The sequence below is a fragment of the Sporosarcina soli genome, from assembly GCF_042655805.1.
GTDB lineage: Bacteria > Bacillota > Bacilli > Bacillales_A > Planococcaceae > Sporosarcina > Sporosarcina soli.
Genome location: NZ_JBHSNO010000008.1, coordinates 346,117 through 403,636 on the forward strand (window position 1 = coordinate 346,117; position 57,520 = coordinate 403,636).

General features: G+C 41.7%; 60 protein-coding genes, 2 other RNA genes, 1 riboswitch and 1 other annotated feature (1 of these 64 cut by a window edge). Of the genes, 23 read left to right on the top strand and 39 right to left on the bottom strand.

From position 1 onward, the window contains the following. On the bottom strand, positions 1–412 hold the start of the coding sequence (locus tag ACFPRA_RS16940; protein ID WP_381437299.1) for a M56 family metallopeptidase. 437 nt of this gene lie to the left of the window's left edge; 412 of the gene's 849 nt are visible here — the first part of the coding sequence; the start codon lies at positions 410–412; the stop codon falls past the left edge of the window. A gap of 3 nt (positions 413–415) precedes the next feature. Further along, the gene (locus tag ACFPRA_RS16945; RefSeq protein WP_381437302.1) at positions 416–829 is read right to left on the bottom strand and encodes a BlaI/MecI/CopY family transcriptional regulator; all 414 of its coding nucleotides are present in this window, start codon (positions 827–829) and stop codon (positions 416–418) included. 218 nt (positions 830–1,047) lie between these two features. Here ACFPRA_RS16945 and ACFPRA_RS16950 point away from each other — a divergent pair, with 218 nt between their 5' ends. From ACFPRA_RS16950 to ACFPRA_RS16965, 4 genes are all read left to right on the top strand, one after another. Further along, the gene (locus ACFPRA_RS16950; RefSeq protein WP_381437304.1) at positions 1,048–1,989 is read left to right on the top strand and encodes a VOC family protein; all 942 of its coding nucleotides are present in this window, start codon (positions 1,048–1,050) and stop codon (positions 1,987–1,989) included. 125 nt (positions 1,990–2,114) lie between these two features. Then, the gene (locus ACFPRA_RS16955; RefSeq protein ID WP_381437306.1) at positions 2,115–2,939 is read left to right on the top strand and encodes an aldo/keto reductase; all 825 of its coding nucleotides are present in this window, start codon (positions 2,115–2,117) and stop codon (positions 2,937–2,939) included. A gap of 124 nt (positions 2,940–3,063) precedes the next feature. After that, positions 3,064–3,360, top strand: coding sequence for a hypothetical protein (locus tag ACFPRA_RS16960; RefSeq protein WP_381437308.1), 297 nt, complete (start codon positions 3,064–3,066; stop codon positions 3,358–3,360). 86 nt (positions 3,361–3,446) lie between these two features. Then, a complete protein-coding gene (locus ACFPRA_RS16965; RefSeq protein ID WP_381437311.1) occupies positions 3,447–3,767 on the top strand; it encodes a YflT domain-containing protein in 321 nt (106 codons plus the stop codon). Positions 3,768–3,894: 127 nt separating this feature from the next. Here ACFPRA_RS16965 and rlmN read toward each other — a convergent pair whose 3' ends face one another. The 11 genes from rlmN to hisZ all read right to left on the bottom strand — a co-directional run bounded on the left by rlmN (position 3,895) and on the right by hisZ (position 13,145). After that, complete coding sequence (rlmN, locus tag ACFPRA_RS16970; protein ID WP_381437313.1) at positions 3,895–4,959, bottom strand: dual-specificity RNA methyltransferase RlmN; 1,065 nt, start codon at positions 4,957–4,959, stop codon at positions 3,895–3,897. 280 nt (positions 4,960–5,239) lie between these two features. After that, positions 5,240–5,617 (bottom strand): DUF2871 family protein, encoded by a 378-nt coding sequence (locus ACFPRA_RS16975; RefSeq protein WP_381437316.1) that lies wholly within the window; start codon positions 5,615–5,617, stop codon positions 5,240–5,242. A 138-nt stretch (positions 5,618–5,755) separates the two neighbouring features. Then, positions 5,756–5,944, bottom strand: coding sequence for a hypothetical protein (locus ACFPRA_RS16980; protein WP_381437318.1), 189 nt, complete (start codon positions 5,942–5,944; stop codon positions 5,756–5,758). Between the two features lie 148 nt (positions 5,945–6,092). Beyond that, entirely contained in the window at positions 6,093–7,154 is a 1,062-nt protein-coding gene (gene hisC / locus ACFPRA_RS16985) for a histidinol-phosphate transaminase (protein ID WP_381437321.1), read from the bottom strand. Continuing rightward, positions 7,147–7,788 (bottom strand): bifunctional phosphoribosyl-AMP cyclohydrolase/phosphoribosyl-ATP diphosphatase HisIE, encoded by a 642-nt coding sequence (hisIE, locus tag ACFPRA_RS16990; RefSeq protein WP_381437325.1) that lies wholly within the window; start codon positions 7,786–7,788, stop codon positions 7,147–7,149. The genes hisC and hisIE overlap by 8 nt, the downstream gene beginning before the upstream one ends. A 12-nt stretch (positions 7,789–7,800) precedes the next feature. After that, the gene (hisF, locus tag ACFPRA_RS16995; RefSeq protein ID WP_381437327.1) at positions 7,801–8,550 is read right to left on the bottom strand and encodes an imidazole glycerol phosphate synthase subunit HisF; all 750 of its coding nucleotides are present in this window, start codon (positions 8,548–8,550) and stop codon (positions 7,801–7,803) included. Beyond that, on the bottom strand, positions 8,540–9,262 hold the full coding sequence (gene hisA / locus ACFPRA_RS17000) for a 1-(5-phosphoribosyl)-5-[(5-phosphoribosylamino)methylideneamino]imidazole-4-carboxamide isomerase (RefSeq protein WP_381437329.1): 723 nt from the start codon (positions 9,260–9,262) through the stop codon (positions 8,540–8,542). Before hisA ends, hisF begins: the two co-directional genes overlap by 11 nt. A gap of 144 nt (positions 9,263–9,406) precedes the next feature. Further along, a complete protein-coding gene (gene hisB, locus ACFPRA_RS17005; protein ID WP_381437331.1) occupies positions 9,407–9,991 on the bottom strand; it encodes an imidazoleglycerol-phosphate dehydratase HisB in 585 nt (194 codons plus the stop codon). Position 9,992: 1 nt separating this feature from the next. Continuing rightward, on the bottom strand, positions 9,993–11,270 hold the full coding sequence (hisD, locus tag ACFPRA_RS17010) for a histidinol dehydrogenase (RefSeq protein WP_381437333.1): 1,278 nt from the start codon (positions 11,268–11,270) through the stop codon (positions 9,993–9,995). 6 nt (positions 11,271–11,276) lie between these two features. Beyond that, entirely contained in the window at positions 11,277–11,903 is a 627-nt protein-coding gene (gene hisG / locus ACFPRA_RS17015; RefSeq protein ID WP_381437335.1) for an ATP phosphoribosyltransferase, read from the bottom strand. Next, positions 11,904–13,145, bottom strand: a complete 1,242-nt coding sequence (hisZ, locus tag ACFPRA_RS17020) for an ATP phosphoribosyltransferase regulatory subunit (RefSeq protein ID WP_381437337.1) — start codon at positions 13,143–13,145, stop codon at positions 11,904–11,906. Positions 13,146–13,229: 84 nt separating this feature from the next. Here hisZ and ACFPRA_RS17025 point away from each other — a divergent pair, with 84 nt between their 5' ends. Both ACFPRA_RS17025 and ACFPRA_RS17030 read left to right on the top strand, forming a co-directional pair. Beyond that, on the top strand, positions 13,230–14,036 hold the full coding sequence (locus ACFPRA_RS17025) for a histidinol-phosphatase HisJ family protein (RefSeq protein WP_381437339.1): 807 nt from the start codon (positions 13,230–13,232) through the stop codon (positions 14,034–14,036). Between the two features lie 109 nt (positions 14,037–14,145). After that, positions 14,146–14,949: an EcsC family protein gene (locus tag ACFPRA_RS17030; RefSeq protein WP_381437341.1), complete on the top strand. Its 804-nt coding sequence runs from the start codon at positions 14,146–14,148 to the stop codon at positions 14,947–14,949. Between the two features lie 112 nt (positions 14,950–15,061). On the opposite strand, the gene ACFPRA_RS17035 is transcribed toward ACFPRA_RS17030, so the two are convergent. The 6 genes from ACFPRA_RS17035 to gdhA all read right to left on the bottom strand — a co-directional run bounded on the left by ACFPRA_RS17035 (position 15,062) and on the right by gdhA (position 21,940). Beyond that, entirely contained in the window at positions 15,062–15,643 is a 582-nt protein-coding gene (locus tag ACFPRA_RS17035) for a YdcF family protein (protein ID WP_381437343.1), read from the bottom strand. Continuing rightward, entirely contained in the window at positions 15,640–16,314 is a 675-nt protein-coding gene (locus tag ACFPRA_RS17040) for an ABC transporter ATP-binding protein (protein WP_381437345.1), read from the bottom strand. Before ACFPRA_RS17040 ends, ACFPRA_RS17035 begins: the two co-directional genes overlap by 4 nt. After that, complete coding sequence (locus ACFPRA_RS17045) at positions 16,307–17,440, bottom strand: ABC transporter permease (protein ID WP_381437348.1); 1,134 nt, start codon at positions 17,438–17,440, stop codon at positions 16,307–16,309. Before ACFPRA_RS17045 ends, ACFPRA_RS17040 begins: the two co-directional genes overlap by 8 nt. Next, on the bottom strand, positions 17,437–18,660 hold the full coding sequence (locus ACFPRA_RS17050; RefSeq protein WP_381437350.1) for an ABC transporter permease: 1,224 nt from the start codon (positions 18,658–18,660) through the stop codon (positions 17,437–17,439). Before ACFPRA_RS17050 ends, ACFPRA_RS17045 begins: the two co-directional genes overlap by 4 nt. Before the next feature lie 12 nt (positions 18,661–18,672). After that, complete coding sequence (locus tag ACFPRA_RS17055; protein WP_381437352.1) at positions 18,673–20,247, bottom strand: hypothetical protein; 1,575 nt, start codon at positions 20,245–20,247, stop codon at positions 18,673–18,675. Positions 20,248–20,557: 310 nt separating this feature from the next. After that, positions 20,558–21,940, bottom strand: coding sequence for an NADP-specific glutamate dehydrogenase (gene gdhA / locus ACFPRA_RS17060; RefSeq protein WP_381437354.1), 1,383 nt, complete (start codon positions 21,938–21,940; stop codon positions 20,558–20,560). 331 nt (positions 21,941–22,271) lie between these two features. Here gdhA and ACFPRA_RS17065 point away from each other — a divergent pair, with 331 nt between their 5' ends. Beyond that, on the top strand, positions 22,272–22,412 hold the full coding sequence (locus ACFPRA_RS17065) for a hypothetical protein (RefSeq protein ID WP_381437356.1): 141 nt from the start codon (positions 22,272–22,274) through the stop codon (positions 22,410–22,412). Positions 22,413–22,462: 50 nt separating this feature from the next. Here the strand turns inward: ACFPRA_RS17065 and ACFPRA_RS17070 are convergent, their stop codons facing one another. After that, a complete protein-coding gene (locus ACFPRA_RS17070) occupies positions 22,463–23,749 on the bottom strand; it encodes a LysM peptidoglycan-binding domain-containing protein (protein WP_381437358.1) in 1,287 nt (428 codons plus the stop codon). A gap of 169 nt (positions 23,750–23,918) precedes the next feature. Here ACFPRA_RS17070 and ACFPRA_RS17075 point away from each other — a divergent pair, with 169 nt between their 5' ends. Next, positions 23,919–24,557 carry a spore coat protein gene (locus ACFPRA_RS17075; protein ID WP_381437360.1) on the top strand — a complete coding sequence of 213 codons (639 nt, stop codon included), beginning with the start codon at positions 23,919–23,921 and terminating at the stop codon, positions 24,555–24,557. A 54-nt stretch (positions 24,558–24,611) separates the two neighbouring features. Here ACFPRA_RS17075 and ACFPRA_RS17080 read toward each other — a convergent pair whose 3' ends face one another. Further along, on the bottom strand, positions 24,612–25,520 hold the full coding sequence (locus ACFPRA_RS17080) for an RluA family pseudouridine synthase (RefSeq protein ID WP_381437362.1): 909 nt from the start codon (positions 25,518–25,520) through the stop codon (positions 24,612–24,614). 257 nt (positions 25,521–25,777) lie between these two features. Between ACFPRA_RS17080 and ACFPRA_RS17085 the strand changes: the two genes are divergently transcribed. Then, positions 25,778–26,974, top strand: a complete 1,197-nt coding sequence (locus ACFPRA_RS17085) for an NAD(P)-dependent malic enzyme (RefSeq protein ID WP_381437365.1) — start codon at positions 25,778–25,780, stop codon at positions 26,972–26,974. Between the two features lie 45 nt (positions 26,975–27,019). Here ACFPRA_RS17085 and ACFPRA_RS17090 read toward each other — a convergent pair whose 3' ends face one another. From ACFPRA_RS17090 to metA, 4 genes are all read right to left on the bottom strand, one after another. Then, positions 27,020–27,748, bottom strand: coding sequence for a YetF domain-containing protein (locus ACFPRA_RS17090; RefSeq protein WP_381437367.1), 729 nt, complete (start codon positions 27,746–27,748; stop codon positions 27,020–27,022). Positions 27,749–27,932: 184 nt separating this feature from the next. Continuing rightward, positions 27,933–28,172, bottom strand: a complete 240-nt coding sequence (locus tag ACFPRA_RS17095; protein WP_381437370.1) for a PepSY domain-containing protein — start codon at positions 28,170–28,172, stop codon at positions 27,933–27,935. Positions 28,173–28,302: 130 nt separating this feature from the next. Further along, entirely contained in the window at positions 28,303–29,052 is a 750-nt protein-coding gene (locus tag ACFPRA_RS17100; RefSeq protein ID WP_381437372.1) for a hypothetical protein, read from the bottom strand. Between the two features lie 350 nt (positions 29,053–29,402). Continuing rightward, complete coding sequence (metA, locus tag ACFPRA_RS17105; protein ID WP_381437374.1) at positions 29,403–30,311, bottom strand: homoserine O-acetyltransferase MetA; 909 nt, start codon at positions 30,309–30,311, stop codon at positions 29,403–29,405. Between the two features lie 100 nt (positions 30,312–30,411). Beyond that, positions 30,412–30,520, bottom strand: a riboswitch (SAM riboswitch). A 150-nt stretch (positions 30,521–30,670) separates the two neighbouring features. Between metA and ACFPRA_RS17110 the strand changes: the two genes are divergently transcribed. Next, positions 30,671–30,850, top strand: a complete 180-nt coding sequence (locus tag ACFPRA_RS17110) for a hypothetical protein (RefSeq protein WP_381437376.1) — start codon at positions 30,671–30,673, stop codon at positions 30,848–30,850. A gap of 183 nt (positions 30,851–31,033) precedes the next feature. Here the strand turns inward: ACFPRA_RS17110 and ACFPRA_RS17115 are convergent, their stop codons facing one another. Further along, positions 31,034–31,672: an SIMPL domain-containing protein gene (locus ACFPRA_RS17115; protein ID WP_381437378.1), complete on the bottom strand. Its 639-nt coding sequence runs from the start codon at positions 31,670–31,672 to the stop codon at positions 31,034–31,036. Positions 31,673–31,979: 307 nt separating this feature from the next. Here ACFPRA_RS17115 and ACFPRA_RS17120 point away from each other — a divergent pair, with 307 nt between their 5' ends. From ACFPRA_RS17120 to ACFPRA_RS17140, 5 genes are all read left to right on the top strand, one after another. Further along, on the top strand, positions 31,980–32,273 hold the full coding sequence (locus ACFPRA_RS17120; protein WP_381437380.1) for an AbrB/MazE/SpoVT family DNA-binding domain-containing protein: 294 nt from the start codon (positions 31,980–31,982) through the stop codon (positions 32,271–32,273). Between the two features lie 47 nt (positions 32,274–32,320). After that, positions 32,321–32,512, top strand: a non-coding RNA gene (gene ssrS, locus ACFPRA_RS17125) — 6S RNA. Between the two features lie 236 nt (positions 32,513–32,748). Then, the gene (locus ACFPRA_RS17130; protein WP_381437382.1) at positions 32,749–33,717 is read left to right on the top strand and encodes a polysaccharide deacetylase family protein; all 969 of its coding nucleotides are present in this window, start codon (positions 32,749–32,751) and stop codon (positions 33,715–33,717) included. A gap of 148 nt (positions 33,718–33,865) precedes the next feature. Next, positions 33,866–34,450, top strand: a complete 585-nt coding sequence (locus tag ACFPRA_RS17135; RefSeq protein ID WP_381437384.1) for an SLOG family protein — start codon at positions 33,866–33,868, stop codon at positions 34,448–34,450. A 430-nt stretch (positions 34,451–34,880) separates the two neighbouring features. Then, positions 34,881–35,606: a glycerophosphodiester phosphodiesterase gene (locus ACFPRA_RS17140; protein ID WP_381437386.1), complete on the top strand. Its 726-nt coding sequence runs from the start codon at positions 34,881–34,883 to the stop codon at positions 35,604–35,606. Between the two features lie 9 nt (positions 35,607–35,615). Here ACFPRA_RS17140 and ACFPRA_RS17145 read toward each other — a convergent pair whose 3' ends face one another. From ACFPRA_RS17145 to ACFPRA_RS17170, 6 genes are all read right to left on the bottom strand, one after another. Next, positions 35,616–36,329, bottom strand: a complete 714-nt coding sequence (locus ACFPRA_RS17145) for a gamma-glutamyl-gamma-aminobutyrate hydrolase family protein (protein WP_381437388.1) — start codon at positions 36,327–36,329, stop codon at positions 35,616–35,618. A gap of 75 nt (positions 36,330–36,404) precedes the next feature. Continuing rightward, positions 36,405–36,722 carry a thioredoxin family protein gene (locus ACFPRA_RS17150; protein ID WP_239390574.1) on the bottom strand — a complete coding sequence of 106 codons (318 nt, stop codon included), beginning with the start codon at positions 36,720–36,722 and terminating at the stop codon, positions 36,405–36,407. A 160-nt stretch (positions 36,723–36,882) separates the two neighbouring features. After that, on the bottom strand, positions 36,883–38,961 hold the full coding sequence (locus tag ACFPRA_RS17155; protein ID WP_381437391.1) for a coiled-coil domain-containing protein: 2,079 nt from the start codon (positions 38,959–38,961) through the stop codon (positions 36,883–36,885). Between the two features lie 61 nt (positions 38,962–39,022). Next, positions 39,023–39,340, bottom strand: a complete 318-nt coding sequence (locus ACFPRA_RS17160) for a hypothetical protein (RefSeq protein WP_381437393.1) — start codon at positions 39,338–39,340, stop codon at positions 39,023–39,025. Then, positions 39,333–39,908: a hypothetical protein gene (locus ACFPRA_RS17165; protein ID WP_381437395.1), complete on the bottom strand. Its 576-nt coding sequence runs from the start codon at positions 39,906–39,908 to the stop codon at positions 39,333–39,335. Before ACFPRA_RS17165 ends, ACFPRA_RS17160 begins: the two co-directional genes overlap by 8 nt. Positions 39,909–40,011: 103 nt before the next feature. Beyond that, complete coding sequence (locus tag ACFPRA_RS17170; RefSeq protein ID WP_381437398.1) at positions 40,012–40,695, bottom strand: BMQ_0737 family morphogenetic spore coat protein; 684 nt, start codon at positions 40,693–40,695, stop codon at positions 40,012–40,014. A gap of 255 nt (positions 40,696–40,950) precedes the next feature. On the opposite strand from ACFPRA_RS17170, the gene ACFPRA_RS17175 reads away from it, so the two are divergent. Further along, entirely contained in the window at positions 40,951–42,045 is a 1,095-nt protein-coding gene (locus ACFPRA_RS17175) for a hypothetical protein (RefSeq protein WP_381437400.1), read from the top strand. Positions 42,046–42,238: 193 nt separating this feature from the next. Then, complete coding sequence (locus ACFPRA_RS17180) at positions 42,239–42,916, top strand: exosporium glycoprotein BclB-related protein (protein WP_381437402.1); 678 nt, start codon at positions 42,239–42,241, stop codon at positions 42,914–42,916. 179 nt (positions 42,917–43,095) lie between these two features. Here the strand turns inward: ACFPRA_RS17180 and ACFPRA_RS17185 are convergent, their stop codons facing one another. From ACFPRA_RS17185 to ACFPRA_RS17195, 3 genes are all read right to left on the bottom strand, one after another. Then, positions 43,096–43,860: a CsxC family protein gene (locus tag ACFPRA_RS17185; protein ID WP_381437404.1), complete on the bottom strand. Its 765-nt coding sequence runs from the start codon at positions 43,858–43,860 to the stop codon at positions 43,096–43,098. 405 nt (positions 43,861–44,265) lie between these two features. Next, positions 44,266–45,030, bottom strand: a complete 765-nt coding sequence (locus ACFPRA_RS17190) for a CsxC family protein (protein WP_381437599.1) — start codon at positions 45,028–45,030, stop codon at positions 44,266–44,268. Positions 45,031–45,209: 179 nt separating this feature from the next. Then, positions 45,210–46,199 (bottom strand): BC_2427 family protein, encoded by a 990-nt coding sequence (locus tag ACFPRA_RS17195; RefSeq protein WP_381437407.1) that lies wholly within the window; start codon positions 46,197–46,199, stop codon positions 45,210–45,212. A 138-nt stretch (positions 46,200–46,337) separates the two neighbouring features. On the opposite strand from ACFPRA_RS17195, the gene ACFPRA_RS17200 reads away from it, so the two are divergent. Next, positions 46,338–47,327, top strand: coding sequence for a M23 family metallopeptidase (locus ACFPRA_RS17200; protein ID WP_381437409.1), 990 nt, complete (start codon positions 46,338–46,340; stop codon positions 47,325–47,327). A 668-nt stretch (positions 47,328–47,995) separates the two neighbouring features. Continuing rightward, the gene (locus ACFPRA_RS24970) at positions 47,996–48,409 is read left to right on the top strand and encodes a methyl-accepting chemotaxis protein (protein ID WP_408020215.1); all 414 of its coding nucleotides are present in this window, start codon (positions 47,996–47,998) and stop codon (positions 48,407–48,409) included. Positions 48,410–48,894: 485 nt separating this feature from the next. On the opposite strand, the gene ACFPRA_RS17210 is transcribed toward ACFPRA_RS24970, so the two are convergent. Continuing rightward, positions 48,895–49,911, bottom strand: a complete 1,017-nt coding sequence (locus ACFPRA_RS17210; RefSeq protein WP_381437413.1) for an LLM class flavin-dependent oxidoreductase — start codon at positions 49,909–49,911, stop codon at positions 48,895–48,897. Between the two features lie 187 nt (positions 49,912–50,098). Next, positions 50,099–50,328 (top strand) — a binding site (T-box leader). 158 nt (positions 50,329–50,486) lie between these two features. Between ACFPRA_RS17210 and serA the strand changes: the two genes are divergently transcribed. Further along, a complete protein-coding gene (serA, locus tag ACFPRA_RS17215; protein ID WP_381437415.1) occupies positions 50,487–52,073 on the top strand; it encodes a phosphoglycerate dehydrogenase in 1,587 nt (528 codons plus the stop codon). Positions 52,074–52,351: 278 nt separating this feature from the next. Here serA and ACFPRA_RS17220 read toward each other — a convergent pair whose 3' ends face one another. Continuing rightward, entirely contained in the window at positions 52,352–53,161 is an 810-nt protein-coding gene (locus ACFPRA_RS17220; RefSeq protein WP_381437417.1) for an HAD family hydrolase, read from the bottom strand. A 143-nt stretch (positions 53,162–53,304) separates the two neighbouring features. Beyond that, positions 53,305–54,402 (bottom strand): branched-chain amino acid aminotransferase, encoded by a 1,098-nt coding sequence (locus ACFPRA_RS17225; RefSeq protein ID WP_381437419.1) that lies wholly within the window; start codon positions 54,400–54,402, stop codon positions 53,305–53,307. 334 nt (positions 54,403–54,736) lie between these two features. Between ACFPRA_RS17225 and thpR the strand changes: the two genes are divergently transcribed. Beyond that, complete coding sequence (gene thpR / locus ACFPRA_RS17230) at positions 54,737–55,279, top strand: RNA 2',3'-cyclic phosphodiesterase (protein WP_381437422.1); 543 nt, start codon at positions 54,737–54,739, stop codon at positions 55,277–55,279. A 73-nt stretch (positions 55,280–55,352) separates the two neighbouring features. After that, positions 55,353–55,545: non-coding RNA, 6S RNA (ssrS, locus tag ACFPRA_RS17235), on the top strand. A gap of 38 nt (positions 55,546–55,583) precedes the next feature. Here the strand turns inward: ssrS (ACFPRA_RS17235) and corA are convergent. Further along, complete coding sequence (gene corA, locus ACFPRA_RS17240; protein WP_381437424.1) at positions 55,584–56,546, bottom strand: magnesium/cobalt transporter CorA; 963 nt, start codon at positions 56,544–56,546, stop codon at positions 55,584–55,586. A 167-nt stretch (positions 56,547–56,713) separates the two neighbouring features. Here corA and ACFPRA_RS17245 point away from each other — a divergent pair, with 167 nt between their 5' ends. Then, positions 56,714–57,415, top strand: a complete 702-nt coding sequence (locus tag ACFPRA_RS17245) for a DUF421 domain-containing protein (protein WP_381437426.1) — start codon at positions 56,714–56,716, stop codon at positions 57,413–57,415. The last annotated feature ends 105 nt before the right edge of the window (positions 57,416–57,520 follow it).

Here is a 57,520-nt window from a genome sequence, read left to right on the forward strand (position 1 = left end):
CTGTTGAGAGCACAATTTTAGGCCGCTTGAACCCCATCGTAATCGCCAGCGGAACCGGATGTGAAAAAATGAGGAAATCGTCATGTCCCTCACCGTAATGTTCGTTCATTTCACTGGTGAGCTTGTTCTCTTTATATTGCTCAAAGCGTTTTTTCATGCGTGATGCTTGAACCCATTGCGAAATGATTTTATAAATTGAAAATAGGAACGTATAGATGACGAGCCCATTGAGTGCATATTCAAGTGAGCTTAGGCCGATCATTTTCAACCAGCTATGACAGACCGCTACAAGATTGAAACGGACGTTCCAACCAGCCAGCATCGCTAGAAGATAGTAGCCCATTTGAAACAAAATCGTTCCTGAAATTACAAGCGTAACGATGAACAGCGTAGTAGAATGACGTTTGTGCATACATTATCGACCCTTTTTCAATTCTTGGATTTTCTGTTCGAGCTTAGCAACAAGATCTTCGTCGACTTCTTCAAGTGCATCCAGCATATGACTGACGACGACATTCCCAAACTCGTCCATCAATTCATTCGTCATTTCTTTTGATTGTGTATGTAAAAACTCATTTCTTGACAGAACCGGCTTATACAAAGATGACCTTCCTGCTACCCTTTTCTGTAAAATCCCTTTTTCCACTAATCGATTCATGACCGTCATCACCGTATTGAAATTCGTCAATTTTTCCCTATCCAGCACTTGTTGAACATCTTTGATCGTCATTTCCACGTCGTTCCATAAAATGTCCATAATCTTCGCTTCAAGCGGGCCGAAAAAGCGGTTTAACCCACTCTCATTCATTTTGAACTTGCGGATTTTCAACTGATTTTCACCTCACCCTACTCAGTGTAGTGTAAATAAAGAGAGGAGTCAAGAAAGGAAATATCCGAAGATGTTCAGTAATAAATTTGTAACATTTCAACTGGTTTCTTTTACAAACCGCTGTTACACTACAAAGTGTAGTTCATCTTCATTCAGTGCGCTCCGAACGAAGATAAAGCCTCCCGCAGATGTCACAGATTTGAAAGGAGAATTCATTCATGAAAAATAAAACATTGATCCTCGGATGTATCGGAGTAGTTATTGTGCTCTTTTTCGTTTATATCCTCTTCATAAAAGAAGAGGTGGCGTATGAAACATACGATATAAACTCGCCTGTCATAGTAGGAGAAGTTCATCTGATCGTATCAGATTTAGAACAATCGGTTGAATTTTATACCGAACTAATTGGATTTGATATTTTAGCAGATGAGCCCAACAAAGTGACATTAACCGCAGACGGTCGGACATCTTTGCTTGTATTGGAAACAATGAAGGGATCGGTTGAAAGACCTTTAGGAACAACAGGGCTATACCATTTCGCCATTCTTTTGCCGGATCGTTCCAGTTTAGCCAATACCCTACTTCATTTGGCTGCAAGCGAATATCTAATGCAAGGTGCAGCCAATCATCAGTATAGTGATGCACTTTACCTCGCTGCCCCCGATGGTAACGGAATTGAAATCTATGTCGACCTTCCACCCGAGAATTGGAAACGTGATAAGGATGGTGGTTATGTCGGAGGCTCGTATCCGATCGATTTTGAGAAATTGATCGAAGTTGCATCTCCTCCTTGGACAGGACTTCCTGAAAATACACGAATCGGTCACATGCATTTGCAAGTGGCAGAACTCGACAACTCCGAACAATTTTACGTCAACGGACTCGATTTTGACATTACGAAAAAAGACAATGGAAGCTTATTTTTATCGAGAGATCATTACCATCATCATATCGCCATGAACACTTGGTCAGGAACCAGTCTTCCTGCACCACCAGACAATGCAAGAGGATTGAATAAGTTCACCCTTGTTTTCACACAACAGGAGTTGGATGAAGCTAAGTTGCAACTTAAACATCTGGGCTTTCCATTTGCGGAAAATAAACATTCGATCATTGTTACAGATCCATCGAGCAATGTGATTGAAATTACTACAAACTAGCTTTTTCCATACTCGCAAGTCTTCTATTTCATTTCTACAAAGAATGGAAATAAGAATAACAAGATTTTATATTCCTAAAAGCTTATGTTAGACTAAACATACGATTAGGGAAAGGAAGGGATTTCATGCAATACTTGTCACTAAACAACGGGATACGAATTCCACAACTAGGGTATGGGGTTTGGAAAGTACCGAATGAGGAAGCGGCAACCGCAGTAGGTCAGGCACTGAAAGCCGGTTACCGATTGATCGATACGGCTAAAATTTATGGCAACGAAGTGGGTGTCGGACAAGCGTTAGCTGCTAGCGATGTCCCCCGCGAAGATCTCTTCATTACGACGAAAGTATGGAACAGCGATCAAGGATATGACAATACGTTAAATGCATTTGATGAAAGCCTTGAAAAACTTGGGCTTGATTATGTGGATCTCTATTTGATCCACTGGCCAACTCCGAAATTCGACACGTATGTGGCAACTTACAAAGCGCTTGAGAAAATCTATTACGATGGCCGCGCCAAGGCAATCGGCATTTGCAATTTCGAAATCGAGCATTTACAGCGGATTCTAGAAGAGTGTGAAGTGAAACCGGCTGTCAACCAAGTGGAATGCCACCCTTATTTACAACAAAAAGAACTGAAGCAATTTTGTCAAGAACACGATATTCTTCTGGAAGCCTATAGCCCACTCATGAATGGGACGAAAGTGATAGAAGACCCTGTGATTAAAGAAATCGCAGAACTGCATGGGAAAACGCCTGCTCAGGTCATTCTTCGTTGGCATCTCCAAACGGATGTCATCGTCATTCCTAAAACAGTCACCCCATCTAGAATGCAGGAAAATCTAAATGTATTTGATTTTGAATTGAGCCCGTCGGATATGGATCAAATTGCTGCCTTAGATCGCAATGAGCGCAATAATTCAGATCCAAATGAAATGCATATGCGGTGAAAAAGTGCCGGCTATTGAAACGAAGTAAATTTGCTTCAATAGCCGGCCTTTTCTATTGTTCTTTCCATGAAAAAACGGTTAGGATAAGTTTAAGTAGTTCAAACCGCGCTTGGAGGAGAATCACATGATCCATTCTAATAATGAAGCAATTGCCGCCCTGACCTATATAGTCGTTGAACGGGTAATGGGCTGGTATGAACAAACGACAAATCGAACTGAACATACAATCCTTTTATATCCCAATACAATTGCAACCACCAAAAACAAATTCAAATTAGAACATGTACTTGATCTTTCTTATAAGCCATTTTCCGGTGGAACCGGCCTCTTTTATTTGCATACGCATCAAGGCGTTTTTACATTTGAAATTGAAACCGATCCCGCAGATTTCATCTCCGCCTATAAGAATTTGCGCAGCTAATCTACTGTTTTCCGTTATCAAATTGTTTAAAATCTCACCTTCCGAGGTATATAAAGAAGGCACCAACAAATTTGGAGGGATTTTAAATGACAGTTAAACTGACAGTAGAAAATGCCGTACAAGCTAAAAAAGAAATTGAAGATTTGGTGACGCAAGGCTATACCCACGATGACATTTACATTTTTGCGCATGATAAAAAAAGAGGGAAAGACATCGCGGATGCACTCGACACAGAGGAAGTCAGTATGAAAGAACAAGGTTTCCTGGATAGCATGAAGAATATGTTTTCTTCGCGCGGTGACGAATTGCGCAGTAAAATGGAGGCAGCCGGCCTATCGAAGGAAGAAGCCGCACGTGCCGAAAGCGAACTGGATGAGGGCAAACTTGTACTCATCGCCCAAAAATAAGGTAAGACGGGACAATCCATCTGGTTGGTATGGATTGTCCCTATTTTTTCAGTCATCGTTAACATTGTTTAATGAACAAGAGAAAGTAACGAAAAAACGCATCCACTTTTCGGATGCGTTTTTTTGTTCAATTCACTTTTTCTTTTTTAATCTGTTTACTTCTCAACTGTCCGCAAGCCGCATCGATGTCCGTTCCTTGTTCATGACGAACTCCACAGTTGATGCCTTTTTTCTTCAGTGTTTCGTAAAATGCTTTGATGGCTTCAGGCTTACTGCGTCGGTATTGGTCATGTTCGTCTACCGGATTGTATGGAATCAAGTTCACATAGGATAAGTGACGTTTGTCGGCAAGCAGTTTTGCCAATTGCTGTGCTTCTTCCACATGGTCATTGACGTCATGTAGCATAATGTATTCGAATGTGATTCTTCGGTTTTTCGATTCCAGATAATAATCGATGGCCTCCATCAACTTCTCGATCGGGAATGCTTTGTTGATTTTCATAATGCGTGAACGGAGTTCGTTATTCGGCGCATGCAAAGAAACTGCCAGATTGATTTGGAAATCTTCTTCGGCAAATTCTCTAATTTTATGTGTTAGCCCACTCGTAGACACTGTAATATGGCGTGCCCCGATGGAAAGCCCTTTTTGGTCATTGATGACACGTAGGAAGCTCATCAAGTTGTTGTAGTTGTCGAACGGTTCACCAATTCCCATGACGACAATATGGCTGACACGTTCGTCCAGCCCTTTTGCATCCAGATGGAATTGCACTTTCATAATTTGTTCGACGATCTCTCCGGCATCCAGGTCACGGTTCTTCTTCAATAAGCCGCTCGCACAAAAACTACAGCCGATATTACAGCCGACTTGTGTAGTCACGCAAACCGAGTAACCATAATGGAATTTCATCAATACCGTCTCGATCAAGTTGCCGTCCTGCATTTTGAATAGGAACTTTATCGTTCCATCCGCCGATTCTTGCTTAATGGATTGCTCCAATGTTTGGATTGCGAAATTCGCATCCAACAATTCCAGCAGATCTTTATTAATATTTTTCATGTCAGCGAAGCTCGTTACACGCTTTTTGTAAAGCCAGTCCCAAATTTGTGCCGCACGGAATTTTTTCTGTCCTTGTCCAAGTAACCATTCAGTCAGTTGCTCTATCGTTAGCCCATATATTGATTTTTTCATTAGGTAGCCTCTTTTCAATCAATTACGCCTCGACGTAATTGCGTCCAGGTTTTGAATTGAGCAAAGCTCAATTCAAAACCTGGGACATCCGCCGAAGGCTTTATCTTCATTCAGCAACTGGCACCTCACTTTCAGTGCAAAGCATTTGCTGAATGAAGATAAATTGCAATCCACACATTATACTACAGGAATTCGGCGTTTGGAACAACTTTTTTCTTTCCTCCAACGAAAAACGTCCCTCTCCGTAAAATGCATGTCAGGAGAAAGGACGTTTTGAAGGCTAAGCTAGACGTCTATCCAAGTTCATCAGAATATTAAAGCCAAAGCAGAAGATACCAATTAAGGTCAATACCCCACCTGTTGTAGCAATTTTGAAAAACACATCGCCCGCTCCAGAAATCGCCAATGCAATTGCAATCATCATAACAGGTAATCCAATATTATGAAGCCAAAAATGCGCTTTTGCTAAACCGGTTTTTTCTAAATTTGGATAATGATGATAAAATAGTCCAATCAAAGCTAATGACATCCAGCCCAACAAACTGATATGCACATGCACAGTCGTCATGTTAAAAATATGTGTAAACGACATATATAGTCCGAAAGCAACCCCAATCATAAAATAGACGACAGAAATCTTCAGTAATGTTTTCGCCATCGTTTCCTCACCTCCTTTCGGTCCTTTCCTCACTTCCTATAAAGTAATCATTTCTACTCTATTCTATGATTTGACCGCCCAATTATTGAGGATTTCTTCCTTAGAAATGAAAAAAAGATACCCTATTTAAAAGGTATCTCACTTCGATTGAACCGTATTGTCTGCGTCTTTTCCTGACTTAATTTTCATAACAAGTGCCACAATATTCAACACACATAATACGGAAAAAAAGATTCCAAAACCGACTTGTCCATCCGAAAAACGGCTAAAGGCAAAATAACCCATAAACAAAGTCAGTGCAATATCAATGTATTTAGAGCGCAACAACAAAACAACCTCCCCCGCTAGATATAAGGCAATTATACCAGTTTCTTTTACTTCTATCTCTAGATTCTAAAGAAAATCGTGGAACCCCAAAAACCAACTGGCAGTCTTTCAATTTCAATGACCGCCAGTTGTTGATTGAGGCAATTTCCTATTGATTAAGAATCTCTTTCAGTTTCCCAACAAACCGCTCCATCTGTTCGTCTGTTCCAATGGTGATGCGTAAATAGTTATCAATTCCAGGTTTGTTGAAATATCTAACTAACACACCTTCCTCTTTCAATTGCTTGTATAGAGATTCTGCGGATGCCGTTTCATGGGAGGCAAATACGAAATTCGCTTGGGAAGGAAGTACATGGAATCCAAGTTGCTCCAATGTTGCACTTACTCTTTCCCGTGTTGCGATGATTTTCTCCGTCGATTCCTTAAAATAAGCTTCATCTTCAAATGCCGCTTTAGCCCCGGCGAGCGCTAGTCGGTCCAATGTATAGGAATTAAAAGAGTCCTTAATGCGAATCAATGCCTCAATTAACGCGGGATTGCCCATCGCAAAGCCGACACGGAGGCCTGCCAATGAACGGGATTTGGATGTCGTCTGGACGACAAGCAGATTGTCATATTTCCGGATGAGTGACGCTGCAGATTCTATTGCGAAATCGATATAGGCCTCGTCAATGATGACGACTTGATCCGGATTATTTTTCACAATGGCCTCGATATGCTCCAATTCAGCGTAAAGGCTAGTTGGCGCATTCGGATTCGGCAAAATGACGCCGCCTTTGGACTGAAAGAACTGTTCTACTTGCAAAGTAAAATCCTCACTCAACGGAACTTCTTCATAAGGAATATCGAATAACTTGGCATACACCGGGTAGAAGCTATACGACACTTCCGGAAAGCGAATCGGTTGACCGGGTTCGAAAAACGCCATAAAAGAAAATGCCAATACTTCATCCGATCCGTTCCCGACAAACACTTCTTCCTTCGTAAGCCCGTACCGTCTGCCGATCGTTGTCCGCAATTCATCCGCAGTCGGGGATGGGTACAGTTGAAGACTGCGCTTCATCTCTCCAAGCATCGCTTCTTGCACTTTCGGGCTTGGTGGATAAGGATTTTCGTTCGTATTCAATTTTACAATATCTTGCCGATTGTCCTGCTCCCCTGGCACATACGGCTCCGTCCGCTTCACCATAGTGCTCCAAAATTTACTCATCGCGCAACACTTCTTTCTTTGGACGCCTTTTCCGCAATACGTTTTTGACGTCTTCCACTGTTACACCGAGTTCTTCCATCAATACGAGGGAATGATAGGTCAAATCCGCCAGTTCACTTGTCACTTCCGCCTTATCTCGATTTTTTGCGCCGATGACGACTTCCGTTGTTTCTTCCCCGACTTTTTTCAAGATTTTATCCAATCCTTCTCGGAAAAGATAAGTCGTATAGGAGCCTTCCACCGGATTATTGCGACGGTCTTTAATTTCAGCGACCACTTCTTGGACAACTTCCCGATTCGATGTTTCCTCTTCCAATGCTGTTTCATAGAAACAAGTCTCTTCCCCTGTATGACATGCGGGACCTTGTGGAACGACTTGTACTAACAGAGCATCTTGATCACAATCGAATAACAGGCGTTTGACCGTTTGGCGATTGCCCGATGTTGCACCTTTATTCCATAATTCCTGTCTGGATCGGCTGAAAAACCATGTTTCTTTCGTATCGATCGTCTTTTGCAACGCTTCTTTATTCATATAAGCAAGCATCAGGACCTTTCCCGTCCGATCATCTTGCACAATGGCTGGAATCAACCCTTTTTCATCAAATGCCAAATTATCTATTATTAAAGTCATCGTCCGTCATTCCTAACCGTTAAATTTTTCGTCCAAATAACTCTTCAACTCACCGATGTTGATATCTTCAAAGTGGAACACGGATGCCGCAAGTGCTGCGTCAGCTTTCCCTTCCGTCAATACGGTGTAGAAGTGTTCAGGTGTCCCCGCCCCACCGCTTGCGATGACAGGGATATTGACGGCTTCAGCAATGGTTTTTGTCAAAGCGAGATTATAGCCATCTTTCACGCCATCTTCCCCGATGCTATTGACAACTAGTTCACCGGCGCCTAGTTTCTCTGCTTTTTGTGCCCACTCGATAGCATCGATACCCGTATCTTCTTGTCCGCCCTTCGCAAAGACCGACCATTTGCCAGGCCCGACTTCATTCACATCCATGGACAAAATGACGCGTTCAGAGCCGAATCGTTTAGCTGCTTCTTCTATTAAAGAAGGATTATTGAGCGCTGCACTGTTAATGGACACTTTATCCCCACCCGCAGCAAAAATCTTTTCAATATCTTCAATGGTCCGGATACCCCCACCGACAATGAATGGAATCGGCACTTCTTTGGCAATTTCAGCAATCAAATCTAGGAAGATGGCACGGTTCTTTGTAGAAGCAGCAATATCATAAAATACCAGTTCGTCCGCACCGTCTGCCACATATTTCTTTGCCAATGTCAGTGGGTCTGCTACTTCTTTGACTTCCAAAAACTTTTTCCCTTTTACGACTTTCCCGTTATCAAAATCTAAACATGGAATAATTCGATTATTTGCCATCGTTGTCGTCCCCCAATAATTTAGTTAAAGATAGTTTCCCTTCATACAACGCTTTTCCGATAATTGCGCCGTATAGATTCAGTTCCCGCAGTTGCACGATATCCTCTTCTGTGGATACGCCTCCAGAAGCAATAATGTCAATGCTGGATGCGCGATCCATCATTTCCAACTCCGCGAAATTAGGACCCTGGAGCATGCCATCTTTTAAAATATCCGTATAGACAACGGTCCGGACACCGATTTCCGCCAATTCTTGGAGCAGATCGACCGCTTTGACATCACTTGTTTTCGTCCAGCCATCCGTCGCAACAAAACCGTTCCGTGCATCAATGGACACCGCGATTTTATCGCCATATTTCGCAACGACCTCTTTTAGGAATTGCTGATCCTGAATGGCTGCTGTTCCGATAATGACACGGCTGACCCCCGCCGCGATATGGGCGTCGATGATGTCCATATTGCGGATGCCGCCCCCGACTTGTACAGGTATTGAGACGCTTCCCGCAATCGCTTGGATCGCTTCTTTATTCAAGGAATCGCCCGTTTTCGCCCCGTCCAAATCGACGACATGTATGTACGCCGCACCTTGCTTTGCCCATTCTTTTGCCATTGCTGTCGGTGAATCATTATAGATGATTTCCTGATCGTAATCACCTTGGATCAGGCGTACACATTTTCCACCTCTTATATCTATTGCTGGAAATAAAATCATGATACAGCCTCCTGTTAATGGTTAGTAGTTAGTAGTTAAGTCCTGATTCGCCGATATCTTCGTGTGGAGCGCTGATAAATAGGCTTCGAACGCCGATAAACGATCTTCCACCGCCGATATCCCCGCTCCGAACATTATTTCTTCTTATAATGTCCCTTTTGTAGATGGCACGCCTTTTACTTCTGGGTTAATCGCACTCGCCACCCGCAATGCGCGGCCAAATCCTTTAAAGATCGATTCGATAATATGGTGACTGTTTTTACCATATTGTAGATTGACGTGCAACGTCACTTTGGCGTGGCTCGTAAACGCGTGGAAAAATTCCTCGACCAGTTCTGTGTCGAACTCCCCGACTTTATCCTTCAAGCCTTCCACGTTATAGACAAAAAACGGGCGGCCGCTAATATCAATCGATACCGTCGATAAGGCTTCGTCCATCGGAGTGGAGACGGTCGCATAGCGCTCGATCCCTTCTTTTGTCCCGATACTTTCATAAAATGCCTGACCAAGCACGATGCCGATATCTTCAACGGAATGGTGTTGGTCCACTTCGATATCCCCATCACAATCAACCGACAAATCAAATCTTCCGTGCTTCGTAAACAACGTCAGCATATGATCGAAAAAGCCGACACCCGTCGAGATATTTGTTTCTCCACTTCCATCAATGGCGAAGTCTAAGTTGATCTTCGTCTCCGCCGTCTGTCTTGAAATCGATTTACCCCGCATGTTAATCCGCCTTTCTCACTTGAATCGAATAAGCGTGGGCCGTTAAGCCTTCCGCATTCGCAATGGTGATAATGTCATTGGCCACATCTTGCAGCGCTAGTTCAGTGTAATGAATAATGCTTGATCTTTTCATAAAGTCATAGACGCCAAGTGGCGAAGAAAATGCCGCTGTCCCACTCGTTGGCAGCGTATGATTCGGACCAGCCATATAATCGCCCAATGCTTCCGGTGAATAGTTGCCGAGGAAAATGGCTCCTGCATTGCGAATGAACGGCAACTGTTCCATCGGATTGTCCACCATCAGCTGTAAATGTTCTGGAGCCAGCTCGTTGACAAACTGGAACGCTTCCTCCAAGGTATCGACCAAAATGATTCGTCCATTATCTGTAATCGATTGCTCAATAATCAACTTACGATCCGCTTGTTCGATCTGTGCTGCCACTTCTTGTTGGAGCGCTTCAGCAAAAACGCTGCTTGTCGTCACACAAATCGCTGTCGCGCGCTCATCATGCTCCGCCTGCGATAAGAGATCCGCTGCGACAAATTCAGGTGCCGCACTGTCATCTGCCACGACGCAAATTTCACTCGGACCGGCAATCATATCGATCGCCACATCCCCGAATACCCACTTTTTCGCACGCGCGACAAACGCATTACCCGGTCCCGTGATCTTCATCACTTTTTGCACGGTTTCCGTCCCATAGGCAAGCGCTGCAATCGCTTGAGCTCCGCCGATCTTATACACCACGTCCACTCCCGCTTCTTGTGCGGCGACAAGAACATGTGGGTTCACCGTTCCGTCCTTCTGGGGCGGAGTCACCATCGCAATTCGCCCGACACCTGCAATTTTTGCTGGGATGGCATTCATCAGAACAGTCGATGGATAAGCCGCTTTTCCACCCGGTACGTAGATGCCTACACTATCCAAAGGAGTCACTTGCTGTCCGAGCAAAATGCCTTTCTCTTGCTGAATGAACCAGGATTTTTCTTTCTGCTCTTCATGAAAAGCCGTAATCCTTTCCTTCGCTTTCTGCAATCCGGTACGGAACTCCTCTGTCATCTGCTTCTGTGCTTGCTCAAATTCTTCTGGTGTCACAATCAAGTCTTCCAAGCTGACACCATCAAATTTTTCCGTATATTCTTTTAACGCTTGATCACCTTGTTCACGAACTGTTTCGATAATTCCGAGCACCGTTTTATCCAACTCAAAATCATTTTGCTGAAACCCATTTCCTTGCTTATTTTCTAAACTGTATTGCTCCATCGTTACGATTCTCATACGCCTTCACTCCAATGCTGCTTTCAAATCCCCGATGAATTGCTGGATTTGGCTCGTTTTCGTCGCATAGCTCGCTTTGTTAACAATAACTCGGGCACTGACGTCCGCAATCTTTTCAAGGACGACTAAGCCATTCTCTTTTAACGTCGTTCCCGTTTCAACGATATCGACAATGACATCGGCCAGTCCAATGAGAGGAGCCAGTTCAATCGATCCATTCAATTTGATTGTCTCGACCCGAATGCCTTGCCCGTTGAAATAGTCTTTTGCTATCGTCGGATATTTGGAAGCGACCGTCAACGGGGCACCATTTGTAAATTCCTTCTCAGGAAAGCCCGCTACGGCCACAATGCATTTACCAATGCCAAGATCCATCAATTCATAGACATCGACCGGATCTTCCATAATCGTATCCTTGCCGACGATTCCGATATCCGCGGCACCATTTTCGACGTATGTCGGGACGTCAACCGCCTTAACGAAGATAAGTTTCACTTTGTTGTCATCATCATAAATCACGAGTTTCCTGCTCTTATCATGGTAATCGGAAAAGCGGATGCCGACTTGTTCAAACAGCTTCATCGCCCGATCCGCTGTCCTTCCTTTTCCCATGGCAATGGTCAATTGTGTCATTTAATTCGTTGCTCCCTTCACCCCAACAAGTAAATCGACGAGCTCATTCAAATCTTTGAAATAGATCGTTTTTTCTTTATAGAATAGCGCGTTCTTTTCCGTTTCCAACCGGATTGTACAGACACTCCCTTGCCTGATCTCCTGCTCTTTTCGTACGGGCAATGAAACGACACTATAATTACGCTCCCGCAACTCATTGGCAATGGCAATGGCTTCTGCTAATTGTGTTGTTTCATAGATGATTTTCACATCGATCAATGAGCGAGAAGAAATGTCCCTGCTTTCCGTTGCTTTGACAAGTGACTCAATTTCACATGCAAATCCGATTGCCGGCAGCTTCGCCCCGAATTCGTCCCCTAATCGGTCATAGCGACCGCCCATTAAAACCGGTTTACCAAACTTTTCTACATACCCTTGGAAAATCACACCAGAGTAGTAGTCCATATGATTGATTAGCCCTAAATCGATAATGAGATATTGGTCCAAGCCATACATCTTTAAAATATCGTAAACGGCCATCAAATAATCCAGCGTCTCTTGCATTTCCTGTGACAGGACGACCCCTTTTATCCGCTCATAGACCTCTTCGGGATTGCCGTATAGAAAAGGAATCTGTTCAATGATGTCCCGGATTTCACGATCAACATCAAGACTTGCGAGATAAGGACCAAGTTCAACGACATTCTTCGCTTGAATCAAGGCTCTCAACTGATCGATCTGTTGCTCTGTCAGCAATAATTTCTGGATGATTTCTTGAAAAAATGCCGCATGCCCCAATTCGATTTTGATATCTAAAAATCCGAGATCTTTCATCGTATGACAGGCAAGAGCGATGACTTCCGCATCCGATTCCGGTGAACTTTGACAGAAATATTCAATCCCTGCCTGTGTGCTTTCAATGCTTTCATTGCGATCAATTTGCTGTCTGAACACTTCTTGTACGTAAAAATAGCGAAGTTCACTTGCTAAACTCGGGAAATTCTGTGCCAGTTCCCGCGTTATCGGAATCGTGACATCCGGACGCATAACGAGCACTTCCCCGGTTCGATCGATCACTTTCACCATTTCATTTTGATTGATCGAACTATTCACTTTGGTGTATAAATCGTATTGTTCGAAAGCGGACGTTTTAATGCGCTTATAGCCGTATGTTGTAAAACGCTTATGGATCGTTTTAATAATGCGTTCGAACTTTTCATTTTCACTTAACAGCATTTCAGGATATACTTCGTTTTTGACCATTTCTGCCACCCTCGCTTTATCACTTTACTAGACTAAAGTTATTTAGTACTATAAAGGTATAGACAACAAATGTCAACAAGGGAGATGAATTTTTTGTTTGATTATCACATGCATAGTTCGTTTTCTGCGGACTGCACCGCTTCCATGGAAGAAATGATCGAAGGCGCAATTCGTAAGGGGCTCACTGAGATTTGTTTCACGGATCATATCGATTATGACTACCCTGATGAGACAATCGTCTTCGATTTTGATAAACAAGATTACGATCGTAAAGTAAAAGAAATGCAAGCGAACTATGAGGGACGTTTACGTATTAAAAAAGGAGTGGAAATCGGGGTACAGCCTCATTTGCTTGGTCAATACGAGGCGTTGTTGGACAAGGAAACCTTCGATTTCATCATCTGCTCCATGCATACAGTTGAAAAGAAAGGGCTCCATTACGGCGATATTTTCGTCGGCAAGACAATGGAAGAGGCATTTGCGGCTTATTATGATGAACTGCTTTATTGTGTCAAAAACTTTAAGCAATACAATATACTCGGGCACGTCGACTTGATTAAACGCTATGCAAAAGAACGGGTTGACAATGATTTTCACACAGTGCTAACGGACATTTTCAACATCATCATTCCGGAAGGGAAAGGCATCGAATTGAATACATCGGGCGTTCGTTATGGATTGTCCAATGGCATGCCGAGTGATGATATTTTGAAACTGTACAAACAATGTGGGGGTGAAATCATTACGCTTGGTTCGGATGCCCATAATCCCGAAGACATCGCATTCCAATTCCGCGAATCCCTTGAGTTGTTCCAGGCGATCGGTTTCCGCTACATTGCAACGTTCGAAAATCAAAAACCGACTTTCCACCCAATTTCCAACCTACTATGAACCTCGGTCGGTTGTATACGAATGGCCGATTCGTGGAAAATTGGAAATGAAACTTTATACTAGAGGCTTTCGTATAGAACTGTATCCAAAGAATGAGGTGAGAGGATCATTGGCAGAATCACAAGAATGGTTACTAGAAGAATTAAAAACGATTGAAGCTTGGGAAAAAGACCAAAGTGATCTATGGTTTTGGGAAAAAATCGGACGTTTACCATTTAAATTCATCGACAAATGGACCCCTGCATTTATCCAAAGGAAAATCGGCGAGTTGCTGGATGAACTTGGTCAGTACATTCAAACAGGCGGAAATTATTTAAGTTCGACTACTAAAATCTCGTCCTATTATTCCGATTTAGCTGTAACGTCAGTAGAAGATGTGAAAAAACTTCCGATTTCAGCAATGGACGGAGCCGCAGAAAAGATCACCGTCAATCGAAAAAACATTGCGACGATCCAAGGTGCCAGTACAGGTGTCGGTGGCATTTTCACATTAACGATCGACATCCCTGTTCTCCTCGGACTGCAACTGAAAACATTGCAGGATATCGCCATTTGCTATGGCTATGATCCAAGTGTAAAAGAAGAACGGCTGTTTATCGTCAAGTGCATGCAATTTGTCTCCGCTGATATCGTCGGGAAACAAGCGATCCTAGCACAATTGTCTCAATTCGATCAGCACGATGAATCCGTGAAGCGGGAAGTCCTATCTGAACTTCAAGGTTGGCGGGAAGTCGTGTTCAATTTCCGTGATCAATTCGGTTGGAAAAAACTTTTTCAAATGATTCCGATCGCAGGGCTGTTATTTGGTGCATTTATCAACCGGGCTGCGGTGAACGATATCGCCGAAGCCGGCAAAATGCTGTACCGGAAAAGAAGGATTATCGAGCGGATCCAATACGAGGAACTTGCCTAATGCTTGTCTTTCCATACAAAATATCCACTGGCCATGCATTCATCCTAAAAAAGAGTACCCTTCAGCAGTTAAAGGGTACTCTTTTGGTATTATATCTCATGATTCCGCGCTCTTATTTCCCCATAATCAACGTTTTCACAAGGGCAATGCGCTCCCGGGCGTTTGATTTTGCTTCTACTACTTTCGGTGTTTTGGCTGCCACCACATCAGGTGTGAGATGAAAGCTTTCGGCAATTTTTTTCGCTCTTGCCAGATGGAAATCACTCGAAATGATTGTGATGGCATCGACGTCAGGAGGCAGCAGTTTTTTCGAGAAAAGAATATTTTCAAAGGTTGAAGTAGAGGCTGTTTCCAAAATGAGTCGTTCTTCCACAATGCCATTTTCCGTTAAAAACTGCCTCATCGCTTCCGCTTCACTCATCGGTTCATCCGAGCCTTGTCCCCCGGATAAAATCAGTGTCACATGGGGATATTCGTTCGCATAGGCCAGCGCAGCATCCAAACGATAGCGCAGAGACAGTGACAGACTATCTTTTTTCACTTTTGCCCCCAAAACGATCGCATAGTCGTTCCGACCGTCTGCTGACGGTTCCAAACCATCAGCGATCCATTTCCCCGTTATCCACCAACCCAAAATACCAAGAGCCACAACAAGTAGGCAGACGAACAATATGATTTTCCTTGCTTTAGTCATGCGATGACCTCAACTGCTACGCCTTTTCCCTTCAATAATTCCGTGTAAAATGGATCTTTTCCAATTGAATAGACGTGGTCGCAAATATGGGTGATTTCGTCCATATCATGCGATGTATAAATGATCATTTTCCCTTCATTTTTCGCTAAGCTATGCAAATACGTACCGATTTCCGTTTTCGATTTGAGATCAATGCCAACTGTCGGTTCATCCAACAATAGCAACATCGGATCGTGCAACAAACTGATGGCCAAATTCAACTTTCGTTTCATGCCGCCCGATAAGGACTGAACACTTTCTTTCCAATGCGTCAGTTGCATGTCCAAGCACAGCTGTCGGCACTGTTCTTTCGACCGCCTTTTCCATGACAGTTTTTCAAAAAACAACATATTTTCTTCAACCGTGAACTCTTCCCAAATCGAAATATCTTGCGGCACATAGCCGATTTTCCTGCGAATTTTCTTACGATCATTTCGATAGGACAACCCATCTAACTGGATATCACCTTCTGTCGGTTGCATGATGGTTGCCAATAGTTGCAGCAAGGTCGATTTTCCCGCGCCATTTTCGCCAACTAGGCCAACAATTTCTCCCCGTTGCATTTGAAATGACAGTTGATCGATAACAGTCTTCTCCTTATACCTTTTCTTAAGGCCAGAAACTTCAAGCATATGATTTTCTTCCTTTCTGAAACCATAAAATCAGCAAGACAGTAAGTACAATTAGCCATGCGACCGGGATCATCTCGCTTAACAAGGCTTGCACTGGGCTGCACAGTTCCACCCATGGCCATTTACGCGTAATACCTTCCAATGGGATTATGCCACCGCCACCGACGACGAGAAACAAACTGACTGCCGTTCCAGTTATATAGTAGAAAAACGATTGGGCAAAGACAGTTGCTAGTAAAAACGCCAGCAAATTAATAGTGAGCCGGAATGTTAACAGTGAAACGATTCCCATGAAGGTGATGTTCTCCTTATAGAAAGTCGACAACAGCACAACTGTAGCGACATCCACGATTACGAGTAACACTGAGTAAAGCCAGAATGTGCAGAATGCGTACGTTTTAAAGGGAAGTTGTGCAAAATGCCAACGAGGTCGTAGCGATGGCCGATTTTCTTTGACGACCCAATCAAACAAGAAGAATGTGGTGAGCAATGCAAAAAACGACCAGACGCCCTTTATAGACAATAATGACACCAATTGTTCTTCTCCAGTGTCTGTTTGGGCGTAAAAGTTAAAGCTTGTTTGCAGCAAAGCTTTATTTTGCTGCCGTTCCTGACTGCTCACAATGATATCAGAATAGCTCCATTCGTCTTCCATGCCATGCTCTTTGTACAATTGTCTGATGACAAATGCAGCTTTGGAACGGGCCGCATCTTGCTGGGCAATGGAAGCGATCATTTCCACAACAGTACGGTAGGCAAACGACCGATTGGAGGAATACGCTTCAATCAGTTGATTACGCCGATTCGCCAATATATGATCCTCATAACCTTCCCGGATGACAAAGACGCTATCCAGCTCATGCTGTTCCAATTTATGCAATGCTTCTTCAAACTCCATATAATGGATCAACAGCAATTCCGACTGGGCAATCTCTTCAACGAGATGGGTTACCATTTCCGTTTCCTCTTCGACGACAAGTGCGATCGGCACTTTCGTTTCTGCTTGCCATGCCCCCACACTTTGCAGCACCACAAATGTCATGATTAGTGGAAAAATCAACCAAAACAATAGACTTTTCCATTCTTTTTTCCATCGCATCAGCCGAGTCGATACAATTATTGTCAACGTCCCCACCCCTCTTTCAGGCGTGTTGAACACCATACAAACACCAGACCGGAAATTGCATAGACCGTGAGCGCCGTAAAGTCCGCATAATTCCGGCCTTCCAGCACAATATCAATCATCCACCGCATGCTTTCATAAGAAAACAAATACGGTAATAGGCCTTGCACCGCTTGCGGAAAATACAAGGTCGGAATGAGTGCACCGCTCGTCAAAATCATCAGGAACAGAAAGAGACTTTGTAAGAGGAGCCCCATTTTGCGGGATGTCACCCAAACGTCGATCAGGGCAGCACCTACTACAAACAATAGGCCATAAAGTGCTGTGAACAAGCCAAAACGGCCATAATCGATCGCAAACAGTTCAAAACGCACAACTCGATCTATGATGAAAAACAACACAGCTGCAAGGACGAGGCTATAGGCTAACACAACGAGCATGCGTGCAAAAAGCCGTTGCCAGAGCGTCACACCGAATAACTGCATCCGCACGACCATGGAGCGGTGTTCCTCTTTTCCTAGCACACTATAAATAGCGAGAAGCCATACAGACAGCACGATAAACCAGCCTGCTAAAACGTAATAATGCATCGGTGATGACGTTGCTACATTCGTGATAACTTCTTCATCAAGTAGTTTATCTTTTCCTAATGTATACAACGTAAAATCCATAAACTGCTGAAACATTAATTCCTGCCGTTCCTGCTTTGACAAATCCGTCTTTTTCGCATAGTCATTGATCGTCAGGATATTGGCTTGCGCCGCCGCGATATAGCGAGTCATACTCTCCACCAACTCTTTAACGACAAAGCTTTCGGTCTGCTTAGCCGGATTCCCGACAATGGGGATTGTTACAGACTTCCCCTCATACAAATCCGCTGTAAACCCTTCTGGAAATGAAAAATACGTACTGATTTCATTGCGCTCCATCAGTTCTTCCGCATCCGCTTCGGTTAGCGAAACAAATTGCAGGAAAGGGTTTCCCGTAGCGTTCTCTTCCAAAAGCATTCCGAATAGCAAGGACTCCTTCGTCTGATCCTCATCGACCAAGGCAACCCGGATCGGCGAATTTTCCTCTGGTAGGAGCAAGCCCGCAACCAATCCTAACAATAGACCAATTAAAACAATCGGAAATAGAAAAAGAAGAAGAAGGGTTCCCCACTTCTTCTTCAACTGTTTATGATATTGTTGCATGAAAAATAATATTCTTCCAATGGACAGCATCTCACTCAACCCTTAAAAATCGTATAGTTCTCCTTCGACCTCGCCCATTAAGCTATAGAGCCAGCCTTCGAACTTCCTGCCGAGGTCATATTCAACAAACCTTTGCAATTCGTTCATATCCATTTCACCAATTTTCACCGTATCATCTGTTTCTTCCGGCATCTCAACTTGTTTTACAATCTTTCCTTGCTGTTTCAACATCAGATTGAAAGGTGTTTCTCCAATACTTTTTTCGCTGATTGTAAATTCATGATCCACTTTCGCTGAATCTTTTTCATACGTAGCCGTCCCTCTCCAAATGACAGCCGGGTCGATTTCGCCATCCGTCAGACCGAATGAACGGGTAAATGTCCGCTTATTATCTTTCAATTCTTCTTTACCTTTATAGACGATTTTCATATCATCGAACGTGAGGGAAATGGAGTCATCCGACTTTTGATCTTTCCATGACAAATCGCCTTCGACTTTTGCTGTTTCTTCTTCGCCAAAGGAATCCTTCACAGCGATTGTATAATCCCATTTCTGCTGTGTTTTTTCCAGCAATTGAGTACCGTCCACTGTCATTGTTTCGGTGCTGTCCTTATCTTCCCCTAGCGTCATCGTGAATTCGCGTTTCACGATGATATTCGAATCATGCCAAATTGACGACTGAAGACCATCTGGAATGCTCAATGTATCAATACCATCGACGATTTCCACAAGAGCCTTTTCGAAATCCTCCATCATTTCTGCTACTTCTGAATTTGAGACGTCCTCACCAAACGAACTAAAGGCAATCTGCTCTTCTAAAGCCTCTTTCAATTTCTCATCGTTTTTCGCTTTTTCGAATAGATTCTTCAACAGTGTTTTCACTTGTTCTTCAGATAAGTCCATGACCACTTTCGTCGTCTTTTTCTTTTCACCGAAAATAGTCAGCTCTTCTTTATTACTCGAAAAAGCCCCTTCAGGTAACTCTTTCACAATATACTCCAAATACTCTTTTGTTAAATATGTACGTAGTTCTTCAGCAACTATATAATTATCTTCGAATAAATGCGGAAGACCGATTGTCTCTTTGCCATCGTAATCTTCATCGACTTCTTTCATAAGTCTACCATAATCGCTGTCATCAAAGCGTATCAGCTCATCTGCAAACGGTAGTGACAGCAGAAGTTTCTCAGTTGTTGCATACATCGTTATAAAACCTGTGGATGCACTTCCCAGTTTACCGCTCAGCCCGAATTCCATCTCTTTTTTCACTGGATCATTCACTTGCTTCATCGATATAACGATACTATTGATGATGCTTTGCACTTCCTGCATTTCATAGTCGACAGACGGATCATTCCACTCTGCAGAAAGATCATAAGTCGTTTCAACTGGCTTCTCTTCTTTCACTTCGGCCCAATCCATTTCATTTTTATAACGCTCCTCAAATAGTGTACGCATTTGATTATACGTTTTGGCCTCCGCCGTTAAGTACTGCACTTTCGGTGATTTTGTCAAAATGAAAAATGCCGATGCACTCCCGCCGATCAAGACTAGCACAGTGACAATCAAAACAATGATTGATTTCGGAAATTTTCTCTTTACACCTGTGTCTTCCATCTACTGCTCCCCCTTGCCTATCATTGGTGAATGAAGGGCATCCTAAAATTAGAATTTTCCTATATTCACATTTTTTCATACTATCATAAGCTATGCTGAACCTCAAAGCTTAATTGGAAAAATACGCCTAATCCCAATAAATGATTCCATATAACTAGAAAGTCAATATAGACAAAAGCATCAGCCTTACTTGTTTGCACCTAAAAAAGCCCCGCCCCTACGATAGGGGAGAAGCCATAGTGCAACTTACAAAAAGCAGGTAGACAACTTATATCGTTGTGTACCTGCTTCCCTTCTGTTGTTTATCCTCTTAACTGAGACCATGTGCTACCATGGCATCTGCCACTTTCAAAAAGCCCGCAATGTTTGCACCCATTACAAGATTGCCCGGCTCTCCAAACCTCTCAGCAGCGTCTAAGCAACTGTTATAAATGTTTTTCATGACACCTTGCAGTCTTTCGTCCACCTCTTCGACCGTCCAGGAGAGACGCATACTATTTTGGGACATTTCCATTGCCGATACTGCAACCCCTCCGGCATTTGCCGCTTTTGCCGGGGCAAAGAGCACTTTGTTTTCTTGGAAAGCCGCCATCGCTTCGAGTGTACATGGCATATTGGCACCTTCACCGATCGCCTTTACACCATTGGCAATTAGGATTTGAGCAGCAATTTCATCCAACTCGTTTTGCGTCGCACAAGGAAGCGCGATATCACAAGGAATTGTCCAGATCTCCGAACAATTTTCCACATATTTGGCTTCCGGATGGAATTTCAGGTATTCTGAAATCCGCTTGTTCTCCACTTCTTTCAACTGTTTGAGCGTTTCAAGGTCAATGCCGTTTTCATCGTAGATATAACCGTTCGAATCACTACAAGCGACCACTTTTGCACCGAGTTGCATCGCTTTCTCGATCGCATAAGTCGATACGTTCCCAGAACCCGATACAACGACAGTCGTACCTTCAAAGCTTAACCCTTTTTCTTTCAGCATTTCTTCTACGAAATAGACCGTCCCATAACCGGTTGCCTCTTTACGACCAAGGCTTCCGCCATGATTCGGATCCTTACCAGTGAAAACGCCCGCTTCATAACCGCCTTTCAAACGATTATATTGACCGAACATATAACCGATTTCTCTGCGTCCAACACCGATATCCCCTGCCGGAACGTCCACATCCGGTCCGATATGTTTGCTCAATTCTGTTGTGAAACTTTGCGTGAATCGCATGATTTCCCGATCGGACTTCCCTTTCGGATCAAAATCCGATCCCCCTTTACCTGCACCGATCGGCTGGCCCGTCAATGCATTTTTGAAGATTTGTTCGAACGCCAAAAACTTCATAATGCTGCTGTTAACGGATGGATGGAAACGAATTCCCCCTTTATAAGGTCCGAGATCACTGTTGAACTGCACCCGGAATCCACGGTTGACATGTACCTTCCCTTGGTCATCCTCCCAGGCAACCCGAAAGATGATAATCCGTTCTGGTTCTGTAATACGTTCTAAAATACCGTTGGCGATGTATTCGGGATGTTTGGAGAAGACGGGGCGGAGGGAATCAAAAATTTCTCGAGTAGCTTGCAAAAATTCCTTTTCATCCGGATTTCTTTTCTTCAGTAATTCATATACTTCGTGTACATAATCATTTGCTCTTTTTTTATTGTTTGCTTGCATAGTATCCATCTTTGTCATTCGCATACATCCCTTTCATGTTCATTTCATATGTTAAAGGGGTAATAGTAGTATTATCCCCAATACCAAGCTAATTCTCACACTTCAAAACAATTTGTATCTTAGTATTATCGCTGAAAATGTGAGTTAGCACAAGATTTTTTTGAAGTGTGGCACGCAGAACCTGTATGATTATGTCGTTTTTATGTATACCCAAAAAAAATTTATTTACTTCTGCGGGAAAAGAGAGTATTATTCAACTATTCAAACAAAATGTTTTTGAAAGCGGATTCACTATCCACTTTCCGATGGATTGGTTTGAAAAACAACGAACAGAAAGAGGGAGAATAATATGAAAATCAGCAAATTTATCCGAGCAACAATAGGTGGCATTATCATGCTCGTCTTGACTTTCGCATTCTTGCCTGCGCTTCTTATCAATCCTGACATCGAATTCCTTCAAAACTTCATCAACTACATCAATAAAGAATAAGAATAAAAAATAATGTAGCCAAGGCAATCTGCCTTGGCTACTTTTTTGATTTACGTAATTTTTCGTATCGTAAAATTGTCCGTTAACAATAGCCAATTTTGTGGGAAAGCCAATCCGAGTTTCCAATACATGATCCCACGTAACTCAAACTCCTTTATGAGATCGAATTTAGCTTGTATGCTCCGCGCATCCTCGAACCATACTTCATGAGGAACGCCATTTGCATCCGTGTAGTTAAAATGAGGTGCCTGGGCTACATAATCATATTCAATATCCACCTCTTCATTAACGGCAATCGCTAATGCTTGTTGCGGGCTCAACGCTCTCGCAGGGGCTCCGCCTTGTGGAGGAAACGGCGATGACCAATCATACCCATATAGATTTTGACCTAGGAAAATTTTTTCTTTTGGTATTTGACTGACTGCATATTGGACGACAGCCCGAACCGGACCGATCGGACTCACCGCTTGTGGTTCACTGTACGTATAACCCCATTCATAGGTCATCAGTGAAACAAAATCGACAATTTGCCCATGCGCCTGATAATCATGGGCTCCGTAAATCCCCGTTCGGATATCGCTCGCTTTCGGTGCAAGCGCGGTCGATAATGTGAGGCCGACCGGATGGAATCGATCTCTCGCCCGGCGTAAAAAATTGTTATAAAGTTCACGGTCTTCCGGAAATAATAATTCAAAATCAAAATGGATGTCCTTATAACCGACTTCATTTGCGATTCGGATTAAATTGTCAAACAAACGATCCTGAACGGCTTCATCCGTAAAGATAGCGTGCGCAAGATCTGCACTGAAAGCGAAGTTTTCCAAATTACTCACGACAAGTGCATTCGCTACACCCGCCGATTGGGCAATTTCGGGGATATTCGCGATGGAGGGTTCTTTTAAGGTCCCATCCCGCTGCACTTCATAACTGAACATCGCAAGATAGGTCAAATCGTTAACGCGCCGCCTCACTTCATCGATCATTGATTGTGCAACCGGTGTTCGGGGCTCTACATAGAGCAATGATTCTGCTGGTCTTTTGGGTCTCGGTGGTATATATAACCGTTGGCCAACTTGCAGGGGACGCGAAACAGGTATCCGGTTGATCGTCGCCAGCTCGTTCACCGTCATCCCATAGAGTCCGGTAATGAGATAAAGCGATTGTCCGGGCTGTACCCAGTGATAACTGCCCGTAATCGGAATAACCAATGCTTGCCCAACAACAATCCGTGACGGATCCGGTATTTCATTTGCACTGGCAATATCCTGATAAGTGATGCCGTAAGCTTGTGCAATGCCATATAATGTTTGCCCTCTTTGTACGACATGGATTTGCATATTTATCATCGCCTTTCATAGACAAAAATATCCTCTCTTTAAGCTTATTTTTATTTGAAAGCGATTATGCATATAATTGTATAGAAATGGTTTTTGCTTTTTCGGATATTTTTCATTATCTCATCCATACTACCAGTGATGACGATTTGATAATTAGGAGGTATATGGATTGACTCACAACCAATTTGATGGTCAAATGCACGAAAATATGCACACAGGCCCCGTTTCCCAAGAAATGAACCATGGAGGACATGAGTTATTCGATGTGCATGAAGCTTTATCTGGATCTGTCGCAGCCTTGAATCAGATGATGCTATTACGCCCGCATGTCAAAGATCCGGAATTGCTGGACATTTTGGATCGTCAATATCGCTTTGCTTTAGACGAATACAACATAACGGTCGAATGTTTCAAAACAGGGCGAGATCCCTCTCATCCGACCGGCCGTTATGAAATGAAAACAGGAAATGACTTCATCTACGGTATGAAGCCTGCGCAACCGACGAAACCAATCCAGACCGAAGCGGAGCTTTCCGACCAGATCATTTCAGGCTTCTTACTGGGAGCGGCAAAATCCGGTGCATCCATGAAAACGATGGCTGCAACTGAAACTTGTAACCCTGTCGTACGTCGCGTACTTGCCGACTCCGTTCCAAACTGTATTGAAATGGCTTATGAATTATCGCTTTACCAAAACAAACATCATTATTATCAGATCCCACAACTTGCGCAAGCCGACATGCAACAACTTCTGAATTCCTATGCAACCGTTGGACAACCGGCCATGCCAAATCAGCACTTACAATAAAACGAATAAGAGGTGCGTGAGTACGCACCTCTTATTTCCACTTTTCTTATGCTATTATGTTGATTTTACAAAAAATGATCGAGGTACGGCCGCTTCATAATGAACGAGCTGTCCTGTTCGAGGATGTAAAATGGTTAATTTGGCCGCATGTAAACCAAGCCTTTTAATCGGATTGACTGTAGAACCGTATTTCTTATCGCCAACTATTGGATGGCCGATGGTTTCCATATGTACACGGATTTGGTTTTTACGTCCTGTTTCAAGATGGACTTCCAGTAAAGTGAATTGTTTCGACGCTTGGATTGTTTTGTAATGGGTAATTGCTCGTTGGCCGCCATTATCCTTCGGACTAGAATACACTTTAAATGTTTTACTTTCTTTCAACCAGGAAGTAATGGTCGCTTCTTTCTTTCTCACGACCCCTTCGACAAGCGCAATGTACATCCGCTCTTTTACAACTGTATTCCATTTGGACTGCAACGCTTCTTTCACTTTTTCGCTTTTGGCGAACAGTAATACACCCGACGTATCCCTATCCAGCCGATGAACGATAAAAATCCGATTTCTCGGTTCTGTCTTTTTTATATACTCCATCAGCTGACGATATACCGTCAATTCTTTTTCGTTTTTTGAAGCCATTGTTAGAAGGCCGGCTTCTTTGTTTACGACGATAATATCCTCATCTTCATGCAAAATTGTGATGCCGATCAATTGTGTCTCATTCATTGCCGATTTGTTTTTTAAAATGGTAACCTTTTGCCCCTCGCGCAGAAGATGATTATGCTGTTTACTCATTTTGCCATCGACCGTTACTTGTCCACGTGCAAGAATGGATTTCACTGAATTCCGACTGTTTTTTGCCATCATCTTCAATAGAAATGGTAATAATTCCATCTCTTCTTGAACTGTGTATTCCAAAGTGCCAGCATTTCTACTAGACACATTCTTCCAATTCTTCTGCATTGCAATACGCCTCTCTCTCCTTCTCCATTATCCTCAAATTGCTTCGGAATTACAAATGCAGCGTCATTTGGGTACTTTCCAATACGCTTTTTTAAATTATTTTTTCAAAGTACAGAATAGTGATTCTATGCAATTGAAAGCGCTTGATTTCTAAATTATATCGATCAGGCAGAATATTCTGTCTTGTGTTTTTTTCGGTTTCGTGGTAAAAATTTAGTATTGTAAACAAAAATATTAAATGGGGCGAGGTATTTACAATGTCAATTCAGTATAAAACGTCATTAGAGATGCACCAAATCCATAGAGGGAAAATGGAAACTGTATCCAAAGTTCCGCTCGAAAATAAAATAGACCTTAGTTTGGCCTATTCACCTGGAGTTGCAGAACCTTGTTTAGAGATTGCCAAAAACCCTTCAGCCGTCTATGACTATACAATCAAAGGAAACTTGGTGGCAGTAGTGACTGACGGTTCAGCCGTTTTAGGATTGGGTGATATTGGACCAGAAGCTGCCCTACCGGTAATGGAAGGGAAATCATTGCTATTGAAAAGATTCGCCAATATCGACTCCGTTCCGATCTGTTTGGACACAAAAGATGTAGATGAAATCGTGCGGACGGTTAAAGCGATTAGCCCTACATTCGGAGGCATCAATTTAGAAGACATTTCAGCGCCTCGTTGCTTTGAAATTGAAAGCAGACTACGCGAAGAGTGTAATATCCCCGTTTTCCATGATGACCAGCATGGGACTGCAATTGTTGCAGCCGCAGGTTTAATAAATGCATTGAAAGTCGTCAACAAAGAAATTGCAGCCGTTAAAATAGTTGTCAATGGAGCAGGTGCAGCGGGAATCGCCATTGTTAAGCATCTTCGAAACCTTGGCTTCCAAGAAATCATCCTCTGTGATTCAAAAGGGACCATTTACAAAGGGCGCCCTGAAGGGATGAATCCTGTAAAAGACGAGATGGCAGAGATTACAAACCCGAATCAAGTTAAAGGAACATTACACGATGCAATGCAAGGCGCAGATGTCTTTATCGGCGTTTCAGTTGCCAACTTATTGACAAAAGAACTTATCGCGAGTATGGATCGCGATCCAATTGTTTTTGCTCTCGCCAATCCGAACCCTGAGATCGCTCAAGACAAAGCCAAGGAATATGGCGTTCGCATCATCGCGACAGGACGTTCTGATTATCCAAATCAGGTCAACAATATTCTGGCGTTCCCAGGCATCTTTAGAGGCGCACTGAATGTTCGTGCAACTGAAATTAACGAACAGATGAAGCTAGCCGCTACCTATGCAATTGCTTCGCTTGTTGACGTTGCAGAAATGAATGATGAATTTATCATTCCAAATCCATTTGATAACCGGGTTGCAGAAGTTGTTACGCGCGCTGTAAGCGAGGCCGCTATTGAAACGGGCGTTGCAACTCTACCCGGGGTTGCCGAACAGTAAACATTTTTTCAATACAAAAGCGTCATAAATACGGAAACATCCGTTTTATGGCGCTTTTTCTTTTTTTTCCGCTGCAAGAGTATCCACATGTAAACTTCCGTCGGCTTGGATTTCTGCATAATAGACTTGCTCGATTCGACCGATACCTTGCTTTTTCAACTGCTCATATACCCACTCTTCCGTTAACCCTAGTTCCTTCAAGTTTTTCTGTACGATTTTACTATCTGAAATGATTTCAGTAGGAATATATTTCGGCTGGGTAATAGGTGCATTCACATCTTTTTTAGTCGCAGGTTCCAGTCCGGCTTTTTTCAAAATACTCAAGTTGCCGTTCGTTTCCAATATGGCGTAATCCACGTCTTTAATCGAAAAAACCCCTTGTTCCCGCAACATCATATTCAACTCGTTAAGATCAAGTCGAGCCTTTTTCATGCCTTTTTCAAGTAATTTCCCACCATGCATAACAATTGTTGGCTGATCATCAAGAAGGACACGGATTTTCTTCGATTTGAGCGATATATAATTCATCAATATTGTTAGCAACGCCCACCATATCATTGCAATAAGTCCATTCAAAAAAGGCGTTTCTGATTCGCCGGCAATATCAGCAGCGATGGAACCGATTGTAATCCCCGTAGCATAATGGAAAAATGTCAGTTGAGAAATCTGCTTTTTCCCCATTAGCCGAGCAAGTATGAGCAAAACAAAAAACGAAATGGTCGTCCTTAACATCATTTCCCAAAAATCCAGTTCCCACATTTCATCCAAATTCATTTGTGATATACACCTCCCTATTCTCTAAGTGTTCTTCATCCTTCGCAAACTTATACATTCGTCCAATTATTCCATATGGCCATTCAATCTACGCACTGTTTTTCCGAATCAATACCTTGTTCAACCAACAAAAAAGTCACAAACAGAACTTTCTACTGTTTGTGACTTTTTTGTTGGTTGCGAATCAATCAAGTTTAACTCTAAGAATGGCGCCTGTATTCGCGTCCACCTTCACTTCGTATTTATACCCCTCTGCCGTCCGTATATCAATCTCATAAACCAACATCCCATCATCATAATCCAGTTCAGCTTTCACGACATGCCCAGGCACACGCTGCAATGCTATGTTCATCGCTTGCTCGATCGAAATTCGGCGATATTGCTGATGTTGCCAATGGTTCTCCCAACGGTTATGATTTGTCACACAATCTCCCCCCATACTGTCGCTATGCAATCATCCTATACTATTCATAACGCAGCGATTTGTGATTTCCGGGTAGATTGGTGCAATTTCACTCTGCAAAGTGGGATGCATTCACTCTATCGTTCAATCATCATTCTTTTTTATCTTGCTTCTGATTCACCATAAAACGGGCTGTCGGCTGTTCATGCCTCGTCAATAACTTGGATATGAAATGGAATGTTGTCAAATAACTTCCTTCGATCTTTTCCGCTAACATTGTGGATCGTTCATAAAGGATGGAACGAAGATGATCCATTTGTCCAAATAACTTCTCCGTCATGCCTTCTTGTTTGTCGATTCTCTCCAACAATACATCGTGAGCATCTTCTTGCTTTATGAGTTGTTCGGACAACCGTTTTTGCGCAACAAGTTGTTCATTCACGTCTTTCGTAATCACGTCATTGGCAACGACGACTTCTTCCAAGCGCTCAGCTATTCCATTCGTTGACTGGCTTATTTGATCCACTTGTTTTGCAACAGTCCGGTTGAACTGACGTTCTTCAGCTAATTTACGCTGGAAGGAGTGATGTTCGGCATGTAGTTGCACGAATGATTCAATGACCTCGTTCTCGAATTGTTGTTGGCGTACTTCCCGTTCATGCAACCCATGCAGACGGTTGTGGATTGTTTGGAATTGTGTGGACTGCCGCGTGTCCTGTTCTTTCAGTAACGATTGTAAATCATGGAGCTGTCGTTGCAGGGACAGATTCGCTTCTTTCTGTTCGGCTACCCACTCCGTAAACGGATCGATCGTGGATATCCTTTGATTATTCGGCTCTAAGCTTCCCAAATCATTTGTATAGACTTCCGGATGGTCTTCTCGGTTCATAAATAGGCCCATCCCCATCAACCCCCTTGTCGTCATAGCTTATGCGCTAAGCGGCAAAGTAGTCCTTCAATCAATTACGCCTCGGCGGAATTGCGTCCAGATTTTGAATTGAGCATAACTCACGTCTGGTCTTTGGGCACCCTACGCTTTTGGGGAATTAACTCCTTTCAAAATTTGTGACATCCGCGGGCCTACAGGATGTAGGTCATGCAGTCGTTGCGAATCGAACAGCGAAGGGTTCGATTTGCCGTATTTCCGCGTTTTTTTGCAGAAATTAAGGCACTTTATCAGGACGTCGCGCACTTAGACTGCCTTCCATTCTTCATTCAGCAGGCGTTAAAACACCTGCTGAATGAAGATAATCACTCCCAGACGTATGGTGTTTCCTGATAGACATAATAATTCAACCAATTGGAGAAGAGTAGATGAGTATGAGAACGCCATGTATTCAAAGGTTCTTGCGTCGGATCGTCATTCGGAAAATAATTTTCAGGGATATCAATATCGATCCCTTTTGCAACATCACGTTGATATTCTTCTGCAAGTGTGTCAGCATCATATTCAAAATGTCCTGTAATCATCACATGTTTCTCATCTTTCGAAAGAATAATAAACGCCCCCGCATCCTCAGATTCAGCAAGCAAAATTAAGCGCGGATCATTTTTTATCTCTTCGATTGACACGGACGTATAGCGGGAATGCGGTGCACGGAATTCATCATTAAATCCGCGTGCCAGCTTAATCGTCGGATCGGATAGGCGATGCGTATAAACACCAGAGCATTTCTTCGGCAATTCAAATTTACCGATACCATAATGGTGGTAAAGTGCTGCTTGGGCACCCCAACAAATATGTAATACCGATGTCACATTCGTTTTCGTCCAATCCATGATTTCCGTCAATTCTTTCCAATAATTCACATCTTCAAATGCCAAATGCTCAATCGGTGCGCCCGTAATGATTAGGCCGTCAAAGCGACGGTGCTTTACATGCTCGAAAGTTGTGTAAAATGCATCCAAATGGGATTTGCTAACGTTTTTCGATTCATGTGTCGCCATAGTCATGAATGTGACATTCACTTGTAGCGGCGTATTTCCGAGTAAACGCAACAATTGAAGTTCGGTTCTTTCTTTTTCAGGCATTAAATTTAGAATGATAATATTCATCGGACGGATATCTTGGGTTGTCGCCCGCTTTTCATCCATGACAAATATTTTTTCTTCCTTCAAAAGTTCTCGTGCCGGTAATTGTTGCGGAATGTTAATTGGCATTGCTATTCTCTCCCTTTTCATTTACAAAGTCTCTTTTTTGTCCAAAAAGAAAACCCCTTTTCTGTTAAATAAGAAAAGAGGGTTAGTTTTGGACACTCATTTCTTATCTCTCAAGACAAATCATCTTGTTGGAGTTAGCACCTTTCTGACATGGTCAGAGGTTGCTGAAGCTTCAACGGGCCAGTTCCCTCAGCTTCTCTTGATAAGAATATTCATTTAGTTTCCATTATACTATTAAAATAATTATTGTAAACGAATTCTTCGATGATCCTACATTTTATCTAGGGATTTCTGAGCATAAAACAACAGCTTCGAGGCATATTAATGTGGCATTGAGTAGCGGAAAGGAGTTTTTTAAAATGGGAAAAGACGAACACAAAACCGGTGGAAACAATTCACGCTCATTACCACAAACACCGAAAAACCAAAAAATCAGTCCGTCTGATATGGCAACAGAATTTGCCGAGGAGTTTGGTGAGCTGGCCTATTTGAAACCGAAGCGAGAGCGTATGATCCCGAACGAAAGAAAAAGAAAATAACTCATCCGCATCATGCAAATCAATTGGATAATTCCCCGTACCGTCAATCGACTGAAGACGGGGAATTTCCTTATTCATACCGGTTCAGAAACATCTTCCAAAGACATTGATGAGCAGTCTTTCAAGCTAGTCTGCCCTTCCTTTAACACGCTACTCCGCATCCACCACTTTTACCTACATTTATCAATACTCAAATTGCACTTCCACTTTGGCATGGATGGAAACTTGTCCTTGTTCGATAGGGGTCGAAACCTCGCTGGCTAAAGCTCGATAAGCGACGGGCTGTCCACTTATTTCTTCCACAATTCTGATTGGCTGAGGTTCAAGCTGAAGCTGCATCGTCCTCGCAATCGTTTCCGCTTTTGCGACTGCATTTTCCAGTGCAAGGCTCAGCGCCTGCTGATAATATTTTTGTTCATCTGCAACCGTAAACTGAATGTTTGATACACGATTCACCCCATTTTGAACGGCTGTGTCGATTATCGGTCCAATTTGTTGGATGTTAGTCGTTTGAACCGTGATTGCGTTGGTCACTTGATATCCTCTAAATCGTTGTTCCCCCTCAAGATAATCATATTGCGGAGTAATATTGTAAGAAACTGTTTGAATATTGTTTCTGTCAATTCCTAATGCCACTAATGATTCAATCACTCCACTCATCACAGAGGCATTTTCCTGCTGCGCTCGTTGAAGCTGTTTGTTTTCCGTAATGACTTCCATTTGGATTCGAACAATATCCGGCGCAATGCTTACGTTTCCGATCCCTGTAACCGTCATAATTCGGCGATGATGACGAGGCATTTGCATATAAGGGTAATACATTCTTTCCCACCTTCCCTTGCATGTATTTCTTTTCAGTAAATACTATGCAGGTTGCCTAGGAAAAATCAGCGAGGCAAAGCTGAAAAAATAACCCGCTTGTAGCCATTGCCATGCAAGTTATTCCATTTTATCTACCCAGTAGCTTAAGCGCCGTTGGTCGAATTTTGTCATTTTGAAAAAGAATATGGCATCATACATAAGCCCTTCCTATTCACTTAAAATCATTCAAATTTTTTGGACTTTTGAATCTTTTCTAGTACAATACAATTATGGTATAAAAAATAAGATTAATAAGGAGTAGATTTCAATGCGCAGCTTAGGAATTGTTAGGAAAGTCGATCAATTAGGCCGTATCGTCATCCCGAAAGAATTACGGAACACCCTACAGCTTAACACAGGCTCCCCTATGGAGATTTTTGTCGAAGATGATAAAATCATTTTGAGAAAATATGCTATTAATGAAGCATGTATCGTGACAGGGGAAATCACACCGGAAAACCGGGAATATTCAAATGGCATGTTTTTAAGCCCGAACGGAGCTAGAATCTTATTGGAAGAAATCGAGAAAAACAGCGGGGTCAGCAGGCCTGCACTTTACTAACCAAATCTTTCATTTGAATCCTTTCATCATTTGCTGTACACTATAAACACGAGCTGCGTTGTGCGTATTAACATGAAGTTTTAACCTTTAAGCTGTAAAAGGGAGTTTTATCTAGAAACTGGAATGGCACGCCCCATTCAACAACCAATGGGGACATACAGGAATGTTTCTGCGAACACCCACTTTGAGGAGTGGTGGTTTAAAACTTTCTTGACCCATACGGCAAATGCGGCTTTTGAAAAGCCTTATCGGTAGTACACATACCAACCAAAAGCATCGTCCTATTTGGACGATGCTTTTGGTTTTTTATCGTCCAATCGACCCAGCACTTGCCGATTTTCTGAAAGAATAGTCCATCCGCAACAGGGAAGACTATTCTTGACAAGAATATGATTGGAGGATTTTACATGCTTCAAACAATGAACCCAGTGATTCTTCTGCAGATCGTCAACAATTTCTCAATTGAGGCAGAAAAATGAAAAGAAAAAAGAAAATTTTTATCGGTTTACTTTCCAGTTCCCTCGTCTTTATGTTCATCATTTACACACAGCCAGTTGCAACTTTTTTTTCCAATGCCACGAATGACCATACGATTCCTACATTCATGGCAGATGAGCAAGACGAATTGTATCAAAAGATTATCACCTACAACGACCAACATAAAATAGATCCGATCGATGCTACCATTGACCGGGTTTGGAAAGCAATCCCTGGATACAACGGATTACAGGTAGATATAAAAGCCAGTTATGAAAACATGAAGGGAAGAACAGTACTTGATCCTGATAAAATCGTCTTTAAAGAAGTATCACCGTCAGTTCACTTGGATGATTTAGAACCTTCCCCTATTTACAGAGGCAATCCTGAGAAACCGATGGTATCCCTTTTGATTAATGTGGCTTGGGGCAATGAGTATATTCCAGGTATCCTTGAAACATTGGAAAACACCTATGTCAAAGCAACATTCTTTTTTGACGGCAGTTGGGTGAAAAAAAATCCTGCCCTCGCTGCCATGATTTATCTTCATGGACATGAAATCGGCAATCATGCGTACAGTCACCCTGATCTTAAATTTCGATCACGTGCGGAAACAATGGACGAATTGAAAAAAACCAACGATATTATCGAAAAAACATTGGCCGTGAAGCCGGAATGGTTTGCACCGCCAAGTGGCAGTTTTAACGATGTCACAACCGACGTCGCCCATGAACTCGGCATGAAAACGATCCTCTGGACTGTCGACACAGTGGACTGGAGAAAACCGAACACTTCCGAAATGGTTGCACGCGTCGTCTCCAATGTCGGTAATGGTTCCATGATTCTTATGCACCCGACAAAACCAGTCGAGGAAGGGCTCGAAACGATGATTAATGAAATAAAAGAAAAAGGATACCAGATCGGAACAGTTAGTGAGTTAATGAGCGAAAAACGGATTGACAATTAAAAGACTAAAAAACAAAATAGTATCCCTATCTGTGACGGTCAATTTCTGATACACTACAATTGGGTGACGGATCTTTTTCAATTTAAAATCAGTCAGATCCATGACATATAATTATCCAAAACCGGTTTCCATTGGAAACCGGTTTTTCATGAAAACAGTTCAGGAGGTGGTGGGCATCGTAAAGCGATTGGTCGTTACAGGATACAAACAGCATGAATTAGGGATTTTCGACGATAAGCACCCAGGCATCCGATTCATCAAAAAAGCATTGGAGAAAAGGCTCGTCTCGTTCCTTGACGAAGGTTTGGAGTGGGTCATTATAAGCGGACAACTGGGGGTAGAAACATGGGTGGCGGAAGTGGTGATCGACTTAAAAAAAGAATATCCGGCGTTAAAGTATGCAGTCATCACCCCTTTCCTTGACCAAGAAAAAAATTGGAGCGACATAAAAAAAGAGAAGTATCATCGAATTGTCGCCTTGGCTGATTTTCATACGAGCTTGACGAAAAGACCTTACGAAGCACCTTGGCAATTCATTGAAAAAGATAAATTTTTCATGCGCAATTCGGATGGCATACTGATTGTCTATGATGAAGAGAATGAAGGGTCACCTAAGTTTGTGAAAAAAGCGGCAGAAAAGTATGCCGGGCGCTCCGACTATCAAGTGTTCACCATTACCGCGGATGATTTACAAATTATCGCGGAAGAAGAGCAACTGAATGAGTGGCAATGAACGACATGCCAAGAGAACCTTTTCCAGTATGCTTGACTTATAATTGCATTACTGGTAACATAAATATCTAACAAGTAGGTAACTGTCTAGATTTGGATATCTGGCATTCTACGTAATGTTTTTGATCATACTTATTCACACTGGCGCGACTAAAGGGTCGTAAGGACGTAAAAGTTGGTAGGGTTTACGTTGTTTAGTTAGAAAACACCCAGTGGAACAATGACCGCGGCACCGAAAGCTTATCCTTTCAACGGAAATTATTCTTGAATCATCAAGATGAAAATATTATTCAAAACTAAAATGTTACCTAATACAAACAAAGGGATGTCTTCAAAATGAGGACATCCCTTTTCCAATGCTAACTCTGTTCTGAATTGTATGTACATTGAATAAGTATTAAAATGTAGAAAAATCATTGGGAGGCCGTAAAATGGAGATTTACGCACACCGTGGTTCCTCCGGTACACACCCTGAAAATACGATTGCCGCTTTCCAGGAAGCCGCACGCCTTCCGATTCAGGGCGTTGAACTTGATGTCCATCTGTCAAAAGACGGCGAACTTGTTGTCATTCATGATGAAAAAATCAATAGGACTTCAAAAGGAAAAGGCTTTGTCAAAGACATGACGCTTGCAGAATTGAAAGCTTTTGATTTTGGTAGCTGGTTTTCCGATGACTTCAAAGGCCAAACTATTCCGACGTTAAGAGAAGTACTTGAGTTGTTTGCCGACACATCCCATCATCTGAATATCGAACTGAAATCGGACATGTTTCCATATCCGGGCATGGTCGGGAAAGTAGTTGCATTAGTCGAAGAAATGGAGTTCGATACCCGTGTCGTCCTTTCCTCTTTCGACCATGAATCAATCCGAGCGGCGAAACAAGTTGCTCCTCATTTAGAAACAGCACCGTTATTTAAAGAAGTGCTTGTGGATCCGCTTGATTACATGTATAACGTTCCTGCGGATGCTCTCCATCTGTATTTCCGAACCGCATTCCGACCGTCAATACAGGAAGCTTTGAAAACTGGTGCAATCATTCGCACTTATACTGTGAATAAAGAAAAAGACGCGGAGGCCCTACGAGACATCGGAGTTAGCGCTATCTTCACAGACTTCCCAGAAAAAATGATTCCTTATGCAATAAAAAAAAGCTGAGAAAACCGCTCAGCTTTTTCCATTATTACACGCTCGAATAAATCGATTGAAAATTCCCAACGATACAGAATCCCCATTTTCCGCCAATCGTTCAGGATGCCATTGAACACCGATGACAAATTGATGTTGCGCACTCTCAATAGCCTCAATAATTTGATCTGTGGCAACGCCTACCGCGCTAAACGGCTCTGGAACATCTTTCAACGATTGATGGTGAAAGGAATTGACAAGAATTCGACCGCTTCCCGCAAGCTCTTCCAGAAAACTCCCCTTCTTTAATTGAACATAGTGAGTTGCATGACTCGTAGGTGCTTTTTGGTGATGCTGGATAATCGGCTGGACATGTTGTTTGTAAATATCTTGATATATCGTTCCTCCAGCAGCTACATTTAACACTTGAAGACCACGGCATATTCCAAGAATCGGTTTATCACATTTCATCATTTGACGTGTGAGTTCGAGCTCAACTACATCCCTTGCAGGTATCACTTGCCCTAGATTCGGATGTGGCTCCTCTCCAAAAAGTAACGGGTCAATATCGCCTCCACCCGTTAATAACAAACCGTCAATAAGATCCGTCACCTGCGCAGAATCCCCTTCGATGCCGATTGGGATAATGAATGGCAATCCACCTGCACGAATGATGGCCTGGACATAATTATTATTCAATAAGTGTTTCCCATCTTTATCTACATCTGCCGTAATTCCGATAACCGGTTTCATCCACAGATCCTCCTCTTTGAAATAGGAACGCTGTATAATTTCTATGCCGGTAGAATATTGTTTCTTTTTATTATATTAAGCAGAAAGACTGTTAATGAATTCTTCGATTTCTGCCTGTGTTTTGCGGTCTTTGCTGACAAAACGCCCCACTTCCTCACCGCTATGATATGCGATGAAACTCGGAATGCCAAAAATATCAAGCTCCCCACATAAATCAATATACTCATCCCGATCCACGTATATAAACGTGTATTCTGGGTAATCCGCTTCGATCCCAGGCAAAATCGGCTCAATGACGCGGCAATCTGGACACCAGTCAGCAGAAAACATAAAAATTGTCCTTTCCTCGTTTTTCAGTTTCTCGAATTGTTCAATCGATTGTAGTTTTTCCATGTAAAATCACTCCTGTGTATTTAAATATTACGCTGCCTTTTATATTTTACCATTGTGTATGAGTGACAGTCATCCACATAGCTTAAATACAATTCGCAATTCATAAAACTTCTGGAATGCAGACCAAAGACCCTCCAATAATTGGAAGGTCTTAAAATTATTATATATTCTTATCCGTAGCACCAAGGTCTTGTATATCATCTATTTCTCCACTAAGTTGATCTAGTTTAAGTTCCAAATCATTTATAACGTCTAACTTAGCATCCAACCTAACTTCATAATCCAATGATTTGGCTAATACTTCTTTCATTTGGCGTTCCAATAGTAGAAGCGTTTCCGAAGTACTAAAGTCACTTTCTGAAACAGCTTGTGATAGGTTATCTTCAGCTATTTTCTTTTGTTTTTTCACCTCTATCGTTTCATGTTGCAGTTCCTCGATCTTATTATTTTTTTCTTCAATCTCTTTCAGGTAACGCTGTTTCATATCCTCGAAAATGTCTAGCTTAGCTACCCACTTCTTTTCAGCATCCAACGATTTTGCCACGACTTCTTTTAGTTGAAGCTCTAATTGCATTAGTCTGTCTGAAGTTTTAGTAGACTCACTTTTTAACGTAGCAGTTATCATATTATCTTCTGATAGTACCTTTTGTTTTTTCAACTCTATCATTTCATATTGCAGTTCCTCGATCTTACTGTTTTTTTCTTCAATCTCCCTCAGGTAACGCTGTTTCATATCCTCGAAAATGTCTAGCTTAGCTGCCCACTTCTTTTCAGCATCCAACGATTTTGCCACGACTTCTTTTAGTTGGTACTCTAACTGCAGTAGTCTGTCTGAAGTTTTAGTCGACTCACTTTTTAAAGTAGCAGTTATCATATTATCTTCTGATAGTACCTTTTGTTTTTTCATCTCTATCATTTCATATTGCAGTTCCTCAATCTTATTATTTTTTTCTTCAATCTCCTTCAGGTAACGCTGTTTCATTTCCCCGAAAACGTCTAGCTTAGCTGCCCACTTCTTTTCAGCATCCAACGATTTTGCCACGACTTCTTTTAGTTGAAGCTCTAATTGTTGAAGCGTTTCTGAGGTTTTAGCCGCCTCACTTTTTAAAGTGGCAGTTATCATATTATCTTCTGATAGTACCTTTTGTTTTTTCACCTCTGTCATTTCATGTTGCAGTTCCTCGATCTTAATGTTTTTTTCTTCAATCTCCTTCAGGTAACGCTGTTTCATTTCCTCGTAAACGTCTAGCTTAGCAGCCCACTTCTTTTCAGCATCCAACGATTTTGCCAAGACGTCATTTAGTTGGTACTCTAATTGTTGAAGTGTTTCTGAGGTTTTAGCTGACTCACTTTTTAAAATAGCAGTTATCATATTATCTTCTGATAGTGCCTTTTGTTTTTTCATCTCTATCATTTCATATTGCAGTTCCTCGATCTTACTGTTTTTTTCTTCAATCTCCTTCAGGTAACGCTGTTTCACATCCTCAAAAATGTCTAGCTTAGCTGCCCACTTCTTTTCAGCATCCAACGATTTTGCCAAGACTTCTTTTAGTTGATACTCTAATTGCAGTAGTTTGTCTGAAGTTTTAGTAGACTCACTTTTTAACGTAGCAGTTATCATATTATCTTCTGATAGTGCCTTTTGTTTTTTCACCTCTATCATTTCATATTGCAGTTCCTCGATCTTATTATTTTTTTCTTCTATTTTTTTTAATAAACGACGTCTCCCATTCTCGAATCGATGACGTTCTTCGTTAGTAACACTTACATTTGTGAGTTGATTATGTACTTGGTTGGTCACATTTTGAATGAGGTCAATAAGCCTATATTCGAACTGTTCTAAGCTTGATTTATGAGCTTTGAATTTTTTATTTAGAGAAGTGATTTGCCGTTCCTGTCTTCGTTGCCTTGTTTGATTAGTATCGGCGTCGTCTTTTAATTTTTTCATCACTTCGTTCAACTGTTTGTTAACCGGCAGCCAATCCGTTTTTGTTTTCCATACAAAGTCGACAGCTGGGCTATATCTTCTCCGCTGCATTTCATGTAATTGCTTTCTAAGTTCATTATTCTCTTTAGTCAGTTGCACATTTTCCTGCTCAAGATTTTCTATGACAGAATAGTGATAGCTATCTTTGTATTCTTTCACTTTATGCTCATACTTCGTCAATTCCGCTTTTAAAAAGATGATCATTTGTTTAAGCTGGATGGGATCATTATTTTTGATGTTTTCACTATTCATAATAGAACCTCCAATCTCGGATTTTCCTTGAGCATAAATAGAAGGCGTCAGTTATAGTAAGTTATAACAACTTCTCTTTTAGTAAAGTGATTGTTTCTTCAAACTCTTTTTTCGTATCCGCGATAGCCTGTTCAATTTTATCTATAGTCTCCTCTTCAGAATGCTTCTTATCTTCTCCTTCCATTTCTCCATTTGTCCGACGCTCTTCTTTCATTAATAAATAGAGAAGCACCATATTCAATGTCTTGTTCTCTAAAAAGACATAGCTATGATTGTTTTCCATATTCCCTTTGTCTAATTCATTCAATTGGTCTTTCATGATTTGACGTACCATCTGTTTCACAAACAACTCTTGCTCATTGCCCTCTCTATCACTCATCTTTAGCCTCCTGTTTCGAAATGCTTCCACTGAGATTAATGGGGTTAAGCACAGCTATTCCATCTTTCAGTTCGTCACTATAAGTAAATCCCATGATACTACCTGCGTACGATGGAGTAGGGTTCCATTTAATCTGGAAATCCGAAAAAGAAAGGGTTTCATTCGGTTCAATCGATCGTTTCCCCAACGGTTTAAGCCAAAATTCCTCTTTATTCTCTTTTTCATTGATCCGTTGCCATCCGCCGGGTGACTTCAACCTCTGCTGGAAGTTTTCATACACATACTTCCCTGAAAAGGAAAAGGGCGATTGTTCAGGGAGTTTTATACACACATAGGGATTTGTTATAGGCCGATTTCCCCTGTTCGATATATGGTAGGATCCAAGACATAAACTCTCCTGTGCGGAATCATGGGAGATGTCCAATGAATACGTAAAATAACTGATAATATTCAGTCTGTCAGGATGATGAAGTTCATCTACCCACTTTCTAATTTCAGACAAGTAGGCTGTCGTTTGCAGATGAAGCTCTGTAATCTTCTCTTCTACATCATTTCCACTGCGTCTCACCTTTTTTAACCACCTTTTCCTCAAATGAAAACAAAAATAAAGAGAGGGGTATCCTCTCTTTAAGATATGTTTACTGCTAAATGATTATCACCAATGCTCGATATTAGTGACAGCCATGATCACGGCAATGGCCGTGGCCATGATCCGGGAACAATTGAGGACATTGTGGCGGATGACTAGGCGGTGGGCAAGCAGTAGGTAAATCTTCTCTTGGTTCACAGAAATCAGCTAATATTTCCACTGTGACTGGGAATGTCGATTGGATACTTTGACAACTATTAACCGAAATGACAAGTGCGCTAAATGTGACTGCACCACCAGCCGCTGCTAGAGTAAGCGTACCTGTACTCGTCACGAAACAGTCTAATTCTGTAAACGTCACTTCAACATCAGTTCCTTCAGGCGCACACAAAATTACCATTTCATTACGAGAAGCCGGAATCCCCGTACTTCTGAAGACAACTCCCGTTGCTAAAGTTAAAACAACCGTTACCGTGAAATTTTTTCGAATCGTCAGCTGTTGAAGACAGATATTCTTTCCATCAATGCAAAATTGGCGATCCACTCGACTCAGGATTTCGATTGGATTAGCCGTGGCAGGAACCACCTCACACGTAACAGTTGCACCTACTAATGATGTACCTGCTGGCAATCCTGTAAAAGTAACAGGCGATGTCGGGAAAATATCAAACGTGTTCTCCTTCACAATCCAGTCATACACCTTGTCAACATTAACACACATCACTTCTTTATCACCAAACTTCTCTTCAAACTTCTCTTCTTGCATCCTGTTCTCACCCCCGAAATGATCTCTTTCGTACTTAGAATATGATAAGGAAGATTTTGTGTATGGGCGGTCACTGCACTTTTTTCCTCGCATGTTGTTCACACCTCCTTTTTCTTTCGCTCGTAGCATAATATGATGTGAATAATTGAGCACATGGGCTATTAATGACCTGTTCAAAGCCATAGGTTTTAGGTTTGTCACCTATTGAAAATATCATTAATAGTATAGAAATGAACTGTAAAGGAGTGAATTATGATGGGAGACGCTCAGCTATACTCCGCTCATGATATTGAAAAACTGAAACAGAAAATCGCAACATATCGGGAAACGTTAACGACTTTAAAAGAAGACCATTCGACTGAAGACGAATATCATATGAAGGATGAATTTCAAAATTTCAAAACGAAAATTTCAGATTTAGAAGAGTTAATGGAAATAATGGATGAAGAAAATAGTATGCAAATCGAAGGGTATAAAAAAGAAATAAAGAATTTTTCGCTTCAGATTGACTCACTGAACCAAACAATTGAGGATTTAAATCAAAAGATTTCGTCGATCATGAGCAAAATGGATGAAGAAAATAGCGATAATCTTATAGTAGAAAGAAAATCTTCGATTATTTTACAAGACTCCTTGGCTAGTCAGAAAAATAATAGTCGAAGTGGAACTTCTCAAACGAAAGACTACGCAACCATTCCTTCTATTCCGCAATCAGATCTCTCACTATCTTACAATCAATTTCATAAAATCGTGAGTCAATCGAAAAGTATAGAAGAATTACAGACTGGTTCAGTGCAGCCGGAAAGGGTCACTTTTCAAAAGAACGTACAAGACGGACAGCAGTATGCCAGCAAACGAAATACCCCATTACACAACATGAATCCAAGCGAATTCTATAACAGTATGCATAAAAGCAATAGCCCGAAGTTCGCAGGATTTCGAAATAACCCTTTCCCCATAAAAGGTATCTCCATTAAAGTTATTGAAACCAAGCCTATCCCACTGACGGAAAGCGTGCCAATTCATATTGGAACGCCACAAGAAATCCTCAAGCGTGAGCAAGATATAACACCAAATATTGTTGAGGAACAAACCGAAAAAGTAGAAAAGGTAATTCAGAAAAATGAAGAACCTGTCGTAATGATAGAAGAGACTATTCAGGAGAGAGAAGAATCAGCCGAGGAAGTAAGAGAACCTATTCAAAAGAAAGAAGAACCTAACGTAATTGTAAAAGAACCTCTTCAGAAGAAGGTAGAACAAATTGAGATTCCGGATAATGCAAAACAACAAGAAAGTAAAAGCAGCGAAACTTTATCATTTTTAAAACTTTTCTGGAAAAAGTTAAAGTAGTTCATTTTGAGAATCAAATTGATGAATAACCGCTGTTCTGACTCATCACCAGGACAGCGGTTTCTTGTCCAAGAATCATCGTGCAGGTACAGTAAATTCAGCTATTCACAAAAAAACTATCTGCAATAAATAGTTGAATGCCCGTCCGACCAGCGATCCTCTGAATAGTATAGCAAAGAAAGGAGGTGTTAAAATGTCTAATTTTCATCGACATCATGGATGTAGCAGATGTGGTGGACGTGATAGACATCATCATGGTAGATGTCAAAATAATATCCAATGTGGCACTCCTACCACAAATCCTTGCGGTCTACTCGGCCCATTTGTAGCAATTAACCCTGACTGTGTAGTCCAGCCACGTAGCACCGCTTCAATTATTCCGTTCAGTTCAGGTACTGTACCTGCAGTATTAGTTACGACTGCTCTCGGGTTAGTTGGTACAACTAGCGCTATCGGATTTGGTACATCTGTCCCTGGCATTACCATCAGCGCGCTCAACACGATTGACTTAGGAGTTTTACCGAGTGAAGCATTTGTAGTTCCGCGGGAAGGAAATATTACAGCACTCTCCGCGTCTTTCATTACAACACTTGCATTCGCAGCTGCAACTGGACCTACAACAATTAGAGCACAAATCTATCGCGCACCAGAAGGAAGCACAACCTTTACTGCTACTGGCGCATTTGTGGATTTAGCTCCACCAATTCCAGCTCCGATCGCAGTTGGTGCCGTTTCGACTGGCAATGGATCTTTCGCTCCGGTACCAGTATCAGTAGGTGACCGCTTGTTACTGGTATTCTCAGCCACTACAAGCACAGCTGTAGCCGTTACCGTAACAGGGAATGCGGCTGCTGGGATCACGATCGAATAATTGCTTGCTCTTCCGGAATAATGTCTTATCCTAGGAATATGAGACAACTAGCTATTCCTATTATCCCCTTGCCATTTCAACAACGGCATGGGGATTTCTTATTTTTAGAGGGTGAAATATAATGACAAAAACCACTGGAAATCCATGAATGGATTTCCAGTGGTTTATAGAAATTACTCTTACATACCAAGAGTACCTTCGTCAAAGATAGGAAGAGTTCGTGTAGCTGCAACTCGCCATTGCTGGACTTGTAATACTTTTAAAAACAGATCCAAGACGATTTTTTCCCGTAATGTGTCAAACTCTCCTCCACGTTTCGTGTGCTTTGGTGAAAAATCAAGTTCAAAGAAGTTGGCACCCAGTAACTCACCAAATGGTTGTTCATTAAATTTCACAAGATTTTGGAAGAAAAACTTATCCAGACGAGGTTCGATATCACTTTTCTCACTTAGGAACCGGGCTGTGCTACTATCGGAGATTCCAATGACAGGGAAATTGAGGAATTCGTTCTCCCTAATTTCCGCAAATCCTGAAAATGGTACCTCAGCAATTCGATCCCGAATTCCTCCAAAGCAATCACGTGTAGCATATTCAATATCCTTACGAATGTGTCCTGATACGAACAATTTAGCCCGTGTTACTTCAAAAAAGTCTGTAGTGCCAATTCGTCTAAATCTAACAGGTACAAGCTTGACCTGGTCTAAAAATACATTCTTTGTCACTCGCTTTATCTCTGATGCGGGTGGATCAAGTGATATATCTGACTCTACAACAACTTGAAGTGTTCTCTCAACTAGAACTACAGGTACTTTAAAAGTAGGTGTACCAACGGTTTCTTGAAGTCCAATAGCTTCATCACTTAAAGGGATTTGTTGTAGCGAATTCACCTTACAGGAAGGATTCCCATCAGGCATCTCATGTTGGTTTTGACCATAATTACTCATTTAAAAAACATCTCCTTGATTTTTTTGGCTTACTCTCCTAAAGTATGTACGATTCGCTTTCATGCTCGGGCATAACACTCGGAGTTGTCCATATTATTATTGAGGATGAGCATTCCAATAAAATTTGTTGGTGGTGTAGAGATATACGACTACCGCTTTTTTGTCTCCTCAAAATACGTTTCCGTGTCCATTTTGTCGCTGTCCTCTATGATGTTAAGCACAAGAACACCTTACACCTTTTGATGTGCTACCTGTACACCATCAATCGATTTTCAACACACATTTTTTATAATGGCTCCATTATAAAAATGAGATGGTGCTCGCTGAGTCTTCGTAAACCCGAAATACACAAAAAAACCACTGGAAATCCATGAATGGATTTCCAGTGGTTTATAGAAATTACTCTTAGCAACCAAGAGTACCTTCGTCAAAGATAGGAAGAGTTCGTGTAGCTGCAACTCGCCATTGCTGGACTTGTAATACTTTTAAAAACAGATCCAAGACGATTTTTTCCCGTAATGTGTCAAACTCTCCTCCACGTTTCGTGTGCTTTGGTGAAAAATCAAGTTCAAAGAAGTTGGCACCCAGTAACTCACCAAATGGTTGTTCATTAAATTTCACAAGATTTTGGAAGAAAAACTTATCCAGACGAGGTTCGATATCACTTTTCTCACTTAGGAACCGGGCTGTGCTACTATCGGAGATTCCGATGACAGGGAAATTAAGGAATTCGTTCTCCCTAATTTCCGCAAATCCTGAAAATGGTACCTCAGCAATTCGATCCCGAATTCCTCCAAAGCAATCACGTGTAGCATATTCAATATCTTTACGAATGTGTCCTGATACGAACAATTTAGCCCGTGTTACTTCAAAAAAGTCTGTAGTGCCAATTCGTCTAAATCTAACAGGTACAAGTTTGACCTGGTCTAAAAATACATTCTTTGTCACTCGCTTTATCTCTGATGCGGGTGGATCAAGTGAAATATCTGATTCTACAACAATTTGAAGTGTTCTCTCTACTAAAACCACAGGTGCTTTAAACGTAGGCGTGCCAGCTGTTTGTTGAAGTGCAATTGCTTCATCGCTTAAAGGAATTTGTTGCAGCGATGCCACCTCACAAGACTGATCCATAGGGGGTTGGTTTTCAGGCGTTTTACCAAAACAACTCATTAAATAAACATCTCCTTGAAAAATTAATTTTGTAAGCTTACATTCATACATTATGTTAGAGTGGCTTGATGGCACGGGCAAAACACTTGGAGTTGTCCAAATTATTGTTACAAAATTAAACACAATGAAATTCAGTAGAATCAAAAGAAAATGACCCTGGTGCAAATGCCAGAGTCATCTCAATTTAGATGATTAAGATTCACATAAATCGCCTGTTCTTGTAGCAATTGGATTATTAATTCCAACGTAATTTTTTCATGCAACTTCATGATCTTCCGCCTTTTTCTATTACGGCTTTTTTTAGGTGGCATTGCACTATATTTAATATTTTGTTCGATATGTCCTTCAATCACTAACATTCCATTGGATACTGCACATGTGCCATCACCTAGTGATTTAGAAAATCCAATTGGTATGAAATGACATTTCGTCAGAACAATATGATTAGTCACTTCCTTAACCCTTATTACCTTTTCTTCAAACAAAATCTCTTCTTCAATACATAATTCAATATTGTATTCTCCTAATACGACCGGTACCCTGATTTTTATGTAATCATTAGCTTCATTTATATGTTTTGATTTCCCTATTTTTTTCGAAGTATGGATAGGTGTGACAATTGATTGACCGCTAGTTTTCCCTTGTTTTTCCAATCTATCCCTACGGCTAATATTCGTTAAATAGATGATCTCATGAATTGCAGAACTTACTAAATGACAAGAAGGCCGTTCTGGGTAACAAGTGGTTGTAGTTATGAATTTTGTATCTGATTCAAGACTTTGTGTATTAGATTGATCCAGAAACTCAAATGTATTTTGATTGATTTCACTAAATAGAGGCTCTTGAAGAAAATCATCAATTCCTACAAATGTTGAAAATGGGCTTTTTATACACTTACAATAAATTTCACTACTTTTAGGAATGTCATTTATAAATCGGGATTCAGAAAAATTTACAGGCTCAATTTCACATTCTATACGATTATGTTCACCAATCATTGAAGAATTATGAACAATTGTTAGTGAAAAAGGATTATCGGGTTGAATCGCTTGGACCTTTTTCAGCACATTCACCAGTTGAGCGATAGCTAGTTCTTCATTTTCAGTACTATCTAATATTGGAACCACGGAATTTTCATTATATTCCACTCCTAATAAAATGAAGGTCATTATTAATTTATGCTTAGTGATGGGTGAAAGTCACTCACAAAAATCGAAAACGAGTCCGAATTATACACCTTAACTTCAAGCTCATGAAAAAGAACATTTGGGGAATTCTAGACAGACGTATCAAAAGGAGGGTTTTTCGTGCACCACAGATTTCTTTTACCGCTATATATATGCGCATTATCATGGATTTTCATTACGGTCGTCTATGCAAAAGATGAACCTACACAAGAAGAACTTTTGGATTTGCGGATGCAACTGTATTTGCAATTCGAGTCGATTGCAAGCCCTTGGTATTATTTAGCAGCTATCGATCAGTTTGAACGGAATATCCAGCAAGTACGGAATGATATTCCAGAAAGGGAAGGTCCTATTGCCATTCAGTTTTCTGAAGAATTTTGGGGCGGTGCCCAAAACCCGGATAGTACGGATACATCCCCCGAATCGATCACTTACTTTAATGGCAATGGTTTAGATGGAGACGCCGATGGGATTGCCGATCCGAATAATCCACAAGATATCCTCTATACGATGGTCAACTACCTCAGTCGATACGGACAAACAGAAGAAGATTTCAAATTGGCTTTATTTGATTACTATCAACGCGAAGAGACGGTTAACCAAATTTTAACGATTGCAAAACTGTATAATCATTTTGAAACCTTGGATTTGGATGAACACTCTTTTCCAATTCCAACTAACTACAACTACAGTTACAGAGGGACTTGGGGTGCAAGCCGAGGATGGGGCGGCAGACGTATTCATGAAGGAACCGATTTGTTTGCAGGATATGGTACTCCCGTTCGATCCACGTCTTATGGCGTCATTGAGATCATGGGCTGGAACGAGTTCGGTGGTTGGCGTGTCGGCATTCGCGACAATCATAATACGTACCACTATTTTGCCCATTTATCTTCGTTTAATAAGGATTTGAAGGTAGGCGACGTTGTAGAACCTCGAACAATTGTCGGTTATGTCGGCAGTTCCGGCTACGGAAAAGAAGGAACTTCCGGTAAATTTCCTCCTCATTTGCATTACGGCATGTACAAATATAACGGACGGACGGAATGGTCTTTTGACCCCTACCCTTCTTTACGCGTCTGGGAACGACAAGATAAGCAACGTAAATGACAGTGATGGAAAGATCGTACACAAACTGATTTTTTTATATTCACTCCTTTTGACAGTTCGGGAAGTGCTCTAACACTTCCCGTCTGAAGAAGGAGTTTTTTGCAATTGTGCTCTTTACGCTTTAGCAAATAACTAAGCGACTGCCATTTTGCTCCAATTAGACCTTCCATTGCCCTAGGTAATTTGTTATAATTCTAATTATTGTGATAAAAAGTACAAATTTTCTCATCTCACAATGTATTTCGTTTAAGGGGGAAATAAAGTTGCATTCGAAATTAGCAAGCTTAAAACAGTCGATGAGAGACTTCCAAAAAACATATCCGGAAGATGCCTGTCTTGTATTAGGCGATCATGAAGGAACGTTGCTAGAATACTTACCTGGAAAAACCATTGATATCAAAGTAAAAATCGGAGATAAAATACTCAGTAACTCCGTGACCATGAAAGCACTCCGAGAGGGGCGGCTTTTGCGGGAGGAAAACGATTCTTCCAATTTCGGCTTTCCTTATATTTCTTTGGCTCAACCCATATTCGATGGACGGGAAGTCATCGGCGTATTGAGTGCACTCATCTCATACGAAAAGGTTTCAACATTGCGCTCGGGGGCGACAAATTTGGCTGCAGCTGTCCAAGAAATGTCAGCAATGACCGAAATGATGACTAATGCAATGACAGACGTGACCACTCAGCTGCAAGCGTTATCTGAACGATCTGGAACAGTCAGACAGGATATTTCTAAAATCATCGATGTCTTGTCATTAGTGAAAAATATTGCCCGCCAGTCGAATATTTTGGGCCTGAACGCTTCGATTGAAGCAGCCAGAGCTGGCGAACAAGGTAAAGGATTTTCAGTCGTTGCACATGAAATTCGAAAAATGGCTGACCACAGTAATGAAAGCGCCACCAAAATAGAAACACAATTAGACATCATTACAAATGCGATCGATGAAATGAATGTCTCGACCAGCCACATCGCTTCTTTTACGGAAGAACATCATGCCAGCATGGAGGAACTCAACGGTACCTATTCGAAATTAAACCAATTGGCCGACGAACTTCTGCAGACAAGCACGATCGATTAGTTGTTTAACTTGATTCAGCAGAAGTCCCCCACTTACATAAGTGGCGGGATGAATGCCAGAAGGCATTTCAATCAGAGGGAGTCCAAACTCCCTCTAGCTGACGCTTCGCTTTAGTACAAAAAGATTTGCTGCTTAGAGGAACTCAGGCTAAGGTCACCGCGTCCTGCGGCGACGCCTGAGTGACCAACATCCTGTTGGCCCAAGCCTCCGGCGGATGTCACAGATTTTGAAAGAAGTTAATTGCGAATCGAACGGCGAAGGGTTCGATTTGCCGTATTTCTGTGTTCTTTGCAGAAATTAAGGCACCGGCCATTAGAAAGCGCAATTCAAAATCTGGACGCAATCACACCGAGGCGCGATTGATAGGAAAGCCCTGCATAAATTTCAGCAGGGCTGTTAATCACCCAATAAATTTTTAAATAAAAATTTTATAAATAAATAAAATCCACGCTCCTCCTGGAAGAACGTGGATTGAATAGAGAAAATTATTCCATCATTTTTGCAACAATTTCATAGGAACGCAAGCGGGCTTGTTGGTCATATATTTGCGAGTTGATGATCAATTCATCCGCCTTTGTTTCTTGAATAAAACTTTCCAACTTCCGCTTGACCGTTTCAGGACTTCCGACCATCGTTGAGCGAGAATCGAGTGTTCGTTCGACGGATGCGCGTTCGTAAGGAGACCACAATTCGTCGATGTTGCTGATTGGCGGTTTCAACTGTGTAGGCATGCCTCTCGTCAAGCTGAGGAACTGCTGTTGCTGGGATGTTGCCAAGAATTTCGCTTCCTCATCCGTCTCCGCCGCGATGACATTGATACCAAGCATTGAATACGGTTGCTGAAGCATTTTTGATGGTCTGAAATGCTGATGATAAAGCTGTAGCGCCGGCAATGTATAGGCCGGTGCAAAATGACTGGCAAACGAAAACGGCAAACCTTCTTGTGCCGCGAGTTGTGCACTAAAACCACTTGAACCAAGCAACCAAATCGGTATTTCCAGACCTTCTCCTGGAAAGGCACGCACACGGGCAGTGCGATCCGGTTCAAAATACGCACGCAGCTCATCTAGCTGTTCCGGGAAGTCTTCCCCACTGCTATGAAGTGTTCGACGCAACGCATAAGCAGTCGCTTGGTCCGAACCTGGTGCACGGCCAAGGCCAAGGTCGATCCGTCCCGGATAAATCGATTCAAGTGTTCCGAATTGCTCGGCAATGACCAAAGGAGCGTGATTTGGCAACATAATGCCACCCGACCCGACACGTATTTTTTGTGTCGCACCCGCTATATGTCCGATGAGGACAGAAGTTGCAGAACTCCCGATACCCGGCATATTATGATGTTCCGCTAACCAATAGCGATGAAAACCCCAACGCTCCGTATGCTGAGCCAATTCCACACTATTTTTAAAGGACAGCATTGCATCACTGCCTTCATTGATCGGCGATAGATCTAAAACGGACAGCGGGATATTATTGAATTTCTTTATTTTTTCGTCATTCACTTCAGTTCACTCCTCCTTTGCTTCTTCTTTTATGATACCTTTATGGAAATACAATCTCTAACAATGTGCCTTCATGTGGAACCGTTCTACTTTTCACTTATTTTTTAAAAATTTCAAATGAAAGTGAAATAGACGCTTGACATTTTTTTCGCATTTGTTATGATTAGTTCTAAATTTAATATTTCTTTTAACTATTGCGATGAAGATAAGCTTTACGCTAAGAAATCTGAAGAGAGCTGATGGGTGGTGCAAATCAGTGGTTTCAACGTAAAGTAGCACTTCTGAATAGATTGGTTGAAATAGAGAGTAGGCCAATCCGATCCATGCCCGTTAAGCATGCTAACCGAGACTGTCTAGTAATATAGGACAGTGAACAAGGGTGGTACCGCGTGAGTAGTTCAGCTTTTCGCCCCTTACATTTGTAAGGGGTGGAAGGCTTTTTTTATTGTTTATTGTTTAGAAAGGGGAAAAGAACGATGTGAAGTAATTTTTAGCTTTTGCATGTTTTCATAGTTGTCCCACATCCACTAGTCCATAAAAAAACTTGTACATAAATCAAAGGAGTGTCGATCAAGATGTCTTTTAATATTCTTATTAGTGATCCATTAAGTGAAGATGGTATTTTTCCATTACGCCAAGCGGAAGGTATGAACATTGTTGTAGATACGACTTGTACGCCCGCTGAACTTGCCGAAAAAATCCGTGATTACGATGCGCTACTAGTCCGCAGTCAGACACAAGTCACACGCGATATCATTGAGAATGCACCGAACTTGAAAATCATCGGTCGTGCGGGGGTCGGCGTCGATAACATCGACTTGGATGCTGCAACAGAACACGGAATCATTGTCGTCAACGCGCCGGATGGCAATACAAACTCTGCGGCGGAACATACGATAGCGATGCTCACAGCTTTGGCAAGAAAAATTCCGCAGGCTTTCAATTCATTGAAAAGCGGCGAATGGGATCGCAAATCATTCATCGGGGTTGAATTGAAAAACAAAACACTCGGTGTCATTGGACTTGGTCGCATCGGGGCTGAAGTGGCTGCACGGGCAAAAGGACAAAGAATGAATGTCATTGCTTACGATCCGTTCTTAACCGAAGAAAAAGCGAAAAAAATGGGCATCAGTTCAGGAACGGTCGAAGAAGTATTAAAAGCTGCGGATTTCATCACGATCCATACGCCTCTACTCAAAGAAACACGCAATATGATCAATGCAGAAGCATTTGCGATCATGAAAGAAGGCGTCCAAATCGTCAACTGTGCACGCGGTGGGATTATCGATGAAGATGCACTCTATGATGCGATTGTTTCGAAGAAAGTCGCCGGTGCCGCACTCGACGTATTTGAACAGGAGCCTTTCGTCGGTCATAAATTATTGACACTGCCTGAAGTGATTGCAACTCCTCACCTAGGGGCAAGCACGATTGAAGCACAGGAAAGCGTCGCAATTGATGTCAGCCATGATGTTGTCACATTCTTGAATGGAGGGGCAGTCCGAAATCCTGTCAATCTCCCTTCTGTTTCAAAAGAAGTATTGGCGAAAATCGAACCATTCTTCGATTTGTCAGAAAAAATCGGTATCTTCTTATCCCGATTAAGCAATAAAGTCATCGAAGAAGTGAACATCTACTATGCAGGTGAACTAGCCGAATCGGATGTCAGACCACTCACACGGAACACGTTAAAAGGTTTACTGAAACGCAATCTAGGCGAACATGTCAATGATGTCAATGCAAAATATCTCGCTGAGCGCTTCGGCATTAAAGTGAACGAACATAAAACATCGACAACGAAAGGTTTCTCCAATTTGATCACTGTGGAAATTACAACAGCAAGCGGGATTCGTCGCGTATCAGGTACATTGTTAAATGGACTAGGTGCCCGCATTGTCAAAGTGGATGATAATCTAGTAGATATCAGCCCAGAAGGTCACTTGCTCTTTGTCAAACATAAGGACCAACCTGGTGCAATCGGCCGTGTCGGAACAATGCTCGCTGTCGAAAACATCAACATCGCCACGATGCAAGTGGGTCGCTCAACTGTAGGCGGCGACGCCATCATGATGCTCACTGTCGATAATCATGTGAAACAAGAAAACGTCAGCCGTTTAAAAGAATTGGAAGACATTTATGACGTTATCGCAATCGATCTATAATAAAGTGGAAAAGAGGCCTATCTTTCGTAGATGGGCTTCTTTTTTGTATGCGTAGTTATGTGGTTTTATGATCAATTGAAATGGTTGATTGAGCGATTTCTTTGATTCTAGGAGCACTTGGGGGGGGATTTTTGAGCGCAGGAGCTTCGCTTTGATCACTGCTACCGATGATTGAGCGTCTCCCCTGATTTATGAGCGCGAGGGTGAATTTATGAGTATGGAAAATTTCCTCACTTAAAAAAACCTATCTGCGCTTGCAGATAGGTTTTGATTATCTTTTATTTTCCTATAACTTCTTCCGTTGCAAGCGTGTCAAGGATCGGCATCAACTTCTCCAAATGATCGATTTCGTACGTTGGTACGCTTTCCTCGCTCCGTTCTTTGTTCTCGCGGTTGATCCACACGGAACGCATGCCGACACGGGAAGCTCCAAGTATGTCTGTCATTAGATTATCGCCGACCATGATGGCTTCATCTGCAGACACTTCGCATGTAGATAAGACATGTTGGAAAATGGATGGATCCGGCTTCCCTTTTCCGAATGCCCCCGAAATGATGATATGCTCGAAATAAGGAGCAATCTCCGGTGTGATTGTAAGTTTTGTCTGTTGGAGGCTAGGAGAACCATTTGTCAATAAAACAAGTTGGTAGTTATCTTTTAGTCGATCCAGCACTTTGAATGTTTCTTCATAAATAAATGGACTCTTTTTTCGCTCCGCTGGAAATAGTTCTGCAAGTTCACTGCCAAGATTTGCATCATCGATTCCCAATCGCTGCAACCCTTTTGTCCATGCATCGCGCCGATAACTCGGCACAATCTCCTTCATTTTTTGAAAAAACTCCCCTTCATCGTCAAACGTCCCCCAAATCCCTTCAAAGGGATTGATGCCAATCATTTGTGTGAATGCATATGTATCGTAAGAGGCATATAGCTCCCTCGCCTCCGCTCTAACCGCTTCTTCTAGTGTAGCCGGATCGATATGATAACTTTCAGCAGCCCGCTCACATGTCTTTCTAAATGCAGTTTCTACACTTTTCTTATCCCACAACAAAGTATCGTCCAAATCAAAAATGACTGTTTTGATCATCGAAATCTTCTCCTTATCCGTATTCCATACCAGTATACATGATTAGTACATAATTTTCCGATATTTTTTCAATAGATTTTAAAAGAGCTATAACCGAATCGGTTAATAGCTCTTTTACATTTCGATCTATAATTGTTGACGACTCAAACGCTTTTTACAACAGCCGTTTCTGTTACTTCTGTTACCCAACCGAACGGGTCTTCCAGTTCTCCAGTTTGGATGCCAGTGAGCACGTCGTATAATTTTTTGGACAGTTCTCCGGTTTCGCCATTATTAACGATAATTTTCTCATCTCGCCAATTCAGTTCGCCGATCGGAGAAACAACCGCCGCCGTTCCTGTACCGAATGCTTCTTCCAATGTGCCTGAACGATGAGCTTCATACACTTCTTCAATTGAAATTCTACGCTCACTTACAGGGATATCCCAATAGCGGATCAATTCAAGAATCGATTTTCTTGTGATCCCCTCCAAAATACTGCCATTCAACATCGGAGTCACGACTTCTCCGTTAATTTTGAAAAAGACGTTCATGCTGCCGACTTCTTCAATATATTTCCGCTCTACACCGTCTAGCCAAAGTACTTGGGAATAGCCTTTTCGATCCGCTATTTCCTGTGCCCGTAGACCAGCCGCATAGTTGCCAGCTGTTTTAGCTGTTCCCGTTCCGCCAGCCACCGCACGGACATACTCGTTTTCAACGAGAATTTTTACCGGATGAATACCTTCTTTATAATAGGAGCCAACTGGTGATAGGATAATGATGAACTTGTATTTTTTTGCTGGCGAAACGCCTAAATAAGGTTCAGTTGCGACCATAAATGGTCTTATATAAAGGGAGGTCCCTTCTGTAGTCGGAATCCACTCTTTATCGACCGTGATTAGTTGCTTCAACGCTTCAAGTGCATTTTCCTCATCGATTTGAGGCATGCACAAACGTTCGCTCGATTTGTTCATGCGGAGCATGTTTTCTTCGGGGCGAAACAGTAGAACCTTGCCATCTTTCCCGATATAGGCTTTTAATCCTTCAAAAACGGTTTGCCCGTAGTGAAAAATGGTTGCAGCCGGATCGATCTGAAGGGGTTCGTATGGCACGATTCGATGGTCAACCCATCCTTCTCCTTCAAAGTAATCAGCGACAAACATATGGTCCGTAAAGACTCTTCCGAATTCCAATTGATCGGATAAAGGCTTTTGTTTTTTCGTCTCGCTCAATCTGACTTGAATAGGGTAATTCGTCATGCTACCTGCATCTCCTTGGTTCTAATTTTAAAGCCAGACAATTTGGCTAATTCCGTAAAATTGGTAATTCAAAAGGAAAACAGTGTCTTTACAACCTTGACACTGATCATCCCATAAAATAGCCATTCTCGGAATTCATTTTCTAATAATATCGATTATATCAACATTTTTTAAAATATGCTATGGAATCCGCGAAAAAAATTTTCTTACAAAAATACTTTAGTATAAAATGAAAAACAAATGTAGCTGATCCTAACTTCTTCAGTTGACTTGTTCTTGCATGATTCGGTTACACTAGAAACAATGATCATCAAGTTCAAAGGAGGAAACTTAAATGCCCTCGCATTACTTTATTGGTATAAAAGGTCCAGCGGATTTTGAATCGCTCATCAATGCTTACAAAGAAAAGTACCATTTTACTGAAACATACAAAACGATTCCTCATCCAGACGATTTACATGTGACGTTAGTTTTCATCGGTGCCCTCCCTGAATCATCACTGTCTTTGCTCACGGAAAATTTGAATGTAATCGGGGAAAAGATATCGGCATTTCACATGCATATCAATGGATTATCGTATTTCGGTTCATCTGCTGGTCCGCGAGTTGTCTATTTTTCGGTTGACGCTTCCGAGGCATTAACGACACTGCAAAAGGAAGTCGATAAAACAGTCGCTGCCCTATTGAACCGGCCGATTTCGGACCGATTCACACCACATATAACAATTGCCAAAAAGCGTAAAACGACTAAACCGCTCTATATTCAAAAGGAAGAATGGGAACCGATTGAAGTACCGGTTGAATCCTTTTCTCTATTCACAATCCATCCAGAGAAATCCCCGAAGTATGAAGCTGTCGAGACGTTTATGCTTTCTTGAATGCGTATCAGTTATTTGTAGTATACAATATATTACTATTGCTTATTCTTTGTACTTCATTTATAATCATTAGTACAAGCTGCATTGTTCGTATTAACATTAAGTTTTAACCTTTAAGCTGTAAAAGGGAGTTTAAATCGAATTTGGAATGGCAGGCCTTGTTCTTCTTGAATAACAAGGACAAACAGGAAAATTTCTGCGAACACCCACTTTGAGGAGTGGTGGTTTAAAACTTTCTAATCACATACGGCAAAGGCGGCTTCATTATTCGCATACAAACCCGTTTCCAATGGAAACGGGTTTTTCAATATTTAAAAAAACTTAGCCATCCTTTATATTTAAAATACACGACCATTGCTGCCCCTATGATAAACATGATTCCTAGAATAAAGAAATAACCATAACGCCAATGCAGTTCTGGCATAACATCGAAATTCATCCCATACACACCTGCTATAAATGTCAACGGAATGAAGATGGAAGAAATGATGGTCAATGTCATCATGATGCTATTCATCCGATTCGAGTTGATGGATAATTGACTATCCCGAATATCGGACGTCAATTCACGGTTCGATTCAATCATTTCGCCCAACCGTAGCAAATGATCATGGATGTCCGAGAAGTAAGCACGTTCATGGGAGTTGAGGTCTAATCGCTGTGAATAAAGCATCCGATACAATAACTCCCGCATCGGAAAAATCGTACGCCGTAAGCGCAACAAATCACTGCGTACTTCGAATACATAATCCATCGACAAATGAACCGTCGTGGGTGACAGTTGGTCTTCGATTTCATTTAAATGATCTTCAATTTTATAGAGAATCGGGAAATAATGATCGACTACATTATCGATGATCTGATACGCTTTGAATATATGTCCCCGTTTCCACTTCCCGGAGTTTTCTATCCATTGTTCACGTGTTTTCGTCAGTTCCTCCATCTTATTGTAATGAAACGTAACAATATAGTTTTCTCCCAAGAATAGATTCAATTCTTCTGATGCTAAATCCTCCTGGCAAATAGTATGCAAGACGAAAAATACATACGCATCATAAAAATCCAGCTTAGGTCGTTGCATCCGGTACAGACAGTCTTCAATTGCCAACGGATGAAAATGAAAAAATGAATGCAGAAATGACTCTTCATCTGTTGTAGGCTGATCAAAATCCACCCAGTACCATTGCAATGAAAGGTCCCGAATGTCAGCCAATGAGAAATCAAAAATCAACTCACCGTCATCAGTAACTCCCATCGTACGAATCATTTCTCAACAACCTTCTTTCTTTACCGCCTCCGTTTAGTATGTGTTGTCAAATCATTCATATGCAAGTCATTCTTTCAATACAAAAACACTCAATCCACTTACATAATTTCTATTCACTAGGCAACCATACGTATTGAGAACGAACAATTTTTTGGGGTGTGGAGTAAATGGATTTTTTTCATGGCCAAGAAACGCTTACGACAATCCAGTGGATTTTGAGAGCCATTATTTCATTCATCTTTTTATTAGTGGCAACCAAAATTATGGGGGAAAGATCGATTTCCCAATTGCGCTTAATCGATTTCACCATCGCTTTAATACTTGGAAATATACTTGCCCACCCATTGTCTGATGAACAATTAGGGCTGAAAGGTTCCTTAATCACAACGACAGTACTCATTATTTTATACCTTCTTTGTGTATTCACTAGTTTGAAATGGGGTGTCTTCCGGAAATGGTTCGAACCTTCTCCTTATCCTCTAATCATCAATGGCGAAATCATGTTTACGAACTTGAGAAAAGCAAGAATCACGATCGATCATTTATTGTCAGAACTACGGAAAGAGAAAATTGAAGATATCCAGAAGATTGCACATGCACAATGGGAACCGGACGGTACGATTTCGTTTTTCCTGTCCCCCCAGTTTCAAGCATTGACCCCAGAGGATATGCAATTGGTCAAAAAACCATTTTCCTTTCCAAGAATTATCATTAAAGAAGGCAGAATTGATTTTAATGAATTATACCAGTCGGGTAAGGACCATGCATGGCTGGAAGATAAATTTTCAATCTTTAACGTGGATGCGCGTGAGATTTTACTCGCAACAATCGATAACAGCGATGAGATCAAAATTTATAGATATAAATAGTTCGGAGCAAGTGGCACGCATCCTTCCTTTCTATAGCAATACACTACTCTAATTAGAGAATAAGCCATTCCATCTGTAATTTCTCTTTGATGGAATGGCTTTTGC

Bases quoted from the DNA above. Each gene is read 5' to 3' on its own strand.
- ACFPRA_RS16965 (WP_381437311.1), top strand. From the start codon at position 3,447: ATGACAGTTAAACTGACAGTAGAAAATGCCGTACAAGCTAAAAAAGAA.
- ACFPRA_RS17110 (WP_381437376.1), top strand. From the start codon at position 30,671: ATGGGAAAAGACGAACACAAAACCGGTGGAAACAATTCACGCTCATTA.
- ACFPRA_RS17160 (WP_381437393.1), bottom strand. From the start codon at position 39,340: ATGAGTGATAGAGAGGGCAATGAGCAAGAGTTGTTTGTGAAACAGATG.
- ACFPRA_RS17225 (WP_381437419.1), bottom strand. From the start codon at position 54,402: ATGACGAATTACCCTATTCAAGTCAGATTGAGCGAGACGAAAAAACAA.
- ACFPRA_RS17035 (WP_381437343.1), bottom strand. From the start codon at position 15,643: ATGACTAAAGCAAGGAAAATCATATTGTTCGTCTGCCTACTTGTTGTG.
- ACFPRA_RS17100 (WP_381437372.1), bottom strand. From the start codon at position 29,052: ATGGGCCTATTTATGAACCGAGAAGACCATCCGGAAGTCTATACAAAT.
- ACFPRA_RS17080 (WP_381437362.1), bottom strand. From the start codon at position 25,520: ATGCAGAAGAATTGGAAGAATGTGTCTAGTAGAAATGCTGGCACTTTG.
- ACFPRA_RS17140 (WP_381437386.1), top strand. From the start codon at position 34,881: ATGGAGATTTACGCACACCGTGGTTCCTCCGGTACACACCCTGAAAAT.
- ACFPRA_RS17135 (WP_381437384.1), top strand. From the start codon at position 33,866: ATGAAAACAGTTCAGGAGGTGGTGGGCATCGTAAAGCGATTGGTCGTT.
- ACFPRA_RS16950 (WP_381437304.1), top strand. From the start codon at position 1,048: ATGAAAAATAAAACATTGATCCTCGGATGTATCGGAGTAGTTATTGTG.
- ACFPRA_RS17220 (WP_381437417.1), bottom strand. From the start codon at position 53,161: ATGATCAAAACAGTCATTTTTGATTTGGACGATACTTTGTTGTGGGAT.
- hisD (WP_381437333.1), bottom strand. From the start codon at position 11,270: ATGAGAATCGTAACGATGGAGCAATACAGTTTAGAAAATAAGCAAGGA.
- ACFPRA_RS24970 (WP_408020215.1), top strand. From the start codon at position 47,996: ATGACAGACGTGACCACTCAGCTGCAAGCGTTATCTGAACGATCTGGA.
- ACFPRA_RS16960 (WP_381437308.1), top strand. From the start codon at position 3,064: ATGATCCATTCTAATAATGAAGCAATTGCCGCCCTGACCTATATAGTC.
- ACFPRA_RS17130 (WP_381437382.1), top strand. From the start codon at position 32,749: ATGAAAAGAAAAAAGAAAATTTTTATCGGTTTACTTTCCAGTTCCCTC.
- hisF (WP_381437327.1), bottom strand. From the start codon at position 8,550: ATGGCAAATAATCGAATTATTCCATGTTTAGATTTTGATAACGGGAAA.
- ACFPRA_RS17195 (WP_381437407.1), bottom strand. From the start codon at position 46,199: ATGACCTTCATTTTATTAGGAGTGGAATATAATGAAAATTCCGTGGTT.
- ACFPRA_RS17040 (WP_381437345.1), bottom strand. From the start codon at position 16,314: ATGCTTGAAGTTTCTGGCCTTAAGAAAAGGTATAAGGAGAAGACTGTT.
- ACFPRA_RS17085 (WP_381437365.1), top strand. From the start codon at position 25,778: ATGTCAATTCAGTATAAAACGTCATTAGAGATGCACCAAATCCATAGA.
- hisIE (WP_381437325.1), bottom strand. From the start codon at position 7,788: ATGACTTTAATAATAGATAATTTGGCATTTGATGAAAAAGGGTTGATT.
- serA (WP_381437415.1), top strand. From the start codon at position 50,487: ATGTCTTTTAATATTCTTATTAGTGATCCATTAAGTGAAGATGGTATT.
- ACFPRA_RS17190 (WP_381437599.1), bottom strand. From the start codon at position 45,030: ATGAGTTGTTTTGGTAAAACGCCTGAAAACCAACCCCCTATGGATCAG.
- hisC (WP_381437321.1), bottom strand. From the start codon at position 7,154: ATGAGTAAATTTTGGAGCACTATGGTGAAGCGGACGGAGCCGTATGTG.
- ACFPRA_RS17145 (WP_381437388.1), bottom strand. From the start codon at position 36,329: ATGAAACCGGTTATCGGAATTACGGCAGATGTAGATAAAGATGGGAAA.
- ACFPRA_RS17245 (WP_381437426.1), top strand. From the start codon at position 56,714: ATGGATTTTTTTCATGGCCAAGAAACGCTTACGACAATCCAGTGGATT.
- ACFPRA_RS17025 (WP_381437339.1), top strand. From the start codon at position 13,230: ATGAATTTTTTGTTTGATTATCACATGCATAGTTCGTTTTCTGCGGAC.
- ACFPRA_RS17170 (WP_381437398.1), bottom strand. From the start codon at position 40,695: ATGCAAGAAGAGAAGTTTGAAGAGAAGTTTGGTGATAAAGAAGTGATG.
- ACFPRA_RS17055 (WP_381437352.1), bottom strand. From the start codon at position 20,247: ATGGAAGACACAGGTGTAAAGAGAAAATTTCCGAAATCAATCATTGTT.
- ACFPRA_RS17090 (WP_381437367.1), bottom strand. From the start codon at position 27,748: ATGAATTTGGATGAAATGTGGGAACTGGATTTTTGGGAAATGATGTTA.
- hisG (WP_381437335.1), bottom strand. From the start codon at position 11,903: ATGACACAATTGACCATTGCCATGGGAAAAGGAAGGACAGCGGATCGG.
- ACFPRA_RS17185 (WP_381437404.1), bottom strand. From the start codon at position 43,860: ATGAGTAATTATGGTCAAAACCAACATGAGATGCCTGATGGGAATCCT.
- thpR (WP_381437422.1), top strand. From the start codon at position 54,737: ATGCCCTCGCATTACTTTATTGGTATAAAAGGTCCAGCGGATTTTGAA.
- hisB (WP_381437331.1), bottom strand. From the start codon at position 9,991: ATGCGGGGTAAATCGATTTCAAGACAGACGGCGGAGACGAAGATCAAC.
- hisZ (WP_381437337.1), bottom strand. From the start codon at position 13,145: ATGGTCAAAAACGAAGTATATCCTGAAATGCTGTTAAGTGAAAATGAA.
- ACFPRA_RS17070 (WP_381437358.1), bottom strand. From the start codon at position 23,749: ATGCAAATCCATGTCGTACAAAGAGGGCAAACATTATATGGCATTGCA.
- ACFPRA_RS17175 (WP_381437400.1), top strand. From the start codon at position 40,951: ATGGGAGACGCTCAGCTATACTCCGCTCATGATATTGAAAAACTGAAA.
- ACFPRA_RS16955 (WP_381437306.1), top strand. From the start codon at position 2,115: ATGCAATACTTGTCACTAAACAACGGGATACGAATTCCACAACTAGGG.
- ACFPRA_RS17150 (WP_239390574.1), bottom strand. From the start codon at position 36,722: ATGGAAAAACTACAATCGATTGAACAATTCGAGAAACTGAAAAACGAG.
- corA (WP_381437424.1), bottom strand. From the start codon at position 56,546: ATGATTCGTACGATGGGAGTTACTGATGACGGTGAGTTGATTTTTGAT.
- ACFPRA_RS17180 (WP_381437402.1), top strand. From the start codon at position 42,239: ATGTCTAATTTTCATCGACATCATGGATGTAGCAGATGTGGTGGACGT.
- ACFPRA_RS16975 (WP_381437316.1), bottom strand. From the start codon at position 5,617: ATGGCGAAAACATTACTGAAGATTTCTGTCGTCTATTTTATGATTGGG.
- gdhA (WP_381437354.1), bottom strand. From the start codon at position 21,940: ATGACAAAGATGGATACTATGCAAGCAAACAATAAAAAAAGAGCAAAT.
- hisA (WP_381437329.1), bottom strand. From the start codon at position 9,262: ATGATTTTATTTCCAGCAATAGATATAAGAGGTGGAAAATGTGTACGC.
- ACFPRA_RS17065 (WP_381437356.1), top strand. From the start codon at position 22,272: ATGAAAATCAGCAAATTTATCCGAGCAACAATAGGTGGCATTATCATG.
- rlmN (WP_381437313.1), bottom strand. From the start codon at position 4,959: ATGAAAAAATCAATATATGGGCTAACGATAGAGCAACTGACTGAATGG.
- ACFPRA_RS17120 (WP_381437380.1), top strand. From the start codon at position 31,980: ATGCGCAGCTTAGGAATTGTTAGGAAAGTCGATCAATTAGGCCGTATC.
- ACFPRA_RS17115 (WP_381437378.1), bottom strand. From the start codon at position 31,672: ATGTATTACCCTTATATGCAAATGCCTCGTCATCATCGCCGAATTATG.
- ACFPRA_RS17155 (WP_381437391.1), bottom strand. From the start codon at position 38,961: ATGAATAGTGAAAACATCAAAAATAATGATCCCATCCAGCTTAAACAA.
- metA (WP_381437374.1), bottom strand. From the start codon at position 30,311: ATGCCAATTAACATTCCGCAACAATTACCGGCACGAGAACTTTTGAAG.
- ACFPRA_RS17050 (WP_381437350.1), bottom strand. From the start codon at position 18,660: ATGCTGTCCATTGGAAGAATATTATTTTTCATGCAACAATATCATAAA.